The 48,280-nt window shown below is 57.8% G+C and carries 31 protein-coding genes and 4 pseudogenes; 17 read left to right on the top strand and 18 right to left on the bottom strand.

What is annotated here, in order from left to right; all coding sequences use genetic code 11:
• The 5 genes and pseudogenes from AACY11_RS23835 to AACY11_RS23815 form a co-directional block, all read right to left on the bottom strand.
• Positions 1–974: pseudogene (locus tag AACY11_RS23835) on the bottom strand (hypothetical protein); the annotation flags it as partial.
• A 226-nt stretch (positions 975–1,200) separates the two neighbouring features.
• Positions 1,201–1,698: a GNAT family N-acetyltransferase gene (locus AACY11_RS23830; protein ID WP_339495837.1), complete on the bottom strand. Its 498-nt coding sequence runs from the start codon at positions 1,696–1,698 to the stop codon at positions 1,201–1,203.
• Position 1,699: 1 nt separating this feature from the next.
• Positions 1,700–2,338 carry a LysE family translocator gene (locus AACY11_RS23825; protein WP_339432886.1) on the bottom strand — a complete coding sequence of 213 codons (639 nt, stop codon included), beginning with the start codon at positions 2,336–2,338 and terminating at the stop codon, positions 1,700–1,702.
• Between the two features lie 23 nt (positions 2,339–2,361).
• On the bottom strand, positions 2,362–2,796 hold the full coding sequence (locus AACY11_RS23820) for an NUDIX hydrolase (RefSeq protein ID WP_339495835.1): 435 nt from the start codon (positions 2,794–2,796) through the stop codon (positions 2,362–2,364).
• Between the two features lie 69 nt (positions 2,797–2,865).
• The gene (locus AACY11_RS23815) at positions 2,866–4,224 is read right to left on the bottom strand and encodes an HD domain-containing phosphohydrolase (protein ID WP_339495834.1); all 1,359 of its coding nucleotides are present in this window, start codon (positions 4,222–4,224) and stop codon (positions 2,866–2,868) included.
• A gap of 252 nt (positions 4,225–4,476) precedes the next feature.
• Between AACY11_RS23815 and AACY11_RS23810 the strand changes: the two genes are divergently transcribed.
• From AACY11_RS23810 to AACY11_RS23780, 7 genes and pseudogenes are all read left to right on the top strand, one after another.
• Entirely contained in the window at positions 4,477–6,741 is a 2,265-nt protein-coding gene (locus AACY11_RS23810; RefSeq protein ID WP_339495833.1) for a GGDEF/EAL domain-containing response regulator, read from the top strand.
• Positions 6,738–8,609, top strand: coding sequence for a two-component system response regulator (locus AACY11_RS23805; RefSeq protein WP_339432882.1), 1,872 nt, complete (start codon positions 6,738–6,740; stop codon positions 8,607–8,609). Before AACY11_RS23810 ends, AACY11_RS23805 begins: the two co-directional genes overlap by 4 nt.
• 45 nt (positions 8,610–8,654) lie before the next feature.
• Positions 8,655–9,608, top strand: coding sequence for a cytochrome-c peroxidase (locus AACY11_RS23800; protein WP_339495832.1), 954 nt, complete (start codon positions 8,655–8,657; stop codon positions 9,606–9,608).
• Complete coding sequence (locus tag AACY11_RS23795) at positions 9,605–11,419, top strand: DAHL domain-containing protein (RefSeq protein WP_339432880.1); 1,815 nt, start codon at positions 9,605–9,607, stop codon at positions 11,417–11,419. Before AACY11_RS23800 ends, AACY11_RS23795 begins: the two co-directional genes overlap by 4 nt.
• On the top strand, positions 11,416–12,816 hold the full coding sequence (locus AACY11_RS23790) for an ATP-binding protein (RefSeq protein ID WP_339432879.1): 1,401 nt from the start codon (positions 11,416–11,418) through the stop codon (positions 12,814–12,816). Before AACY11_RS23795 ends, AACY11_RS23790 begins: the two co-directional genes overlap by 4 nt.
• 62 nt (positions 12,817–12,878) lie before the next feature.
• Positions 12,879–13,043 (top strand): annotated as a pseudogene (locus AACY11_RS23785) (LuxR C-terminal-related transcriptional regulator); the annotation flags it as partial.
• 83 nt (positions 13,044–13,126) lie between these two features.
• A complete protein-coding gene (locus tag AACY11_RS23780) occupies positions 13,127–14,746 on the top strand; it encodes an FMN-binding glutamate synthase family protein (RefSeq protein WP_339465897.1) in 1,620 nt (539 codons plus the stop codon).
• Positions 14,747–14,895: 149 nt separating this feature from the next.
• Here AACY11_RS23780 and AACY11_RS23775 read toward each other — a convergent pair whose 3' ends face one another.
• The 3 genes from AACY11_RS23775 to AACY11_RS23765 all read right to left on the bottom strand — a co-directional run bounded on the left by AACY11_RS23775 (position 14,896) and on the right by AACY11_RS23765 (position 20,484).
• Positions 14,896–15,258, bottom strand: a complete 363-nt coding sequence (locus AACY11_RS23775; RefSeq protein WP_339495831.1) for a GtrA family protein — start codon at positions 15,256–15,258, stop codon at positions 14,896–14,898.
• 198 nt (positions 15,259–15,456) lie between these two features.
• Positions 15,457–16,878, bottom strand: coding sequence for an amino acid permease (locus tag AACY11_RS23770; protein WP_339432871.1), 1,422 nt, complete (start codon positions 16,876–16,878; stop codon positions 15,457–15,459).
• A gap of 348 nt (positions 16,879–17,226) precedes the next feature.
• A complete protein-coding gene (locus tag AACY11_RS23765; protein ID WP_339495830.1) occupies positions 17,227–20,484 on the bottom strand; it encodes a hypothetical protein in 3,258 nt (1,085 codons plus the stop codon).
• A gap of 322 nt (positions 20,485–20,806) precedes the next feature.
• Here AACY11_RS23765 and AACY11_RS23760 point away from each other — a divergent pair, with 322 nt between their 5' ends.
• The gene (locus tag AACY11_RS23760) at positions 20,807–23,953 is read left to right on the top strand and encodes a transglycosylase domain-containing protein (RefSeq protein ID WP_339432869.1); all 3,147 of its coding nucleotides are present in this window, start codon (positions 20,807–20,809) and stop codon (positions 23,951–23,953) included.
• Positions 23,954–24,146: 193 nt separating this feature from the next.
• Positions 24,147–29,270 carry a dermonecrotic toxin domain-containing protein gene (locus tag AACY11_RS23755; RefSeq protein WP_339432868.1) on the top strand — a complete coding sequence of 1,708 codons (5,124 nt, stop codon included), beginning with the start codon at positions 24,147–24,149 and terminating at the stop codon, positions 29,268–29,270.
• A gap of 49 nt (positions 29,271–29,319) precedes the next feature.
• Here the strand turns inward: AACY11_RS23755 and AACY11_RS23750 are convergent, their stop codons facing one another.
• The 6 genes from AACY11_RS23750 to AACY11_RS23725 form a co-directional block, all read right to left on the bottom strand.
• Positions 29,320–30,513: a hypothetical protein gene (locus tag AACY11_RS23750; protein ID WP_339495829.1), complete on the bottom strand. Its 1,194-nt coding sequence runs from the start codon at positions 30,511–30,513 to the stop codon at positions 29,320–29,322.
• A gap of 55 nt (positions 30,514–30,568) precedes the next feature.
• A complete protein-coding gene (locus AACY11_RS23745; protein WP_339432866.1) occupies positions 30,569–31,081 on the bottom strand; it encodes a CS1 type fimbrial major subunit in 513 nt (170 codons plus the stop codon).
• A 33-nt stretch (positions 31,082–31,114) separates the two neighbouring features.
• Positions 31,115–31,858, bottom strand: a complete 744-nt coding sequence (locus tag AACY11_RS23740) for a molecular chaperone (protein WP_339432865.1) — start codon at positions 31,856–31,858, stop codon at positions 31,115–31,117.
• A 44-nt stretch (positions 31,859–31,902) separates the two neighbouring features.
• The gene (locus tag AACY11_RS23735; RefSeq protein WP_339432864.1) at positions 31,903–33,117 is read right to left on the bottom strand and encodes a hypothetical protein; all 1,215 of its coding nucleotides are present in this window, start codon (positions 33,115–33,117) and stop codon (positions 31,903–31,905) included.
• A 5-nt stretch (positions 33,118–33,122) separates the two neighbouring features.
• The gene (locus AACY11_RS23730) at positions 33,123–35,645 is read right to left on the bottom strand and encodes a TcfC E-set like domain-containing protein (RefSeq protein ID WP_339465888.1); all 2,523 of its coding nucleotides are present in this window, start codon (positions 35,643–35,645) and stop codon (positions 33,123–33,125) included.
• A gap of 108 nt (positions 35,646–35,753) precedes the next feature.
• Complete coding sequence (locus tag AACY11_RS23725) at positions 35,754–36,245, bottom strand: CS1 type fimbrial major subunit (protein ID WP_339432862.1); 492 nt, start codon at positions 36,243–36,245, stop codon at positions 35,754–35,756.
• 499 nt (positions 36,246–36,744) lie between these two features.
• On the opposite strand from AACY11_RS23725, the gene AACY11_RS23720 reads away from it, so the two are divergent.
• Together AACY11_RS23720 and AACY11_RS23715 are read left to right on the top strand one after the other, a co-directional pair.
• Positions 36,745–37,311, top strand: a complete 567-nt coding sequence (locus tag AACY11_RS23720; protein WP_221732146.1) for a PadR family transcriptional regulator — start codon at positions 36,745–36,747, stop codon at positions 37,309–37,311.
• Positions 37,308–38,093, top strand: a complete 786-nt coding sequence (locus AACY11_RS23715; protein ID WP_339432861.1) for a siderophore-interacting protein — start codon at positions 37,308–37,310, stop codon at positions 38,091–38,093. The genes AACY11_RS23720 and AACY11_RS23715 overlap by 4 nt, the downstream gene beginning before the upstream one ends.
• A gap of 87 nt (positions 38,094–38,180) precedes the next feature.
• Here AACY11_RS23715 and AACY11_RS23710 read toward each other — a convergent pair whose 3' ends face one another.
• The gene (locus AACY11_RS23710) at positions 38,181–38,813 is read right to left on the bottom strand and encodes a Pr6Pr family membrane protein (protein ID WP_339432860.1); all 633 of its coding nucleotides are present in this window, start codon (positions 38,811–38,813) and stop codon (positions 38,181–38,183) included.
• A gap of 1 nt (position 38,814) precedes the next feature.
• Positions 38,815–39,045, bottom strand: coding sequence for a VF530 family protein (locus tag AACY11_RS23705; protein ID WP_221732149.1), 231 nt, complete (start codon positions 39,043–39,045; stop codon positions 38,815–38,817).
• 300 nt (positions 39,046–39,345) lie between these two features.
• Between AACY11_RS23705 and AACY11_RS23700 the strand changes: the two genes are divergently transcribed.
• The 6 genes and pseudogenes from AACY11_RS23700 to AACY11_RS23675 all read left to right on the top strand — a co-directional run bounded on the left by AACY11_RS23700 (position 39,346) and on the right by AACY11_RS23675 (position 47,081).
• On the top strand, positions 39,346–40,707 hold the full coding sequence (locus AACY11_RS23700) for a carbohydrate porin (protein ID WP_339432858.1): 1,362 nt from the start codon (positions 39,346–39,348) through the stop codon (positions 40,705–40,707).
• Positions 40,708–40,857: 150 nt separating this feature from the next.
• Complete coding sequence (locus tag AACY11_RS23695) at positions 40,858–43,269, top strand: glucose/quinate/shikimate family membrane-bound PQQ-dependent dehydrogenase (protein ID WP_339495828.1); 2,412 nt, start codon at positions 40,858–40,860, stop codon at positions 43,267–43,269.
• A 295-nt stretch (positions 43,270–43,564) separates the two neighbouring features.
• A complete protein-coding gene (locus AACY11_RS23690) occupies positions 43,565–44,935 on the top strand; it encodes a hypothetical protein (RefSeq protein ID WP_339495827.1) in 1,371 nt (456 codons plus the stop codon).
• 450 nt (positions 44,936–45,385) lie between these two features.
• Positions 45,386–45,499, top strand: a pseudogene (locus AACY11_RS23685) (DUF6124 family protein); the annotation flags it as partial.
• A 386-nt stretch (positions 45,500–45,885) separates the two neighbouring features.
• On the top strand, positions 45,886–46,371 hold the full coding sequence (locus AACY11_RS23680) for an Hcp family type VI secretion system effector (RefSeq protein WP_339495825.1): 486 nt from the start codon (positions 45,886–45,888) through the stop codon (positions 46,369–46,371).
• The gene (locus AACY11_RS23675; RefSeq protein ID WP_339495824.1) at positions 46,368–47,081 is read left to right on the top strand and encodes a DUF4225 domain-containing protein; all 714 of its coding nucleotides are present in this window, start codon (positions 46,368–46,370) and stop codon (positions 47,079–47,081) included. Before AACY11_RS23680 ends, AACY11_RS23675 begins: the two co-directional genes overlap by 4 nt.
• 335 nt (positions 47,082–47,416) lie before the next feature.
• Here AACY11_RS23675 and AACY11_RS23670 read toward each other — a convergent pair.
• Both AACY11_RS23670 and AACY11_RS23665 read right to left on the bottom strand, forming a co-directional pair.
• Positions 47,417–47,923: pseudogene (locus AACY11_RS23670) on the bottom strand (Tn3 family transposase); the annotation flags it as partial.
• 160 nt (positions 47,924–48,083) lie between these two features.
• Positions 48,084–48,280 (bottom strand): hypothetical protein (locus tag AACY11_RS23665; protein WP_339495823.1); only part of this gene is annotated, 197 nt, incomplete at its 5' end.

Below are 48,280 nucleotides of genomic sequence, written 5' to 3'. Positions count from 1 at the left end.
AAGCAGCATCTTAAGTAATGCGGCTCTGCGTTCAGGTGAATAGTACGGCACGACCAGTCTCTTTCCGCCCCCGATATGCTTTTTTTGGAAAAACCGGAGAGGCGACAACTATCCTGACACCGGGGGGTATTGCTCAATGTGCAAGCGCTCCAGTTCTGTAGCGTGTTCTTAAGTGTTTCCATGTGCTGGCCCACCATGAACGACGCGACGCCCAACGCTCCAGAAGAACCCCCCAAAAAAGGTTCAATCACCTCATGGTGTTCAACCATGAAAGACGCCTCTTCATCCGTCAGATCCTTCAGCGCTTCATTCACTTTCTCTGCCGCCGCCATCATCTGCGCTTCTTCGCGTCGGCACATGTAGTTGCGCGAGTCGCTGAAGATGACCATTTGTCCCGGTTTGACCTGTTCGCCGAGATGGCGGTTTAGGGAGCGGAATTCGCGGCGCAAGGCATCGCTGAGCGTGGTTTCGTAGAGCGCACGCTCGAGCGCTTCGCGGCTCATGGGTTTCTGGACGATGTGAAAGCCCGACTCTGCCGGTTGCGGCAGGGTGTAGGTGTGCTCTTCCACCAGATGCTGGGCGGGTGGTGGTTCGGGTTTGAAGGCGTTCCAGGAGGCGCCGCCGCTATCGGCAACAACGCGTGGTTTCACCACGACCCAGTCGCCGTTGCGAATGGCTTCGACAAGTTTTCGCTGGTTGGCGCCTTGCAGGTAGTTGGATTGATTGAGGCCCATTGCATTGAGCATGTCATCGAAACCCGGCAGTTCATCCGGGCGGTTGAGTGCCTGTCGAAAGGTGTCCATGGCTTGGTGGGTGTCGAGTAGCTGTTGGCCGTGGAGTTCGCGTTGAAGGATGAGTCTGGTCACATCCGTGTCCCGTTCTGCAAAACGGGGGACTTTGGCGAGCGACCTCAAGCTTTGATGCCGGGTGATTCTCTTTTGCGTGTAGGGCGATTCCGATTTTGGCCAAAGCAATTTGCGCGCACCTGCACCCGGCCAGGTTTGGTGAGTGTTCTTATTACCTTAAACAGCAATGTTTAACAGACATGTCCAGACATGGACTCAGGCTACGCAATCTTGCGTCACGGCCTACAGTTTGCCGGGCACACCGCACCGCCCCCCCCTGCTCGGTGAACCGACCGTCAATCGCGCGCGGGATAACCTCGATCCACCAGCCTGAACAGGATGAAACAGTGACGGGTCAGAGTTCACGCCACATGTGGATCTTGTCGAAATAGTCTTCACCGACCCGCACGGCCAGCGGCTCGAGGCCGAACTGGATAAAGCCGCAGCGTTGATACAGCTTGAACGCCGCATCGTTGCCGGCGGTGACGGTGAGCTGGATGAGTTTCAGCTCGGGATGGTTTTGGCCTTCGCTCAGCGCGGCTTGCACCAGTTCATAACCCAAGCCGTGCTGGCGAAAATCCGCCGACACGTACATGCCGAATAACGTGGCCTTGTGTCGGGCCTTCTCACGAGGCTCGAACGCCAGACCGACGATGCCCGCCAATACGCCGGCCTCGAACGCACCGAGCACCACATCGAGCTTGCTGGTCAGCCGCGTTTCCCACCAACTCAGCGGCATCACTGCCCGTTCGCGCACGCTGGAGGTGAAGGCGTGTGGATGGCGGTCGTAGGCCTGGAGCATCAACTCGCGATAGGCCAGGGCATGGCAGGCGTCCAGCCGTTCGATCCACATCTCAAGCCCCTCGCCGTTGTTCAATCATCAGCCGCACGGCCAGACCGCCGAGCACCAGGCCCATGAAATAACGCTGCACCGCCAGCCACGTCGGGTTACGCACGAACCATGATGCAATGCCCGCCGCGAACAGTGCGATCAACAGATTGACGGAAAAACTGACGCTGATCTGGGTCAGGCCAAGAATGATGCTCTGGGTGAACACCGAGCCATGTTCAGGCGTGATGAACTGCGGAAATACCGAGAGGTAGAACACCGCAATTTTCGGATTCAGGGCGCTGGTGAGAAAGCCCATGGTGATCAACTTTCGCGACGAATCCGCCGGCAACGGCTGCGTTTCGAACGGCGAGCGTGCGCCGGGTTTCACCGCTTGCCAGGCCAGCCACAGCAGATACAGCGCGCCAGCCCACTTCAACACCTCATAAGCCATCGGCACCGCGAGAAACACCGCGGTCAAACCGGCGGCCGCTGCAAACATGTGCACAAAAAAACCGGCCACCACGCCCAGCAACGAGGTCACACCGGCCTTGCGCCCCTGGCAGATCGAACGCGAGATCAGGTAGATCATGTTCGGCCCCGGCGTCAGTACCATCAGCAACGCGGCGGCGGCGAAAATCAGCAGGTCTTGAAGCGGGATCATGGCAAAGTCCTTTGCGTGGATGATCAGGCAATGGCGGTGAGCGAGGCTCGATAAAACGGCAGGATCAGGTCGCGTGTCAATGGCGCCAGTTCAACATCGCCGTCGGTGGCCGGGTCGATCCAGACCACCTCTTCGATTTCGGCGGCAGGGGTGACTTCGGTGTCGATGGTCAGTTGAAAGATTTCAGCCTGTACGACAAATCCTGGCTCATTGGCGGCGGGGGCGCAGAACTGGCCGAGGAATGTCGGCTGCGAAGGGTCAATACGCAATCCCAACTCTTCCTCCAGCTCACGGGCCAGTGCATGCAGGGGCCGTTCGTGGGGCTCGATCTTGCCGCCCGGTTGCATGAACGCCGTGGTACCACGCTTGCGTACCAGCAGGGTGCGACCGTCAGCGCCGAGCAGTAGCGCGGCGGCGATGCGAATGATGCGTGGGGAGACAACGGGTGCAGAGGTCATGGGGCAGCCACCGGCCTGAAAAAATCGCAAGGATCCCATGCCTGCCCAATGACGTCACCTTACAGATCGCTAACCCTGAGCCTTGAGTTGCTCGTCGACCTCCTCAGGCACCTTGACGAAAATCTTGTATTTGCCGCCTTCCATGGCTTCGAAAGCAATCAGCTTTTCCACCAACAGGCCGCTGAGGGTTTTGCCGGCATTGAGCAGCAACATGCCGTTATCAGCGTTGAGATTGCGCGCCAGAATCATTCCCGGCGCCAGATCCCGAGTGGTCAGTACCTTGACCGTCGGATCGGCCAGCGTGACATCGCTGAGGAAGGCCGCACACACGTGAATGAAATCTTCGACCAGTTCCGGATCGTACAGGCGTGCGGCGTACTGGCGCAGGTACAGCAACGCTTCGTCGCTGTTCATCTGCCGCTCAAGAATCAGGCCGCGTTGCAACTCGACGAAGTCCACCGCCAGTTTCAGTAACCGCGAGCCGAAGGGAATCGCCTCGCCCTTGAGGCGGGCGGGAAAACCGCTGCCGTCCCATCGCTCCTGGTGATGCAGGATCAGGCGTGCGGCATCTTTCATCGGGTCCAGCGTCATCAGCAAGGACTCGCTCTGCTTCGGATACCCGCGATAACGCTCTTGATCGGTATGACGCAGCAAATCCGAAGGCGTAATCATCATGCCGTCGGTCCAGCTCAGTTTGCCGACATTGTAGAGCGCCGCCGCCATGGTCAGGTCACGGCTGGTGGCTTCGTCCAGGTCATGGTGTTTGCAGTAGCTGCGCACCAGTTCGATGATTTGCCGGTTGGTCTGTTTGGCCGGGGGCAAGCGCAGATTGGCCAGCAACGAGAACACTTCGGTGCCGGTGACATAGCTGCGTTTGAGCTCTTCGTAAGCCAGATCAAGCATGTCGGCGGTCTGTTGCAGCTCGGCGGTGCGCGCCGCGACATGCTTTTCCAGGGTGCTGTTGAGCAGTTTGAGCTGATCGTTTTGCACCCGGGCCAACTGTTCCAGGCGCTGACGTTCTCGCTCGGAATGCTGATGCTCCAGGGACTGACGCAGGATCAGCAGCAACTCTTCGTCATTCCACGGTTTGCTGATGTAACGGTGAATCTGCCCGTCATTGATCGCCTTTATGATCGCGGACGAGTCGGCGTAGCCCGTGAGCATGATGCGCACGGTCGCCGGATGACGTTGGCGAACATGAGCCAGCAACGAGGCGCCGTCCATATTGGGCATACGCGCATCGCTCATGACCAGGTCAACCGTCTGCTGTTCGAGCATCTCCAGTGCCTGGGCGCCGCTCGTGGCCAGCAGGACATCGTAGGGTTGGCCCCGCAACAGGCGGCGCAAGCTGTTGAGGATCGACTCCTCGTCATCGACCAGCAGCACTGTGGGGCGGTGAGGCAGAGTCGGGGCGGATTGCTCTTCCATGGCGTGACCTCAAGCAAAACAGTGGACGAAAACGACGCGCCAGCCTACCGCCTCGCTTGCCTGCGCCTGACTGAAGGCTAGATGATTTTCTGCAGTGTTCACGCAAATCTTCAGCCCGAGTGCACAGGCAAATTGCCGAGGGCGCGACTATGCTCAACTCGCAGGCGGACTCCATCGGCCTTCGAACAGGCACGTAATGAGGGAAAGGATGCTCCCGATGACAACAGCATGTGACCCCGTGGACCGCGCGGTATGACGGCGCCCCCCGTATACATCAATCGCCGCGTGCTCATCGTCGACGACAGCCCGGCGATTCATGACGATTTCGCCAAGATTCTCTGCCCTGTCATCCCCCAGGACGACGGCCTCGGCGAGACCGAGAGTCTATTGTTCGGCACCCCGACTGCGACACAGACACTGCACTTCGAACTTGACTCGGCATTTCAGGGCAGGGAAGCACTCGATAAACTCGAAGCTGCGCTGGCCGATGAGCGCCCCTATGCCATGGCATTCATTGACATGCGCATGCCACCGGGATGGGACGGGCTGGAAACCATCGAACGGCTGTGGCAAGTCGACCCCAAGTTGCAGGTCGCCCTGTGCACGGCCTATTCCGATTATTCGTGGGAAGACATCGACCGGCGCCTGGCGCTGAACGACCGTTTGCTGATTCTGAAAAAGCCCTTCGACGCAATCGAGATCCGCCAGATGGCCAGCGCCCTTACGGTCAAATGGCAAATGACCGAAGACGCCGCGCTGAAGCTCAACGAGCTGGAACAAGCGGTTGAGGAACGCACCCGGGAATTGTCCGACGCCAATATCATCGTGCAGAACAGCCCGACCATCCTTTATCGGCTGCGCGGCGATCCCTCGTTTGCACTGATGTACATCTCCCACAACATCACTCGCTATGGTCATGTCGCCGCGGATCTGGTGCGCTCGCCGAACTGGGCTCAGGAGCTGATTCACCCGGACGATCAGGCGAACGTCGATGCGGCCATGGTCAGGGTGCTGGATCGGCATGCGTCGGGCGCTTCGATCGAATTTCGCCTGCGCACCGGCCAGGGCACTTGGCGCTGGGTGGAAAACCGCTATATACCAGTGCGCGATCATGACGGACGGCTGCAGGAAGTCGAAGGCATCATCCTGGACATCACCGAACGTCGTCTGGTCGAGGAGAAATTGGCGTTGATGGCCCGTTCCGACAGCCTGACGGGGCTGGCCAACCGCGCCACATTGATCGAGCGTCTGCACCAGGCGTTTGCGGCCGCGCGTCGTGGCGCCATGCCGTTCGCGGTGTTTTACCTCGACCTGGATCACTTCAAGCGAATCAATGACACCCTCGGGCATCCGGTCGGCGACCTGCTGTTACAGGAAGTCGCCCAGCGCATCAAGGCCTGCGTGCGAGAAAACGATGTGGTGGCGCGCCTGGGCGGCGACGAGTTCGCGATCCTGCAACTGGACGTCAGCGACCCGACCCAATCGGCCGCGATGGCGTCTCATATCCGCGACGCACTGATGGCGCCCTACAACCTGTCCGGTAATGCGCTGCATATTTCGGTCAGTATCGGCATCAGCAGCTACAGCGCGACCAGTCTCGACGCCGACAGCCTGCTGGGGCAAGCCGACATGGCGCTGTACCGCGCCAAGGAAACGGGGCGCAACCAGTATCACTTCCACTCGGAGGAGATCTCTCGGGAAGTCGCCGAACGCATGACCCTCGTCAGCGAGTTGATGGCCGCGCTGGAGGGCGATGAGCTGAGACTGCATTACGCACCGGAGATGGATCTGCACAACGACCGGATTCTGGGCATGGAGGCGAAAATCCTCTGGCAGCACCCGCGGCGCGGTCTGCTGCCGGCATCCGCCTTCGTCCCGGCGGCGGAAAGAACCGGCGCGATCATTCCTCTGGGGCGCTGGGTGCTGGATCGCGCCTGCCGCCAGATGCAACTCTGGCGTGAGGAAGGCGTGGCACCGCCGTTGATGGCAATCAAGCTCTCTCTGGCGCAACTCAAGAGTGGCCCCGAACTGATCTACGACGTTCTGCGCACCACCGCACGCTGGCAGCTTGCGCCCTGGGATTTGCGTTTCGATGTCACCGAGGCGACGCTGGCCCAGACCAAGTGGACCCACAACGATGTATTGCCACGCCTGCGTGAACTGGGCGTGACCATCGCCATCGATGATTTCGGCACCGAGTATTCATCGTTCGATTACCTGAAAACCTACCGCGTCAATCATCTCAAGCTTGCTCAGAGCGTCATCGATAGCGCGACTCAAGATGCAGCCGGTGCCAGCGCACTGCGGGCGATCGTCAATTTCGCCCGGGATCTGGACATCGGCATCATTGCCGAAGGCCAGCCGACACCGGGACAGCATCCCGCGCCGCCCACCGCGGCCGCATTACCCAGTGCACAGGGGCTCTATTTCAGTGAGGCGGTCAGCGCCGAGCAGGCAGGCCAACTGCTGAGGGACGGACACAAGGTAGTCCAGTCCCGGGGGGAGGATGAGGAATGAAAACCCCATTCCCGCAATCCAACCGGCGCATCCTGATCATCGATGACACACCGGCGATTCACGACGACTTCCGCAAGATCCTTGCCCCGAAGGCGCCCGAAGAGGCTGACTTGAATCACCTCGAACAGACGCTGTTCGGTACCCGTCAGTCGCCACACCTGAACTTCCAGCTAGACTCCGCCTACCAGGGCCAGGAAGCCTTGGCTCTGGTCCTGCGCGCGCTGGCCGATGGCAACCCTTATGCCCTTGCCTTCATCGACATGCGCATGCCGCCGGGATGGGATGGTCTGGAAACCATCGAGCAACTGTGGCAGGCCGATCCGAACCTGCAAATTGCCTTGTGCACCGCCTATAGCGATTACAGCTGGGAGGCGATGGCCGAGCGGCTGGAGTTCGGCGACCAGTTACTGATTCTCAAAAAGCCGTTCGACAGCCTGGAAATCCGCCAGATGGCCAGTGCCCTGACCTGGAAATGGCAACTGGCCCAGGACGCGGCACTGAAGATGCTCAGCCTTGAGCGAACCATCGAGGCGCGGGTTCACGAACTGCTGAAGGTGTCGCGCCTGCTGCAATACGACACCCTCACCGGTTTACCCAACAGCACCCTGCTCGGTGATCGCCTGAGCCAGGCCCTGGCCGTCTGCCGGCGCCATGACAAGCAACTGGTGGTGATGTTCCTCGGTCTGGACCGGTTCAAGCGCATCAATAATGCGTTGGGCCATCCGGCGGGCGACGAAATGCTCAAGCGTGTCGGACAGCAACTGTTGCTGTGCATACGCGGATCAGACTCGGTCTTTCGCTACGGTTCAGACGAGTTCGTGGTGATCCTCACCGACATCAGCCATCCACAGCAGACCCACGCCATCGCCGAAAAAGTGCTCGCGGCCATTCGCCTGCCGCAGACGATTGCCGGCCATGACGTCAGCGTCACCGCCAGTCTGGGCATCAGCGTCTATCCCGAAGACGGACTGGATGCCATCGAGTTGATCAAGAAGGCCGAAACCGCGATGCGTAACGTCAAGGAAAACGGCCCCAACGACATCGGTTTCTTCATCGACGCGATGAACCAGCGCGCACGCGAACAGCAAAGCATCGAATCGGGCATTCGTCTGGCGCTGAAACGGCAAGAGTTCGTCCTGCACTACCAACCGAAAATCGACCTGCGCAGCGCCAGGGTGGTCGGTGCCGAGGCGCTGGTGCGCTGGCAGAAACCGGGGCACGGCACGGTCTATCCCTCGGACTTCATTCCGGTGGCCGAGGACAGCGGACTGATCGTGCCACTGACCCAATGGGTGCTGGCCGAGGCCTGTCGTCAGACTCGGGCCTGGCAAGTGGCGGGACTGCCGCCGATCCGCATGTCGGTGAACATCTCGCCCATCGATATTCGCCAGCGCGACTTCGTCGAAGGCGTCGAGCACGTGCTCAGGCAGTCGGGGCTGGACGCCGGCTGGCTGGAACTGGAAATCACTGAAGGCGTACTGATGCAAAACGTCGAAGCGACAATGACCGCACTCAATCGCCTGCAGGCACTGGGCACACGACTGTCCATCGACGACTTCGGCACCGGCTATTCAAGCCTGAGCTACCTGCGCCGGTTTCCCATTGATGTGCTGAAGATCGATCAATCGTTCATTCGCGGTCTGAGCCACGACAGCAATGATGCCGCCCTCGTCAGCGCCATCATCAGCCTGGGAAAAAGTCTGGGATTGAACGTCATCGCCGAAGGCATCGAAACCGCAGAACAACTGGCCTTTCTCAAGGCCCACCACTGCGAAGAAGGCCAAGGCTACTACTTCAGCAAAGCCCTGCCTGCCGACGCTTTTGCGCACTTGCTGGCCGCCACGTCCCCACCGCCCTGGACAGTTTGATGCACGCCCCGAAACCGGCCACGAGAGTCAAGGAGACGATTGCCGATGAGCCTTTACCCCCCTTTCATGGCGTTGCTGCTTTGTGGACTCTGTATCGGTGCCCACGCCGAGCCGCTGGACGAACCGCTCATCCCCCTGCCCGCAGCGCCGTTGCAGGATGCCCGGCGCGTTGAACTTGGTCGCCGGTTATTCCACGAGCCACGGTTATCGATCAACAACAGCCTGTCCTGCACCAGTTGCCACCAATTGGACAAGAACGGTGCCGACAATCGTGCCTTGTCACTGGGTTTCGACGGCAAACCGGTGGCCGTCAACACACCGACAGTGTTCAACGCCAGCCTGAACTTTCGCCAGTTCTGGGACGGCCGCGTCGAGACACTGGAGCAGCAGAGCGACGTGGTCATTACCAGCCCCCATGAAATGGGCAACGACTGGAGCACCGTCGTCGAACGCATCGCCAACGACGCCGACTACCGCCGGGACTTCGCCGCCACCTACCCGGACGGTGTGACCAAGGCCAATATCCAGCAAGCACTGTCCACCTATGAACGCACCTTGCTAACCCACAATTCCCGTTTCGATCAATACCTGCTGGGCAACACGGACATCCTGACTCTCGAGGAGAAGTACGGCTACCAGCGCTTCAAGGAATACGGCTGCATTGCCTGCCACCAAGGGGTGAACATCGGCGGCAACATGTTCCAGAAATTCGGCGTGTTCGGCGACTACATTGCCGATCGCGGCAACCCGACAGTGGCCGACCAGGGACGTTTCAATGTCACCGGCGACGAAGCGGATCGTGCCGTGTTCAAAGTGCCGAGCCTGCGCAATGTCGCAATGACCGCGCCGTACTTTCACGACGGCTCGGCGCCCACCCTCGAACGGGCGGTGGACGTGATGTTCCAGTACCAGTTGGGGCGCATGCCGAGCGAAGAAGACAAGCACCTGATCATCCTGTTTCTCAAGACCCTGACCGGCCAATGGGAGGGCAAGCCATGAAGAACATCTCACGCCACACCAGCCTGCTGTTGCTCACGCTGGTCGCGGTGGTGCTGGCCTCGATCCTGCTGTTTCTCTATTTCAAGTCAAGCTCCGAACAAACCATGACGTACACCGAGTCAAGGGACCTGGTCCGGCAGATCAAACAGCAGAACGCTCTGTGGGAAAACGAGATTCTCAAAGCCAGGGTGGCGATCTCCCACAACTACGACCCCCTGGTATCGCCAATGAACGAGATGACCCGGCTCTGGGAGCGCTTCGACTCCCTGGAGTCCGGGCATGGTCGCAACGACTCCGTCTTATGGAACGACGCCCACGAGGGGTTCCTGCACGCGATGCAGGAAAAAACCCGTCTGGTCGAACAGTTCAAGTCGCACAACGCCCTGTTGCGCAACTCTCTGGCCTTTTTGCCAACCGCCGAAGACGACATCCAGGCGCAACTGGCCAATCTGCCTGATTTCGACAAGTTGCAGTTGCAGAACATCACCACCGATACCTACGACCTGCTACTCAGTGCCCTGGAGTTCGCCCAGGTCACCTCCGCCGACAAAGCTGCCGACATCGAGTTAGGGTTGAACAAACTGGCAGTGAATGCACAACGCCTGCCCGCGGAGTTTCAAAGCCCGATCAGGATCATGAGCAATCACATCGCCCTGATTGCGCGCGAGCAACCACGGGTCAATCAGTTGCTCGAAAACATCGAAGCCATTCCAGTGGCCGAACGTCTGGACAACATCACCACCATGCTTGACATGGATCAGCAACGCGTCGAAGTCATCGAAAGGAAATACCACTTCTACCTGCTGCTGTTTTCCGTGCTGTTGATGATGTCACTGATATGGCTGGCCGTTCGCCTGATCCGCAGTTTCGCCGAAATCAATCGGGTCAATAGCGCCTTGCAGACCGCCAACGATGCGCTGGAGCAACGGGTCGAGGAGCGCACCCGCGAGCTCAAGAACGCCCAGAGCGAATTGCTCGACGCCGCGCGCCAGGCCGGTATGGCGGAAATCGCGACCAACGTGCTGCACAACGTCGGCAATGTGCTCAACAGTGTGAACATCTCTTGCGACCTGATCGCACGAAAGCTGCGCGCCAGCAAATCACTGGGATTGGGCAAGGCCATGCAATTGATCAACGAACATCCGCACGACCTTGGCCATTTCCTCAGCGAGGACGCCAAGGGCAAATTGCTGCCCGGTTACCTCAATCAACTGGTCGGCGCGATCTCTCAGGAACAGCAGGAAATGGCCGACGAATTGAACCAGATGAACAAAAGCGTCGACCACATCAAGGACATCGTCGCCACCCAGCAGTCCTATGCCGGGGCCAACAGCATGACCGAGCCGCTGTTCATCAACGAACTGCTCGAAGACGCCCTGCGCATGAACGCCGGGGCCCTGACCCGGCATCACGTCACGGTGGTCAAGGAGTACGCCGATGTGCCGCAAGTGATGGGCGACAAACACCGCTTGCTACTGATCCTGATCAACCTCATCAGCAATGCCAAATACGCGATGTCGGACCTCAGCAACCGCCCACGCACCATGACTCTGGGGGTCAGAATCGCGGATGAAAACTTCCTCGAAATCAGCGTCCGGGACGATGGCGAGGGCATAGAGCCGCAGAACATGACGCGCATTTTTGCCCATGGTTTCACCACCCGCAAGGAAGGCCACGGGTTTGGCCTGCACAGCTGCGCCCTGGCGGCCATCGAGATGAACGGCCATCTCACCGCCCACAGCGACGGGCCGGGCAAGGGTGCGTTATTCACCCTGCAGATCCCCCTGATCAGCGTAACGGAGAACGCATGAGTGAGCTTTCGAATCGCCGCATTCTACTGATCGACGACATGCCGTCGATTCATGAAGACTTTCGCAAGATCCTCGCTCCGGCGGCACAGTCGGTGGAACTGGACGAAATGGAGGCAGCACTGTTCGGCACCCAGGCCCGAATCGAGCGTCCTCGGTTCGAGCTGGATTCGGCCTATGGCGGCGAGGAAGGTCTGGGCAAACTGGTTCAGGCCATGCAGGAGCAGCGCCCCTATGCGCTGGCTTTCGTCGATATGCGCATGCCCGATGGCTGGGACGGTGCGAAAACCATCGAACACCTGTGGAAAGAGGATCCGCAGTTGCAGGTAGTGGTGTGTACCGCGTACTCGGATTACTCCTGGGACGAACTGCTGGAACGCCTGCACGCTCATGATCGACTGCTGATCCTGAAAAAACCGTTCGACAACATCGAAGTGCAACAGATGGCCAACACACTGCTCACCAAATGGCAGATGACTGAACGGGCCTCCCTGCAAATGCACAATCTGGAACATCTGGTGGATCAGCGCACCGCCCAGTTCAAGCAGGCCAGCGAAGAACTGCAGAGAGAAGTCGACGAGCGCAAGCAATTGGAAGGACAACTGGTGCAATCGGAAAAACTCGCGTCACTGGGGCAACTGGCGGCGGGCGTGGCCCATGAAATCAATAACCCGATCGGCTTCATTTCCTCCAACCTCGGCACACTGGACGGCTACTTCAAACAACTGCTGACCATGCTCGACGCCTACCAGACGCTCGGGCACGCCCCGGACAGCGAATCGGCGTCACGGCTGGAGCAATTGCGCCAGGACGTCGAACTGGATTTTCTGCTCGAAGACATTCCCGTGCTGATCCGCGAATCCAAGGACGGCATCGGCCGGGTCGGGCAGATCGTCAAGGACCTGAAAGATTTTTCCCGGGTCGATTCCAACCAGCAATGGCAGTGGGCCAATCTGCAACAAGGCATCGAGTCGACCCTGAACATCGTCGCCAGCGAACTCAAATACAAGGCCGACGTGATCAAGGAGTATCAGCCGTTGCCGGACATCGAGTGCCTGCCGTCGCAAATCAATCAGGTCATCATGAACCTGGTGGTCAACGCGGCTCAGGCCATGGGGCAGGAACGCGGCATCATCACCCTGCGCACCGGGCAGCAGGCCGACATCGCCTGGGTTGAAGTGGCCGATACCGGATCAGGTATCGCACCGGACACCCTGCAAAAAATCTTCGACCCCTTCTTCACCACCAAACCGGTCGGCCAGGGGACTGGTCTCGGTTTGTCCCTGTCCTACGGCATTGTGAAAAAGCATGGTGGAGACATTTCGGTGAGCAGCGAGTTGGGCGTAGGCACGACCTTTCGCGTCGAACTGCCGATGCGCCAGACACCGTCAGCCGCTTGATCCCTGCGGGAAGGGGTCGAGGCGTGACACTCTCGTCTGACACCATCGCCTGGCACCGCGCCGTCAGGCGTTTGATGCTCAGCGGTTGCTCCAGCAAAGAATTCGCCCGTAAGCTGGAAATCGCCGTATAAACCGTTAATGCCCATAAGAAACACCGGTACAGCAAACCTGGGATCACCTCCCGGGCCGAGCTGTTTTCGATTGTTCTTCAGGCGCAGAACGCCTGATTGCAGCGTTTGCGCGAGCAAGCCCGCAGCCACAGAGAATCTGCGGCGGGCCACACCCATTGAGTCCGAACCAAGGAAACCGTATGAGCCTGTCCCTCCTGAGCCGCTACGCCTTCTTTGCCGTCTGCGTGATATTCACCCTCGCCAGCCTGCCCTTTCTCGAACACGACTGGCTCTGGCCGATCACTGCCGTCACCGGCGTATTGAGCCTGGTCGGCCTGTTCGACTTGATGCAGAGCCCGCACGCGGTACGCCGCAATTACCCGATCCTGGGCAACATTCGATACCTGGTCGAAGGCATCCGCCCGGAAATCCGCCAATACCTGCTGGAGTCCGACAGCGACGCCCTGCCCTTCTCCCGCGCCCAGCGTTCGCTGGTGTACTCACGGGCGAAGAATGAAAGCGCCGACAAACCGTTCGGCACGCTGATCGATGTCTATCAATCGGGCTTCGAATTCATCGGCCATTCGATGCGCCCGGCGCCGTTGAGCGACCCCAGCAGTTTCCGCGTCACCGTCGGCGGCCCGCAGTGCACTCAACCGTACTCGGCGTCGGTGTTCAACATCTCGGCGATGAGCTTCGGTTCACTCAGCGCCAACGCGATTCGCGCGCTCAACCAGGGCGCCAAACTCGGTAACTTCGCCCACGACACCGGCGAAGGCAGCATCAGCCCGTATCACCGCGAAAACGGCGGCGACCTGACCTGGGAACTGGGCAGCGGCTACTTCGGTTGCCGCACCAGCGACGGCCGTTTCGACCCGGAACGCTTCGCCACGCAAGCGCAAAACCCGCAAGTGCGGATGATCGAAATCAAGATGAGCCAAGGCGCCAAACCCGGCCACGGCGGGATTCTGCCGAAACACAAAGTCACCCGGGAAATCGCCGACACCCGCGGCATCATGATGGGCGAAGACTGCGTCTCGCCGTCACGCCACAGTGCGTTTTCCACGCCAATCGAAATGATGCATTTCATCCAGCAACTGCGTGAACTGTCCGGCGGCAAACCGGTGGGCTTCAAGTTCTGCCTCGGCCACCCGTGGGAATTCATGGGCATCGCCAAAGCCATGCTCGAAACCGGCATCCTCCCCGACTTCATCGTCGTCGACGGCAAGGAAGGCGGCACCGGCGCGGCCCCCGTGGAATTCACCGACCACATCGGCGTGCCGATGCGCGAAGGTCTACTGTTCGTGCACAACACCCTGGTCGGCCTGAACCTGCGCGACAAGATCAAACTCGGCGCCAGCGGCAAGATCGTCAGCGCCTTCGACATTGCCAGCGTGCTGGCCATCGGCGCTGACTGGGCCAACTCGGCACGCGGCTTCATGTTCGCCATCGGTTGCATCCAGTCGCAAAGCTGCCACACCAACAAATGCCCGACCGGCGTCGCCACTCAGGACGCCTTGCGCCAACGCGCACTGGTCGTGCCGGACAAGGCCCAGCGCGTGTTCAATTTCCATCGCAACACGTTGAAGGCTTTGGCGGAAATGCTCGCAGCGGCCGGACTGGAACATCCTTCGCAACTGTCGGCCAAGCACCTGGTTCGACGCATGTCGGCGACCGAGATCAAACTGTTCTCGCAACTGCATGTGTTTTTGAAGCCGGGGGAATTGCTCACCGGGGAAGTGAACGGCGAGTTTTACTCGCGGATGTGGCAGATGGCGCGGACAGACAGTTTTGAGCCGATGGAAGTGGTGGCGGCTTAGCGTCCAGACGGAGTGCCATATTCACCCTTTTGGCACTCCGAGCGTCAATTCGGAAGGCGAATTTACCGGCGCTCAGGTGAATTGACGCTTGCACAATATTGGAGAACGGCCGAACTCTTGAATTGAAAGGCAATCAGTCACCGATACGTTCATATCCGACGCTCCCGAAAGAGCACAAACCGGAAAAAGCAGTACCCCAATAAAATGTTGATCAGTGAAAAAGAAGCCACCGTCACCAGGCCGGGAAGATGACAGGCATCGGCAATCACGCCCACGCCGAAACTCACCGCGCCCATTGCGCCGACAAACATCAGGTAAGCGAACACCGAGGTTTCTCTCTCGAACGTGTAAAGCGCGTTCACGTAAAACGTGAACGCAGCGGCCACGCAAAACGCCGCAAAATTGCTGGATGCCTGATCGAGGCCGACCGCGGTGCAGAGCACGAAAAATATTTGCCAGTGGATCAGCGCATCTGCAAAGCCGATCACGCCGGTTGCGGAGAATCCTTTCATGTCCGTTCCTTGCTGACTCCGACTTGTCGGGTCTTCAAGCTAGGCCATGGCGCAGGGGCGGTCTACTGTCAGAAATTACAGGTACGAGGGTTATTCCGACCAACGGTTATACGTATTTCATCCGTGCAGCGACCGCGCCGCCCTAATAAAAAAGCCCCGATCTCTCGACCGGGGCTTCGCCGTTTCAACGTCCTTCACTTACGAAGCCGAACGCACCGCGCCTTGCGACACCTGGGTCGGTTGCAGCTTGAACACGTAGAACAACACCGTCAGCACCACTAGGAATGCTGGGCCCACATAGAGCGCCACGCGGGTGTCGGGGAAGTACGCCATCAGGCCGACCACCAGCACCAGGAACGCCAACGCAAAGTACGAACTGACCGGGTACAGCCACATCTTGTATTTGAGGGCGGCACGTTCGCTGGCGCTCAGGCCTTTGCGGAATTTGAGCTGGGCCAGCAGGATCATCACCCAGGTCCAGATTGCGCCGAAAGTGGCAATCGACGTCACCCAGACGAAGACTTTTTCCGGCACCAGATAGTTGAGCAATACACCCAGCAGCAGTGCGCCAATCGACAGCAGCAATGCGCGACGCGGCACGCCGTTACTGGACGTCTTGGCAAAACCGGCCGGGGCCTGCCCATTCTGCGCCAGGCTATAGAGCATGCGCCCGGTGCTGAAGATACCGCCGTTGCACGACGACAATGCCGCCGTGATCACCACGAAGTTGATGATGCCTGCTGCGGTCTTGATGCCCAGACGCTCGAACGTCATCACAAACGGACTGCCCTGAGTGCCGATTTCGTTCCATGGGTAAATCGACAGGATCACGAACAGCGCGCCGACGTAGAACAGCAGAATCCGCCAGAACACCGAGCCGATCGCATCGGGGATGGTCTTCTGCGGGTTCTTCGCTTCGCCTGCGGTCAGGCCGATCATCTCGACGCCGAGGTAGGCGAACATCACCATTTGCAGGGACATCAGCACACCCTGCACACCGTTTGGCATAAAGCCGCCATGGCTCCACAGGTTGGAAATCCCCAGCGCAACGCCGTCGTTGCCGAAACCGAAGGCGATAACGCCGATGCCGCCAATCACCATGGCGATGATGGTGACGATCTTGATCAGGGCGAACCAGAATTCGAACTCACCGAAGGCTTTGACCGCGATCAGGTTGACTGAGCCCATGCTGATCAGCGCCGCGAGGGCCCAGATCCAGCGCGGCACATCGGGGAACCAGATGCCCATGTACACGGCGACGGCAGTGATTTCCGCGACACACGTCACCAACCACAGAAACCAGTAGTTCCAGCCCGTGAGAAAGCCTGCCAACGGGCCGAGGTAGTCTTGCGCGTAGCGGCTGAACGAACCGGCCACCGGGTTATGCACGGCCATTTCGCCAAGGGCGCGCATGATCACCAGGATCGCCAGACCGCCAAGAATGTAGGAGAGCATGATCGCCGGGCCGGCCATTTCAATGGCCTTGGCCGAACCGAGAAACAGACCGACGCCGATACAGGCTCCGAGGGCCATCAGGCGAATATGCCGTTCGCCGAGTTCGCGTTTAAGCGGACCGCCCTGAGCGGTTTCGCCGTGAGGCAGGTGATTGCCAACTGGCATAGGGGTGCAACCTCGTCTTGTTATTGGATATGGCCACCGAGTGTTCAAGCGTCGGCCGATTAGCCTTGGCTCGTTGAAAACCGCGTCTGCTTCGTGGGCAAACGCGTCTTGCAGGACAGCCTGCAAGATCAGCGGGGCGTCAGTATAAAAACCTTGTCGCAGGTCTTTTCACTCTATAAACCACAAGATTCAGCGGGAGTTGTCGCAAGAATGCCAGTAGACCCGGCGGATCAACTGGCAAATGTAGGAAAACTCGCCACTGAAAACGGCGGCGAGTATTGCACAACCTTGGTGCATCGTCTTTTCGTCTGGCGTTTTTATCCAGCTCCGGGAACCTTGGCAAACGCTTTAATGGAGAGTCTGAACCGCGACCAGTTCTTCTGGATCAGGCAATTCAACAGACGAAAGATGCTCAACGCGGTGGCGGCTAATGTAACCGCCATCAATATCGGCGGGATCAAATTCACTGACGTTGAAGTCACGACCACCACGCCTTCTTCCATAGGTGTTTAACGTCGCGGCCAGCGCTCCGCTTTCCAGTACCTTATGCATGCCCTGTCTCATGGCGTCGGGGCTGGCAAACTTCGCAAATCCAGAGTTAGGCTCGTAAAAGAACCACTCTGGTCTACCGTTCCTGACTCTTATACCTGCAAGCATTGCATGATCTTTGGAGGCCAGCCTGAGTGTTTTCGAATCAGGAGAACTTTCCAGTGCATCGATAATTTCGTCGGCGTCCATTTTCGTCTTGGCTGCGCCCATATGAAAAGACTCCTTATTGTTCACCGTATTGTGAAACTCCGTCATGTCGGAGATAAATCTGGTGGATTCAGGCGCCTCTTTCGCCAGGGCAGCTCTGGGAATATTTTTAAGCAGTATGTCTTCGTTTCCGTGATGAATAGCGTAGGCCATGGCATTTGAGAGTCCTGCGCACTCACCTCTGGAGACCATATTGACGTGAGCCAGATACAGCCCCTGCGAAACAGGAACCACCTCGACAGCCAAACCTTTCAAATCCATGGCAAGAAGGTTTGAACTATAACGAGCGTCGCTGAGAATTTTTGTTTTTATTTCTTTTGTCAAAGCCCCTATTTCTTCAGGCTTGAGACCAGGCTCTGATACCAACTCAATCAATTCATCAAATTTCATTCCAGGAGTGTAGCCATCGATTGCGATTACATTCCCTTGCGTATAACCACGTTCAAAAGCTCGAAGATTATTCTTGTTCCGTGCAAATTCGACATTGTTATGAAAATTCAAATAGACACGGGATTTTGCCTCACTGCCCAAGGTTCCACCCCAGCAGAAACGTTGAGGCGTGAAATTGCCCGGCGGACCATAAAGCCTGCGGGTGTCCAGGTTGTACTGGTGCCAATTGTCATTTTTCAATACCCCCACGCCCTCGATACTTTGCTCACCCACTTTGAAGGTGCCCAGCACTGTCGGCCCGTGCGCCTTACTGACTCCGAGCAGCACGTCATACCCGCTCGCAGACGCCCGAAGTCTGTTCAATTGGTGCAGCCCTTTAACGCCCACGAACTTGATCCCCCGACCCAGTAGCTGCACACCTGCCGCTATGCCACTCACCGGATTAAGTTCGCTGATGACAACGGCCCCTATTATTTTCGCTATCCTGAGCGCTTTGCTGATTGCCGAAGCCGTCCTGCCCCCCACTTGTGCCAACTTGGCTGCGGCACCCAGGCCAGCAGTGACGAATCCCAATACGTCGAGGAACAGATCAATGGCTCCGTCTAGATGTTTGCCTTCTACAAAATGGGTAACGGCAGATTTGAAGGGAATCAGGTTGAGCAAAAACTCCACGCGGGATTTCATGGCCGCCCATTCCTTGTCATACGTCGTCTGACCTTCAGCAGCGTTCAGAATCTTCTCGCTGTCGTAATCAAGATGCTCAACGAAGGCATTGGCAATCGTCAGGGTTCTCTCGCTGGAGTAGCTTTTCGGAGGCAAGGCCTGCGTCGCGCTTACTTGCTTGAGCTTCGCAGCGACCGATTTGTCAGCGACATAAAAGGGTTCGGTGGTGTACACGGTGCTCGGAACATTCACGTTGGTTCGTTCTGCCACTTGAGCAGGGTCAGAACCACTTTTTGTGATCGAGTCGGCCCCTAAATCAATGTGATACACGCTTACTTTTTTTTCCGTTCCGCGCTCGACTCTCAATGTCAGTGTCGGACTGGTGTAGGTCAGGCTCCTGCCAAAAAAGCTCGTACTCAGCTTGTAGGTCTTGTGTTGATAGAAATCGATCTTTCCATATTCGAGGTTTTCTCGGTCATCCAGCGACAACTCGGATATCAGGTGTTTTACGGTTAACCGGGCGCCTTCCTTGAGGTTGCTCAGCGTCGTTGCAAACTGCTTCCTGAAAGTCTCCCGCACGCGAAGGTTCAGTTCGTTGATGTCGTGAATGACAGCGTTCAGAAGTTTGTCGCTGGATTTCCATCGATAATTGCCATCCATCATTGCAACGTCCAGCAACGAGTACTTGCCCTGCGGCCCTAGCACATCGCTCGGCACGGGCGCGAGATGACTTAACACTTTTACCGAGCTGTCCCATTCAAGCGCGACTTTTTCAAACGGAAAGTCTTTGTTAAATTCCTTTTCCAGCCCGGCCAACGCAATGCTTTTGCGACTTTGAAACACGCTCTTCAATAACACCGGCGTATTGAGCCGGTCGATCATTTGAGCATTGAACTGTTCTTTTATTTCGCCAAGTTCTACTTCGGTGTAGCGTTCATCGTCTTTCTTTTCCAAGGCGACATGGACAACGCCCCAATCGATCAGAGCAATTGTCTGGGCATACCGGGTAACGGTCGGATCGGTCATGGCAGCATGTTCAGCACAGATCATGACCTGGGCAAAGGTCATATTGGCGAGCTTGCCCGGACATTGAGCTTGGATCGTCGCAGCGGCAACGGCCAGGTTGAACCACGCCGGACCGCCATACTTGACGCCGTCCGGGATGTCTTTGATCAGGAACAGAGGGGCATTCCTTGCCAACAAGGCGTACGCGCCTAACCCGGCCATTTCAGGGCTGCTGATGAGTTCTTTGATCAAGTGTTCACGTAGTTTGTTGAACACCGCCGAAACCGGTTTCCCCCAATGTTGACGACTGGCCAGATCGAACCCCGCGACGCTGTTGCGTTGAGTGTTTTCAATAGACAGCGGGTCAAGATTCAACTGAATGGCGGCCAGTGCGTATTCATTGATGCTGACGTCCGTGGAAATGCCTTTCAAACGGGTTTGTACCGCCAGCCCAAGCGCCTGGCCGCAAGCGCTGGCAATGAGTGTTTCCAGTGCCTTGGCAGGATTGCCTAATGTTTCACTGTCAAGCGGATGGTTCAGGTACAAATGCTCCAGCAGTTGCTGGCCTGGTTTCCATAGTTCATCAAGTCCTTCGATATAAAGCTGAACGGCATTCAGCACTTCGTGCTGCTGATCAGTACTCAATGGAATCGGCCAGGACAAGGCTCCGCCAAAGTCGCCAAGTGCGGACGGCGAGATATCTTCAGCTTCCTGCCTTGCAGACTCAAGTTCATATTCATAACTGTCAGACACCGGAACAGCATCCACGACGACATCATTTGCTTCGATCATACAATCTTCCTTGATAAATAAACGAAGCAAAAGTAAACAACAGGCACCTTTAAATAAAAAACCGAAAACCGTTACTAATCGTATGCATGACCAAACAAAAGAACCATCTACTTACACACTTCAGCTTACTTGAATAACCTTTTAACAATCAGCAACTTCCTCCTGCACTCACGCACCACAAAAAGTCGCAAGCGCCCGCCTGAAGTCCGGCACCTTCATCGAGCCTCTTGGTCCGTGTCGCTGCACAATTTCCCTCCTGTCGCCCACCACCGTCTAAGCTTCAGACAAGTCCGATCAATCTGCGTGAATGGATCAATCGACTATGGGCGCTTTGTGGCAAACCGATTCGAGTAAAGCCGTGGTTCCGACTGACCGTGTGGATGACGAAGCGCCTGTCCCTGAAAAAAACCGCCGCAACCGGCATGGGTGGAAGGCTTTCTGGCTGTTGCTGCTGATTATCCTGATCGTGGTCGGGCTGGCGGCGGCCAGGGAAATGCGCACCTCGCGTTTCCAGGCCCGTGAACTCAGCCGCTACGCAGCCTCACTGACCTACAAGCTTGAACCAGGCCCCAGCGAAGCGATTCGCTACCCCGGCAATGGGCCCTTCGATTTGCGTCTGGGTTACAGCTCGCTCGATGAACTCCTGCCGCGCCTGCTCAAACGCGATTACGTGATCACCGAGCAGACCCGTTTCTCGCCGGCGCTGCTCAGCTATACCGGCAAGGGCATGTTCGTGCCCTATGCGGAAAAGACTCAGGCCGGCCTCTCGATCACCGACTGCCGCGCCGCGCCGCTGTATCAGTACAACTATCCGCAGCAACTGTATTCGAGTTTCGCGGCGATTCCGCCGGCGGTGGTCAACAGCCTGCTGTTCATTGAAAACCGTTTTCTGCTTGACCCCAGGCAACCGATGACCAACCCGGCGGTGGACTGGCCCAGGTTCGGCATGGCCGCGTGGTCGCAAGTGGCGAAGTTGCTGCACTTGCCCGGGCAATCGGCGGGTGGCAGCACGCTGGCGACGCAACTTGAAAAATACCGGCACTCACCCGATGGCCTGACGGTGTCCGGCGCCGAGAAGATTCGCCAGATGATCTCCGCCAGCGTGCGCGCCTATCAGGACGGCCCGCAAACCTTGACCGCGCGGCAGAACATCGTTCGTGACTACCTCAACAGCGTGCCGCTGTCGGCTGTGCCGGGCCACGGTGAAGTGCATGGCATGGCCGAAGGGTTGCGGGTCTGGTACGGCAGCGACTTCAACAAGGCCAACGAACAGTTGAACAGCCCGGCGACCGACCCGAAAACCATGGCTGATAAAGGCCTGGCCTTGCGTGAAATGCTGTCATTGATGATCGCCCAGCGTCGTCCCACCCATTACCTGAACAAGGGCCACGAAGAACTCGCCGATCTCACCGACAGCCATTTGCGCCTGCTCAAGCAGAACGGCGTGATCGACAGCGCACTCGCCGATGCAGCACTGGCCAGCCAGGTCAGCTATCGTGACTGGCAGACCCAGCCGACTCTTCAGCCGATTGAAACCAACAAAGGTATCAACGCTGCTCGTAGCCGCCTGGCCGCGATGCTCAATCGTTCGCTGTACGACCTTGACCGCCTCGACCTCTCGGCCACCAGCACGCTGCAAGGCGACCTGCAAACCCAGGTCACCGCTTACCTGAAAAAACTCGCCGACCCGGCCTACGCCGCTGAAATCGGCCTGCTCGGTGAACGGCTGCTGACGCCTGTCAGCACTGCTCAGGTGCGCTACAGCTTCACCTTGCTCGAACTCACCCCCGACGGCTCGCGAGTGCGGGTGCAGACCGACAGCACCGACCAGCCCTTCGACATCAACGAAGGCAGCAAACTCGAATTGGGCTCGACGGCGAAGATGCGTGTGCTCACCACGTACCTGCAAATCATCGCCGAGTTGCACGACAAGTACGGTGCGCTGAGCGTGCCGGAACTGAAAAAGGTCGACGTCCCCGACCAGGATCGCCTCAGCCAATGGGCCATCGATTACCTGATCCAGAACAAGGACCACGACCTCTCGAAAATGCTTGGTGCAGCGCTGGATCGCAAATACTCGGCCAGCCCCGGCGAGGCGTTTTTCACCGGTGGCGGGTTGCACGTTTTTCATAACTTTCGCAAGGAAGACAACGGCCGCATGCCGACCCTGCGCGACGCCCTGCGCGAGTCGATCAACCTGCCGTTCATTCGTCTGATGCGCGATGTGGTGCGTTACACCACTTACTCCGGTCCCAACAGCAGCGCCGAACTGCTCAAGGACGACCGCGACCCAAGGCGTCAGGAATACCTGGCGAGCTTTGCCGACCGTGAAGGTACAACGTTCTTGCTCAAGTTCTGGAAGAGGTACAGAAACAAAGACACCCAGGCGCGGCTCGAAACCTTCCTCGACAGCATGCGCCCGACCCCGATCCGCATGGCCGCCGTACACCGTTACCTGTTGCCGAACGCGACTCAGGAAGACTTCAACCGCTTCGTGCGCTCGCACCTCAAGGACGCCAAGCTCACTGTAAAACTCACCGACGATCGCTTGATCCGGCTCTATGACGCTTATGGCCCGGGCCGCTACGACCTCCCGGACCAGGGCTTCATCGCCAAGGTTCACCCGTTGGATCTGTGGCTGATGGGTTACCTGCTGAACAACCCGGACGCGACGTTCAGTCAGATCGTCAAAGCCAGCCACTTCGAACGCCAGGAAGTCTATAGCTGGCTGTTCAAGAGCAAGCACAAGGGCGCGCGCGACAGCCGCATCCGCACCATGCTCGAGATCGAAGCCTTCCTGGAGATTCACCAGCGCTGGAAAAAAGTCGGCTATCCGTTCGATCATCTGGTGCCGTCGCTGGCCACCGCCATCGGCAGTTCAGGCGACCGTCCGGCAGCGCTCGCGGAGTTGATCGGCACCATTCTCAACGATGGCGTGCGCATGCCGACCCTGCGCATCGACAGCCTGCACTTTGCTGCCGACACGCCGTATGAAACGCGGCTGATCAATGACCCGCATGTCGGCAAACGGGTGATGCCGTCGCAAGTTGCCACCGCCATGCGCGAAGCGCTTTCACAGGTGGTCGACGCCGGTACGGCCAAACGTGTTGCCGGCAGTTTCAAACTGGCCGATGGCAGTCCGCTGGCCATGGGCGGCAAAACGGGTACAGGCGATAACCGCATCGAGGCCATCGGTTCGGGCGGACGCATCCTCAGTTCGAAGTCGATCAACCGCACGGCGACCTTCGTGTTCTACATCGGCGATCACCATTTCGGCACCCTCACCGCGTACGTTCCGGGGCCTTCGGCAGAAAACTTCAAATTCACTTCAGCCTTGCCAGTACAGGTACTCAAGGGCATGGCACCGTTCCTCACCCCGTATCTGCAACCGGGCAGCGACTTGCAATGCCACCCTGCACAGAGCACAAACGTTGCGATGATCAATCCGGAACGCCTGAAGACGAGGTAACAAATCGTGTCAGTCGTTTCCGATTCAGCGTGACGTTTTTTCTTCACGGCGGGTGGTACTTATGTATTTTTCGAATTCGAATTTTCGTCGGGTTGATGCCCCGTAGCGCCGTTTGCTTCCTGAACTTTGAACTTTTGTTTTGGCCTTGCGCCGGTAGGCTGATCACTCCTCAAACAATCAAGGATGATTGGCCATGTCTCCCATACCCGAGTCTGTCGAAAACGCAGAAAAAGGTCGGCACTACGAATTCATCAAGTCTGCCGTCAGCGACAGTTTCAAAGGCGCCACCGTCGCACGGGGCCAAGCGTTGGCAGCCGTGCCACTGAAGATCGAACCCTGGTACTTGACGGCGCCAGACACCTGGCTGGAAAAACTCGCTGCCGCCAATCTCAAGGCCTGGGCCTCGCAAAACCCGGTTGACCACCTGCTGGCGAAAACCGATCTGCACGCCTTCGCCGAACCGTTGCTCAAGGCCGCAATCAAACGGCGCCATGGCCTGAATCTCGATGTCAAGAAAACCTACCTGCGCCTGTACATGCCCAAAGACCAGCCCTGGTACACGATCAAGCTCTCGGGTGCAGTGACCAGTCGAACGGTTTCCCTGCTGGAAGCCGCGCTACACAACTTCGCCAAAAGTGAAACGGTTGATCGCGGCTCGGAGTACATCAGCAAACCCGATGAACGCGGTTTGTTCGACGTCTTGCCCATCAGACACAGCATGTCCATCGCCCAGTTTCAGACCCTATGCCGGGATCTGGACATCGGCGCCCGTTATAAAAAGCATTTGCACAGGTATCTGTTGCCCGGCGAGCCGGTGGCAGAAGCCGTTCTGAAAACCAGGGTGATACAAAGCCAGCAAGACGCCCTCGCCGCCGCGGCTTACTTGGCCTTGATCAAGAACGACATCCAGGTCGACACCTGCACAATGCTGTTGAACCTGGCCGAAGACAAACCGCAACTGCTGCTCAATGGCCGCGCCATGTTGTGCTGCGACCTGTCGATTCTCGGCACCCGGCTGACCGGCATTCTGCTGCTCATCCATGCGGTGCGCGACAACCGCGGGATTCGACGCGTGATCGTTTATGTCCCCCATGATCCGGATCATCCGCTCAAGGAGTACGACTCGCTCAAGGCGTTCAAGGAAGAATTGACCCGCCAGTTGCGCGAAGACAAATACATTGAGTCAACCAAGCAAACGTATCGCCAGTTCTTCAGCGATTTCGTCGATCAGCAGCAGCGTGGGCACTTCTTTGCCGAACTGGAGCAACGGCTGTTCATTTATCGGTATCACCCGCGCCAGGATCCGACCGACCAACAACCGCCATGGCGACAGGACCCGGTGGACAACCCGAACCTGCAATTTGATCGTGTGCAGTTGCAAGGCAACTACTGGCGGCACCTCTATCAACAAAAGTTCAACAAGATCCTGAATGATGCCCGGGAGTTAGCCGTCTCCACCGCCGACACCGACAGCAAGGCGCGCTGGGCCTGGTGGGAAAATTTTCAGAAAATGCTCTCGGACATTCTCAACGTCGCGCTGTTGGTCGTCACACCGTTTGTACCGGTGCTGGGCCAGTTGATGCTGGCTTACACCGTTTACCAACTGGCCACCGACGTTATCGAGGGGATTGTCGATCTGGCCCAAGGGCAGTCGCTGGAAGCCGGCGAGCATCTGATCAGTGTGGTGACAGACATCATTCAACTGGCAGCCTTTGCCTCGGGCGCAAAAATCGGCGAGGTCGTTCGCGTCAAGCTGTCATCGCTGGTGGACGAGATGAAACCGGTGAAACTGCCCAATGGCAAACCCAGCCTCTGGCATCCCGACATCAAGCCTTACGAGCGCAACGACATCAGCCTGGCACCCGACGCGAAACCCGACAAGCATGGCCTGCATTTGTACGGCGATGAAAGGATCTTGCTGTTGGAACGTAAACTCTACGCGGTCGAAAAAGCATCGAGCGAACCGACGTCCAAGACCCATCGCATCAAGCACCCGACACGCCCAAACGCTTATAAACCGTTCATCGAACACAACGGTCACGGTGCCTGGGTGCAGGAAATAGAAAACCCGCGCGACTGGGACTTTGCGACGTTGATGCGTCGTGTCGGACACAGCGTGGAAGGCTTTTCGCCGGTGCAACGCGAACAGATCCGTGTGATCAGCGGCACGCACGAAAACCAACTGCGCCAAATGCACATCGATAACACGGCACCGCCGCCGCTGCTAACCGACACCATCAAGCGTTTCAGTGCCTACGACGATGCCCAAGTCGCCAGTGCGAATATCCGCAATGGCCGCCCCATCGACCCGCAGGCCGTCTGGTTCGAACCGCTGCTGACGAGCCAGCCAGGCTGGCCACGCACCAAGGCGCTGAAGGTGTATGAAAGCGCCGATCTGCAGGGTTACGTGCGTACGTACGGCGATGCCAATGCGGCGGATGCCGATACCCTGAGCATCAGCCTTGCGGATCTCACCTGGGGCAAACTGCCGGAACGGTTGGCACGTTTTCTCGACGATAACGAGTTCAAACAACTGCTCGGTCGTGACGTCCCTCTCAGCGATCGGGCAACAGCGGTGCGTAACCTGCTCGCCGATGCCGTCGACACGCGTCACAAAGATGTCTCCAACTACCTGTATCAGGTGGGTGAAAAATCAAACAAGGCCGATATCCGCGCCGTACAAAAAACATTCCCGCAACTCCCGTTGCCATTGGCCGAGAAGGTCGTGGCCCTGGCGAACCCGGCCGAGTTGCAACGTATCGCCGACGAAAACCATTTGCCACTGCGCCTCAAGGCGCAAGCGCGGGAGCTGGATTTCGAAGCATCCACCGCCCGCGCCTATAACGGTTTTTTCCGAGAGCAATGGATGCTCCCGGAGACCGAGCGACTGGCGCTCAACACCCTCAAGTTCCACACCGACGCTTTTGCCGATGTGCGTTTAGACGTGCACGACGGCAGCTACGACGGCCCGTTGCGCTGCAGCGTCGGCGCGGATGATGCAACCACAGTCAGACGTCTGGTTCGTGACGAACATGGCCGCTATGAAGTGCTCGACGCCAACAATCGCACGCTGCATGAAGCCGACGACTTCTACGAGTCGATCCTGCATGCCCTGCCTGACGAAAAACTGCAGGCAGCGGGATACCGGCGAGGTCAGGGTCAACGGCTCAAACAGTGGCTGATGGAAACATCCGCCGAGCCGGCCGAGCGCCGCAGCGTGATGGCCGAACCACCGATTCGTCGGGTGGCCAGTGTTGAAACCGAAACGCTGACTGGTCGCTGGCCATGGCCCTGGGCGCAAAACACACCGGAACAGAAAGTCCGAAAGTTGTACCCGAAAATGTCTGAGCATCAGGCGAAGATGTTCATCGAAAAGCTGCGCAAGAATGGCGATCCCGCTGACACGATCAAACACCTGGAAAGCGAACGCGAGCAATTGCGCACAGAGATGCAGAATTGGCGGGAAAGCTACCCGCCCGACGTGGATGGGTCGGGAGAAGCGATCCCCGGAGTATCGACGCAGTACATGCAGGAGGGCGGACGGCATATCGAGGAACGGCTGCTTGAGTGCTTCGAGCGTCAAAACGACTCTTTTGCCGAGCACAGCCCCCCTCAAGAGCAAGGCTATTCGCTGGACCTGTCCAGCTCGCTTTCGCGGCCCAACCTTGATCGTTGGTGGAGCGATCTGCGCAGGCGGCCCGGGATGAAGAAACACCTTGACCAGATCACTTCGCTGAAACTCGATAAAACGCGTTTCTCGACATCGTCCGATGGCGTGCTCGGCAGCTTCCCCAGGCTACGTGAATTGAGCGCGCGTCAGTGTGACCTGACGCAGATCCCCCCCACCATCGGAGAAATGCGTCACCTCCAGAGTCTGGACCTGACCGACAACCGCATCAGGTTGACCGTGCGTTCAAATGAACAGCTCGCCGGCCTGGTTCGCCTGCGATCACTGACCCTGAACGGTAACCCGTTGCGCCAACCACCCGATGTCGGGCGGATGTATCGATTGAATGACCTCAGTCTGGCCAATACCGATATCCAGTCCTGGCCCGAAGGCCTGTTCAAGGTCGGCTCGGTGGACAAGCATCGTCCCCGCGGTTTCATGCTGGATATGCGTCATACGCCGATCAATACCCTGCCCGAAGTCACACCGGGTTCCGATCAGGCCTTTATCCTCAGTCGCGCGCGTTTCAACACGGCCAGGCTTTCCAATGAGGAGCGGGTACGCTATGGCACTTATCGTCAATCCACAGGGCTGGCCTTTGTGCAGACCGATTTTCCGGCGGCCACAAACGAGCTAAGCCACTGGAAATCGTTTCCCGGTGAACCGGACGCGTTTGGTCCCTCCTCGTCTTTGAGCAAGTACCGCGAAGAGTCCTGGCACGATCTGATGGCCGAGCCTGACGCCGAAGATTTTTTTGCCGTCATTGCCCGACAGAGGCGAACCGCCGATTACCAAAACGCGCAATCACGTCAGCAACTGACCCGGCGTGTCTGGGAAATGATCGATGCCGCCGCGCTGGATTCCAACCTGCGTGAAGAACTGTTCAAACAAGCCCGAGAGCCCGATAGCTGCCGCGACGGCGGTGCCTATCTGTTCAACTCCATGGGCATCAAAGTGCTGGTCTCGAAGGCCTATGCCGAGCCGGCCTCGGCCCTTGTGCTTGACCAAAAACTGGCGAGACTGGCCCGCAGCCGCGCACGCCTGAACATCGTCGGCGATATCGCTCGAGAAGAAATCGGCCGTCAAGCGCAACAGCATCTGATCGATCCGTCGAACAATCGCGCGCCGGATGATCTTGAAATCCATATGGCCTATGAAACCGGCTTGGCGGAACGGCTGGAGCTGCCTTGGCAATCAAAAGGCATGCTTTACCAGCAGCGATCAGGCGTTACCCAGGCGAAGATCGACGCGGCCTATGACTCGTTCAAGCTGCGCGAAAGCGGCAACGGACTGGTCGACGGCATGATTGACCCCAACGGGGATGATTTCTGGGAACGCCATTTGCGCAAAACCCATCCGACACAATATGAGCGCAATGATCTGCGGTTCGAGGAAAAACCGGGCCTGCTGGATGAGTTGCGCCTGGCACAGGCGGAGTACGCCAATGCCAACGCCCAGACGCAGATGAACCCGTTGATACGAAAGATGGAAACCCTGGCCGATCAACTGAACATTCCTCACGCGGATATTTTCAGCGGCGAGGCCATGAGTCAGGCGCGGTACGACCGACTGCTGAACAATATCGGTTATTCGCGTAACGAACTGTCCAGACAATTGACCCGCGAAGCGTTGATCAGCATCGGCCATTGACCCTCGCAAGGCACCAGCCCTGAACCCGGGGCTGGCCAACTGATGCGCACTAACCCACCTCCGAATCCCAGATCACCGTGATATTGCCCCTGTAAATTCGGCCTTGGGCGTTGTCGATCATCCAGTGGGTTTGCTGTTCATCCACTTCGAAATGCAGGGTTCCCGGCTTGCGATCGATATAGAAGCCGGGTTGAAACGGTGCTGTCGCCTCGATCCCCAAGCGCTTGCGCGTGACCGCTTGCCCGGCGCTGTCGGTCAAGCCGTTGGGCAAACTGACACTGACGTCCACCCCGCCTGCGAACCCCTGCCCGTCTGCAATGGCGCAACCCGAGCCCACGCCCAGACTGTGCTCGCATTCAAGCTTCATGGTGAATTTCGACGACGCCGAGATTTGGAATATCTGATCGCGGTAAAGGCGCGAAGGCTTGCGTCCACTGTCCAGCCAGCGTTGCCAGCCGCCTTGCGGTTCCAGTACGACTTTGTCGCCCCCGGGTGGAATATCCACTTTCAGGGTGTGCTGCACGTCCAGCACAAAATCGAGGGTGAGGCTGCTGTCGTCCGGCTCAAACAGTTTGCCCATATCGAAATCCCCTCCAGGTCCCAGGCTGTAAGTCAACGAACCGGTATAACGGCCGGTAGACATGGTTAACGGGTTGGGGGTGCGCAGCTCGTAGGCGAAGTCCAGCTTGTCGAAATACATCGACGGAATGTGGTACGCCGGCACTTTAAAACAGTGGGCCTCTTGCGTGGTTTTCCAGAAAAACCGCCAGCTGTCCTCCTCGTAGGCGCCTTCGCCGCTGTACCAGCAAGGGGCAGGTATTGCTTGTACCCAATTACCCGTGGTCCATAACCTGCTATGGCCTTCAAGTGCATTGCTGCCGCCGGCCAGTCGCACAGCCGGATGGCTCAAAACATACCTGGAGCCCATGCCGGTAATGCGTATTTCCACAGATTGCGTTTCCTGTGTCTGGCTGTTTGTCACGGTCAGCCGCCGCAAATTGGCGGGGGCCTTTACTGCCGCCCAGTCAAAGATGCCTACGTAGCGGGTAGAACTGAAACGTATGGGTAATTCGATGCTGAACATGCCGTTATTTTCACATTGGCCCGGATAGGTGGCGCAATAACCGCTGTTCGGCGTTTTGTTGACGAACGTCATCTTGTCTGGTCTGGAAGAATCCGGTTGAAACAACGCACGGATCTCCTGATTGATCGCCTGCGCCTGAGGTATGCTCAACGCCGCCATCCATATCACCCCACAGAACCTCTTCATGCGTCTCCCCGCCTCTGCTGAACTCTTTTTATTGGTCTGCCTGCGCACCCGGCGCGCGGGCATTGAACAGCAACAACACGTTGCCGCTGTAATCCCCGGCCCGATAGCCACCGGCCGGTTCAACCGGGTCGATCACCAGCGCCACGCGCTTGCCCGCGGCCGCTTCTTCCTGAGAAAGGACCTGCTGCGGCGTCACCTGCGCACTCAATTCAACGCCATTGAAGGTGACCCGCAGACCGATCTCCTCACCCGGTCGGCCATTGGACAGGTAGGGAATAGCCTCCAGGCGCGCTTCAATCGCGCTGTTGTCGTGCCGCACATCGAAATTCTTTTGCAGGCTGCCCAGGGTCGAACTCGGATAATCCCATGCGAGCCGTTGCGGGCGGTGGATCCAGTCCGGCTCTGCAGGAATGATGTAAAACGCCCGACTGGGGATGGTCAGGGACACTTCAAAGGTGCGTATTTCCCGAGCCGCCCAGGCCGTGGAGTCGGCCAGAGCCACCGTGGCCATCAGCGCGGCGGCGGTATATTGCTTGATCATGTCGGTTACCCGTTGCGTCAATGAAAAGCAGGCCTAGCGGCTCACAACTTTCAGGGCTTTCCTGTCGGCGCCCTCGATCAGAAAGAAGCGATACTCACGCCCCTTCTCCTTGTCGAAGGCGAAGCTATTGCCCGCCAGCACATGGTGTTTGGTCGTCGCGCCGCAGTCGGTTTCCTTGGTCAGTGAACAGTTTTTGAACTCGTCGACGATCAACACCGTATTGCCGTCGTTGCGCAATTCGTAGCGACTGTCGGTTTCGTTGATGGCAGTGGCGAACCGCGCATCTTTGGGCCGCACGAAAAAAACCGTACCGAATCCGGTCATCACATTGACCCCGGCCTTGAGGGCTTTTTTGTAGTCTTCGCGCTCTTCGCCGGTGACGGTGAACTCGTCTTCCTTTTCCGGCACCACTGGCACAAAACGCACTCGGAAGTACCGCTCGCGATCACGCTCGCCCATATACAGCAAGCGGGTGCCCTGCATGCCCTGGGCCGGCACGATCAACCGCGCGGGGCTTGCCATCAAGCCATTGCGCGAGGCACCGTCGGCGGCGTTCGCCACAGGAATTTCCTGTGGCTTGCCCTCGGCGTCGTAGACGATTTCCAGCACGTTGATCTTGACGAACGCCGTGGCGTCGCCGCTGTTGAACACGCGTTTGAGGTAGGTGCTTTTATCAGCATCGAGATAGTCGTACACAGTGCCGACATTGATCTGCGGGCCCGCCTGCGCCGTCAGGCAAAACAGGCTGAGCACGCCCAGCAAAAAACCACGGTTCATCGTTTTCAGCTCCATGAAAAATGAAAATCGCCTGCCGGAGGTGCTCACACTTCCGAGTCCCAGATGATGGTGATGTTGCCGGTGAAGGTGTCATTCACACCGGGTCGCAAGACAAAGTCGATGGCGTCCTTGGGCATTGCAAAACGCAAAGAACCGGCCTTGCGCTCAAGGTAGATCTGCGGCTGGAAGGGACCGATCCATGTGTTGTAAAGCAACATGACCCGATTGACGTCTCCGCCTCCGGGACCACTGACCCCGGGGGGCAACGTGAGGAACGTTTCGACTTCGGTGGTATTGGTATTCGGGCTGCGCAGGATGCACCGTGAACCACCGTAGGAGTTGCACAGCATCATGACTTTGAACCGGGACGAGGCAGAGATGTAGAACAGTTGATCGCGGAAAATACTGGATGGCTTGCGCCCGCTGTTGATCCAGCGCGTCCACCCTCCCTCGGGTTCCAGCACCACTTTATCGCCACCCGGTGGCAGATCGACTTTCAGGGTGTGCTGCACGTCCAGCACGAAGTCCAGGGTCAGGCTGGAGTCGTCCGGTTGAAAACCGCCCCCTATATCGAAATCGCCGCCATTGCCCAGGCTGTAGGTCAGTGAGCCGGTATACAGACCCGATGACATGCCCAACGGATTGGGTGTGCGCAGTTCATAAGCGAAGTCGAGGGTATCGAAGTACATGGATGGAATGGTCGCCAGCGACTTCTTGGTGCAGTATCCCTCGACGGGAGTTTTCCAGAAAAACCGGTAGGTGGCAGCAGTGTAAGCGCCGACACCGCTGTACTGGCAGGGCGGGGACGCATGTACCCAACTGCTGCTTTCCCAGAGCAGTTGATGGCCCAGCACTACGTCGCTCACGCCGACCAGTTCGTGGGCCGGCTGGCTCAGGACATAGTTGGAGCCGACACCGATGATACGCACTTCAACGATTTCCGTTTCCATCGTCTCGCTATTGGTCACCGTCAATGGGCGCCAGTTGGCAGGCGCCTTTATTCCAATCCCCCAATTCGGTGGGAGGGTGAAAGGGGCATTGAACCGGACCGGTAACCGAATGCTGAACATCGAGTTTTCCTCACATTGATCCGGGTAGTCGGCGCAGTACCCACTGTTGGCGGTCTTGTTGAGGAACACGTTCTTGCGCGGCTGCGACGGGTCAGGCTGGAACAACGCCCGAATCTCCTGACTGGCCGCCTCGACCACCGGCAGGGCCAGCGCCACGCACAACCCCAAGAGGCATGTGGATTTTCTCATTGGGATCAACCCGCTTTCTGTTCGGTGGAGTTCACATCGGCCAGGGTGTCCGGTGTGCAGCGCAAATCGCCGATCATCAGCACATTGTTTTCGCGGCGATGCTGGTTTTCTTCCAGCCGGAACTGGCAGAGCAATTGGTTATCACGACGCACTTGCAGCGTCGGCGAGCCGGCGTTCATTTCCATCGAGAAAAACCCGTCCACCTCCGTCACCCCGCGACTGGCGTGGTTGATCACATGGTGACCCTTGAGCGGCCGCCCTTGCCCGTCGACCAGACGGCCGAGCACGGTCAGGGTTTTCATCACGCGGATCTTGCTGTAACCCACCCCACCCTTGTTCAGGTGATAACGGGTGCGCGCCGGCTCGATGGTGGCTGCCGGGACGTGATTGCCTTCGAAATCGAAACCCACAGAGCTGTTTTGATAGGCCGTGATCGGAATGAAGTTGCGCCCCGGTTTCAATACCGCGCTGCCGCCGACGTAATCGTCGGCGCGCAAGATGACGTCATCGATGTCCGACTCAACATCGACGATCATCCCCGCCCCGCGCATTTCGCTCTGGCTGGTCATGAGCATCTGCTGGCCGCCGACCACCAGCGTGCTATCGACGTTGAGGCCACCGGTAAAATTACCGCTATAGGACGAACGCTGAATGAAACCGTCGCCGCTGACCGCGTCGGTACGAAAGTTCGCCAGGCTGGACATCCCCACGCCATAGGTGTCGGTCAATGCCGTCACCGACACGCTTTGCAGCACATGGTCTTTCAGGTCCTTTCGCCAACCGATCGAGCCATTGTTGTCGCGGCTGCCGTCACGGGCCGTGCGCGAACCGATGCTGCCGGTAATCTGCTGACCGGGGGCACCGAGCGCCAGATTGACACTCAGATCGACCCCGCGATTGCGCGCATCGCCGCTGCTGTAACTGCCCGGGCGATCAAACAGCGACAAGCGCCAACTGGCGTCGCTGCCAAACAGTTCGGTGCGTTGCGTCCAGCCCATATCCAGTCCGATGCCCTCAACGTTCCCCTCACTGTGGGAGACCCTGGCGTTGAGCGAACTCTTGCTGCTGACCCGATGGTTGACTGCCAGTGACGAGTTGCTGGTCTGGCCGATAAACACGTTGCGTGGGCGAACCCGCGTGCCGTCCGGCAGCGTGTCGTAGGTGTTGGTGGTGTCGAGCCAACTGCGGCTGTGGCTGGCCACCACACTGCCGGCCCCGTAGCTGTATAGACTTTGCAGATCCAGGCCCGTGCCGTAGTCCTCGGTCTTGTAAACGTTGGCGTACACGCTGATGTGATTGGCCAGCGTCCAGTCGATGGACGTGCCGTACTGCAGTTTTTCGCGGATCTGGCGCGCCGACAGCCCGAGAATCACCCGCGGGTGCATCAGGTAGTTGACCGCCGCGCCTGCCGTGGGGCTGCCGCTGGACTGGGTGTCCCAGTTGCTCAGCAGCTTGCTTTCCTCACCGGCAAACACGTTATAGCGCCAGCGCTCATCGAGGTTGCGCCAGTTGTTGGGCTTGTACACCAGCTCCTGAGTGGTGGAGGTGATCTGGCCGTCTTCGATCAGCCGCACTTCCACTTCATAGATGCCGCCGGGCAAGGGCCGGGTGTCGAGTGTTTGCAAACCGGCGGGCACCGATTGCGTGTTGATCAGCAAGCCATCGCGATAGATCTCCACCGAACCCTGGCGGTTGGCGGTGACATAGATCGGATAGACGCTGGGCATCGGGCTGTTGATCGCCAGACTGTCGGAGCTGCCGTACATCACGCCGACGGCCGTGTCTGGGCTGTTGCCGAACGTACGCGGCTGGCGGGTCAACCCTTCGGAATTGGGGGTGAAATAGCCCAGTCGAAAAAAACTGCCTTGCAATTCGCGCTGGGTGTGGAATTCGTGTAGAGCGTGGTAAAGCTTGTCGTCCGGCCCGCCGAGGCGCGCCAGTTGCAGGTTCAGCGTCTGGCTCCAGTTGCCCAGACTGCTGCTGGCCTCAAGACCGAAACGTCCGCCCAGATCCTGACCCTGACCGCCATTGAGGTTGAGCTGATTGCGCACCATCAAACCGTTACTGCCGTCTTTGGGCTGTTCGTAATAACGCTTGGCTTCAACGTCGCGCTCGGCATTTTCGGTGAGGATCGAGACCAACGAGTTTTCCAGGTTGTAATGCACGGCCAGCACCTGATCCGGACAGGAACCGACGCAGTTGCCCAGAGGCACGCCGGGCTTGAGAAAACTCGCCCATTTTTCCCGCTCGGCAGGGCCGAAACGGTTCTCGCTGGTGTCGGTGAATTCAAGCAAGGTAATGCGGTCGTCGCGGGACAACACCACCATGGCTTCGCCCAACGGCTGGCGATCGAGTTCAACCCGAACAGCCAGAGGCACATCAAAGAAATGCTCCTCGAAATCCGCCGGCAGGCCTTTGGCCTGGGCCAACAGACTTCGCGGCGTCGTGCCGGCGGAATTGGAAGCCACGGCTACGCTGGCACAAAACAACAGCGCAAGCGCAGCCGCGATGGGTGTCATCGGGAACATGAACTCTTACTCTGATTACGAATGATGAAGTCCGACGGGACAACCCCAGTGGCTTGCCCCGTCGGTCAGCACTGTGGAGAACTCAGCGCCGGTTGCCGGATCGCTCGATCAAGGCGTACCGACCGGTGGCACGGCATCAAAGGTCATTGCCACAACACCGGTGTAGTCGCCAGGGTTGAAAGCTGTACCGATGGCACTGATTTTGATCGGCGCACGATAGTTCACGTCCGACTCTGCCTCACCGACAACTTCCTGAGGGGTGGTGGTCAGGGTCTTGTTATTGACTTCGACTTTAAGCGCGATCTCATTGGAGCCCGAGATCAGTTTTGGCACGCTGTCTACACTCGCGTGAACCGAACCGTTGTTGTTGCGCACATCGAAGAAACCGTTGACTTCGCCCATCTTGCCGGTAGTTGGCTGATAGCTCATGTCCTGATCCTTGTTGACCAGATCAGGATTGGTCGGCACGACATAGAAGCCGTTGGTCGGCACGTGAGCGACGATGCTGATGGAGTGAGCAGCTTCACCGGCGGCGAACGCTCCCGATGAACCGAGTGCCAGAAGAGCCAAAGGAGCGGCGATTGCGATTTTCTTGAACATCGTTCAGTACCTTGTTTTCTTTATTGAGAAGGAGTGGATTGAAAGTTCAAATCAAACGTCACGGGAGTTGAGCCAGATCAACTTGAACTTTCAATGCCGGGGCATCATCGACTGTTCCCTCTGCAAAGTAAGCAAGTAACTTCCTATAAGTTCGTAGTTCAACAACCCCATGACCCGCCAGAAAAAAGAACAAAAGAACGATATTCAAAACAGTGGCTGTAAGTTACGCCCTACACACAGATAACGTTAAAAAACCATACAGCAATATCGCCCAGATATAGCGGGGCTCAGTTAGAACTTTAGAATAGTTACTCGATTATATAGAGTCTTAACTTTAACTTCAAAGTTATTGATCGCCGGGCAAGCATCAACATTCGACCTGTTGCATTCCCGGATGAGAGCCGCTCGTCAGACACACCTGTCACCTTGGGAAAAACGCCTTGCACGATCATTAAGATATATCTTAAGTTGTATCTAAACATGACGAGAGAAGACAGCAATGAGAGACCCTCATTCCCACCACGGCGACGGCCGCGACGGTTTCGAGAAGCGCCCCGGTCGTGAGCGCGGCGGCCGTGGCCCACGGGTGTTCGCCCCCGGCGATCTGAAATTGCTGCTGCTGGCGCTGATCGCCGAACAGCCGTGCCACGGCTACGACCTGATTCGCCAGATCGAGGGCATGTTCGACGGCGCCTACAGCCCGAGCCCCGGTGTGATCTATCCGACCCTGACCTTTCTGGAAGAAAGCGACCTGATTGCGGGAGACGCCGAAGCCGGAAAAAAACGTTACAGCGTGACCGACGCCGGTCGTTTGTCTTTAAGTGAGCAAGCCGTTGCACTCGATGGCGTGCGCATGCGCATCGACGTCAGCAAGCGCTCGTTGCGCGGGCATGACCGCCCGCCGGAAATCCACGAGGCGGTGCACAACTTGCGCCACGCCCTGCAACTGCACCACGGACGCTGGAGCCCGGAAGAAATCCTGCGCGTGCGCGACCTGCTCAACGACACCGCCAAAGCCATCGTCGACGGCCCTGCCGTTCAACTTGCCCCGGAGAAAGCCGAATGACCGCAGTCGATACGCAAACCATTCACCGCGTGATGCACGAAATTAAACGTCGCAAATTGCAAGTGCTACGGGTGGTCAACCTGACCCCGCGCATGCGCCGCATCACCCTGGGCGGGCCGGAACTGGCCGGGTTTATCAGCCTGGGCACGGACGACCACGTCAAACTGTTGTTCCCCCAGACCGCCGAACAAGCAGCGGCGCTGGAAACCCTGGAACTCGGCGCCGGCAAGGACAACGGCCCGATGCCCGAGATGCGCGACTACACCCCGCGCCGCTATGACCCCGACACACTGGAACTGGACATCGACTTCGTCCTGCACGGCGACGGCCCTGCCTCGACCTGGGCCGAACAGGCTGTACCCGGGCAGTACCTGCACATCGGCGGGCCGCGCGGTTCGATGATCGTGCCGGACATCTTCGACAGCTACCTGCTGATCGGCGACGAAACCGCCCTGCCCGCCATCGCCCGCCGCCTAGAAGGCCTGGCAGCCAATCGCAAGGCGCTGGTGGTGATCGAAGTGGAAAACGGCAGTGAGCAACAAGTGCTGGAAAGCCCCGCGCAGGTCAATGTGATCTGGGTACTGCGTGAGGGCGGCAAGGACAACCTGATAACCACCGTCCAGCAATTGCAGGTGCCCAAGGGCAATCTGTATGCGTGGGTAGCGACGCAGAACAAGGTCTCAAGGCAGATCCGCCGGGTGCTGCTTGATGAGCACGGGCTGGACGAGAAGCTGGTGAAAGCCGTCGGCTACTGGCGCGCCGAGGGTTCTGAAGAAGAGTGACATCGCCCTGTGTGGGGCTTGCCCGCTAAGGCGCAGCGTCAGTCAATAACAGTGACTGATTCACCGCGATCGCGAGCAGGCTCGCACCTACCGTGCTCGCCAGCGGTCGATGCCGATCACCGCCAACCCAGTCACCACAAACCCCACCAAAATCCCCCCGGCATTGAGGAACACCTGTGGATAACCCAACACCGCGACATCAATGAACGGGTACGCATACGCGCCCAGCAAATGCCCGCGCAGCAAGGCGTAAATGAAATACACCAGCGGGTAAATCAGCCACAACGGCAGATGCCACAAACGCAACGTGCCCTTCGGCACGCAAAACCACCAATAGCCCAGAAACACCAGCGGCATGACGTCGTGGAGCAATTCGTCAGCGATCAATTGCCAACCTTCGGGGTGCCATAAATGCCGCAGCAACAGGCTGTAGGCAAGGCCAACCACGGCGATGCTCACTGCCACTGCGCTACTCACCCAGGGTTGCAGAAACCAGCGACGCGCGGCGCCGTCACGCGGCGTGACGGCACAGGTCAGCACCGTCGCCACCAGCGTGTTGGTCAGCACCGTGAAATAGCTGAAGAAACTCACCAGCCCACCCAGCAAACCGGCATCGACGCTCAAACGGGCGAAGAAAATCAGATAGAGCTGAAGGCCCAACCCCGTCCAGCCGAGGATGGCAGCGAAAATGATCAGACGTCGCTGCAACGAGGCGTTCATCTCAGAGCGGTCGCTTGGTACGCGCAAGCTTGACGTACAGGCGCTCGACCTTCTCTCGGGCCCACGGTGTTTTACGCAAAAACGTCAGGCTCGACTTGATGCTCGGATCGCTTTTGAAACAACGAATGTCGATGCGTTCGGCCAGCCCCGACCATTCGTAGTGGGCCACCAGCGCCGTGAGGATGTGTTCGAGGGTCACGCCGTGCAGCGGATCGGGGGAGTGTTCGTTCATGCCAGGCCTTTGGACGAAGTGAATATGCAGAAGCCGCGCACCTTAGCCGAGGGGGTGTTCGGGTGGAAGGGCTTGCTTCAAATGTAGGCCAACCCGAGAAGATCGCAGCCTGTGACCTGACTCGCCATGCGCCCGTTTGACGCACTGTTACCGAATCGGAAACGATCCATGTCAACAAAACCCCTTTGTCTTTTTGTTACAGATCATTATCCTGCCGCCCTTCCGCTGAATCGCTTCACTGCCTGCGTCAAATCGTAGCGCTCAGCTCATCCCCCAAAAAAGATCAAGAAAGACCCCTTTATGCCCGATTTTCCGTTTTTCCGAGACAGCGCTATCTCATCCCTGCGCCTGATCGGCGGCTGCACGGCCCTTGGCCTCGCCACCTGCGCCCAAGCGGCTCCCGCGTTCGACAGTGAATCACCTTACATGCTCGGTGACTGGAACGGCACGCGCACAGAACTCTCGGAAAAAGGCTACGACTTCAAGCTCGATTACACCGGTGAAATGGGCAGCAACCTGCACGGCGGCTACGACCACGACCGTACCGCGCGCTACAGCGATCAGTTCGGCTTGGGCACGCACCTGGACCTGCAAAAAATCCTCGGCTGGGACGACGCCGAGTTTCAACTGACCATTACCAAACGCAACGGCAACAACATCAGCAACGACCGCATCAACGATCCACGTGTCGGTGGCTTCACCTCGGCTCAGGAAGTCTGGGGCCGTGGCCAGACCACGCGCCTGACGCAGATGTGGTATCAGCAGAAATTCTTCGATCAGAAACTCGACATCAAGATCGGTCGTTTCGGCGAAGGCGAAGACTTCAACAGCTTCCCGTGCGACTTCCAGAACCTGGCGTTCTGCGGCTCGCAGGTCGGCAACTGGGTCGGCGGCATCTGGTACAACTGGCCGGTCAGCCAGTGGGCCTTGCGCGTCAAATATCACCTGACGCCGGAGCTGTACGCACAGGTCGGCGCCTACGAGCAGAACCCGTCGAACCTCGACCGCGGCAACGGCTTCAAACTCAGCGGCAGCGGCACCCAAGGCGCGATCCTGCCGATTGAACTGGTGTGGACGCCGAAACTCAACGGCCTGCCGGGCGAATACCGCGCCGGTTACTACTACAGCAACGCCAACGCCACCGACGTCTACAAAGACAACCATGGCCAACCGGCGGCCCTCAGCGGCCAAGCCTACCGCAGCGCGTCGAGCAAACACGGCGTGTGGCTGGGTGTTCAACAGCAAATCACCAGCATGGCCAGCGATAACAGCCGCGGCTTGAGCGTGTTCGCCAACGGCACGATGCACGACAAGAAAACCAACGCCATCGACAACTACGTGCAGGCCGGCCTCACCTACAAAGGCCCGTTCGATGCGCGCGCCAAGGATGACATCGGTTTCGCCCTCGCCCGCGTACACGTCAACCCGGCCTTGCGTAAAAACGCCGAAGCAAGCAACCGCGCCAACGCCGTCTACGACTACGACGACCCGTCGTTCCTGCCGCCTCAGGACACCGAATACAGCGCCGAACTGTATTACGGCGTGCATGTAACGAACTGGCTGACCGTACGCCCGAACCTGCAATACATCCGCCACCCGGGTGGCGTGGACAAGGTCGATGACGCCCTGATCGGCGGAATCAAGATCCAGTCCTCGTTCTAACCGACACCGCTGTACCCCTGTGGGAGGGTTTTTGCTCCCACAGAAAAAATAGTTAGCCAGACAAGTTTTTATCTGAACCATGCCCACGTCCAATCGTCATCTAAAGTGACTACAGCGCGGGACTACATAAACGTCACGGAGATTCACACTATGAGCACCGAAAGTGCTTCGAGTCGAGGCCGTCTGCTACCGAGCCTGCTCGGCATTCTGCTTCTACTGATGGGCCTGGCCATGCTGGCCGGGGGAGTCAAACTGAGCATGCTGGGCGGCTCGCTTTACTACCTGCTGGCCGGTATCGGCATCGCCCTGACCGGCATTCTGATGCTGCTGCGACGTCGCGCAGCGCTGGGCCTGTACGCCATCGTGCTGTTCGCCAGCACTGTTTGGGCCTTGTGGGAAGTCGGTCTGGACTGGTGGCAACTGGTGCCGCGCCTGGCGCTGTGGTTTGTTCTGGGCTTCGTCATGCTGCTGCCGTGGTTGCGTCGTCCATTGCTGCTCGCAGGCCCTGCGCCGATGGGCACCGGCGGTTTGACCGTGGCCGTGGTTCTGGCCGGCGTCACCGCTCTGGCCAGCCTGTTCACCCACCCGGGCGAAACCTTCGGCGAACTGGGCCGCGACACTGCCGACATGACCAGCACCGCGCCAGCCATGCCTGATGGCGACTGGCAGGCCTACGGCCGCAGCGAATTCGGTGATCGTTACTCGCCGTTGAAGCAGATCACCCCGGCCAACGTCGGCAAGCTGCAAGAAGCCTGGCGCATCCAGACCGGCGACCTGCCGACCGCTGATGACCCGGTTGAGCTGACCAACGAAAACACTCCGCTCAAAGCCAACGGCATGATCTATGCCTGCACCGCGCACAGCAAAGTGCTGGCACTGGATCCGGACACCGGCAAGGAACTGTGGCGCTTCGACCCGCAGATCAAAAGCCCGGTCGGCTTCAAAGGCTTCGCCCACATGACTTGCCGTGGCGTGTCGTACTACGACGAAGCGGCTTACGCCAAAACTGAAAACGCAGCCTCGGCGGTGATTTCCGAAGCCGGCAAAGCCGTTGCCCAGGCCTGCCCGCGTCGTCTGTACCTGCCAACCGCTGATGCGCGCCTGATCGCCCTGAACGCCGACACCGGCAAAATCTGCGAAGGCTTCGGTAAAAACGGTGTGGTTGACCTGACCCAAGGCATCGGCCCGTTCACCGCCGGTGGTTACTACTCCACCTCGCCTGCCGCGATTACCCGTGATCTGGTGATCATGGGCGGTCACGTCACCGACAACGAGTCGACCAACGAGCCATCGGGCGTGATCCGCGCCTTCGACGTGCGCGACGGGCACCTGGTGTGGAACTGGGACAGCGACAAGCCAGACGCCACCGAACCTTTGGCACCAGGCGAAACCTACAGCCGCAACTCGGCCAACATGTGGTCGCTGGCCAGTGTCGACGAAAAACTCGGCATGGTTTACCTGCCACTGGGCAACCAGACTCCAGACCAATGGGGCGCTGACCGCACCCCGGGCGCCGAGAAATTCAGCGCCGGTGTCGTTGCTCTGGACCTGGCCACCGGTAAAGTGCGCTGGAACTACCAGTTCACCCACCATGACCTGTGGGACATGGACGTTGGCAGCCAGCCAACCCTGCTCGACATGAAAACCGCCGACGGCGTGAAACCGGCGCTGATCGCTCCGACCAAACAAGGCAGCCTGTACGTCCTCGACCGTCGTGACGGCACGCCGATCATCCCGATCCGCGAAATCCCGGTACCGCAAGGCGCCGTGAAAGGCGACCACACCGCACCGACCCAGGCCCGTTCGGACCTCAACCTGCTGGCCCCGGAACTGACCGAAAAAGCCATGTGGGGCGCCAGCCCGTTCGACCAGATGCTGTGCCGCATCCAGTTCAAGGAACTGCGTTATGAAGGCCAGTACACCCCGCCGTCCGAACAGGGCAGCCTGATCTACCCGGGTAACGTCGGTGTGTTCAACTGGGGCGGCGTGTCGGTCGATCCGGTTCGCCAGATGCTCTTCACCAGCCCGAACTACATGGCCTTCGTTTCGAAAATGGTGCCACGCGCGCAAGTCGCCGCCGGCAGCAAACGCGAGAGCGAAACCGCCGGCGTGCAACCGAACACCGGCGCGCCTTACGCGGTGATCATGCACCCGTTCATGTCGCCACTCGGCGTACCGTGCCAGGCCCCGGCCTGGGGCTACGTCGCCGGTATCGACCTGACCACCGGCAAAGTCGTGTGGAAACGCAAGAACGGCACCAGCCGCGACAGCTCGCCCATCCCGATCGGCTTCACCCTCGGCGTGCCCAGCATGGGCGGCTCGATCGTGACGGCCGGCGGCGTCGGCTTCCTCAGCGGCACCCTCGACCAGTACCTGCGCGCCTACGACGTCAACTCCGGTAAAGAGTTGTGGAAAGCGCGTCTGCCAGCAGGTGGTCAAGCGACTCCGATGACCTACACCGGCAAGGACGGCAAACAATACGTCCTGCTGGTTGTCGGCGGCCACGGCTCGCTGGGCACCAAGATGGGTGACTATGTGATTGCGTACAAACTGCCGGAATAAGTTTTATCGGCGGTAAAACAAAGGCGATGTCTCGTGAGGGACATCGCCTTTTTTGTGCACGCCATTTACCTGCGCAGCAGATTCGACCGCAGGCGGACAATCTGAAAAATACCCGCCGGGCCGAACCCTGTCCGCCCCTTCGAGATTTCTGTTTTCCACCCCTCCCTGCCCCCTAAAGCCACTAGTCTGGCTTTAAAAGACTGTAGAACTGTCAATTCTGACAGGTGTCAGCAACTCCCCCCAGGTGTTCCATTGGCGTTGCAAAGGCATTCGCCTCCACACAAGGACACCGATCATGAATCAGTCACAGGCAATCAATGAACCGGGCACACTCGACCCTCTTTTTGGTGTTGATGGGGCGGTCGGCTGGCCGATCAAGGGGCGGACAGGCAACAGTCCAGAGTCAATGCTCGAACTTGCCGATGGCAAATTGCTCATTGCCGAAGAGCCATCGACGCGTCGCGGACCCGCCGTACTAACACAATTGAACGCTGACGGAACACCGGACGAAACATTTGGCGTTGGCGGTTCTGTCGAAATCCATTTTGCAAAAAATGAAGAGTTTTCGATTCCCGTGCTGGCCTCACATCCCGCTGGAGGATGGATCCTCACAGGCCAGGTCCTGCGAGCGGTAGACGAGCATTTCTCCGACGGTTATGAGGTCGTCGTCCGCCTGCTCGTAGATGGCACACCCTATCCCGACTTTGGCGACAACGGCATAGTCTACGTTGACACCCAGAAACTCGCCGTTCCCGATGAGCAAGCTCTGGCCGCCATTCTGGCCAAACGGGCACAGGATCCGACCCCCCTTCAACAGTCGAGCGGCAACGCAGGGTCTGCGGCGCCTTCCTCCGTCGTATTGCCCGACGGAAAAATCGTGTTGATCGATCACGTCTCGGATTCTGCCTATGACTTGAGGGGAATCGTGGTTCGCCTCCACCGGAATGGCGAATTAGACACATCCTTCAATGGCAAGGGATTTACGCTGATCGAACTCAGCGCGATTGAGCATCAGTACAACGGAGTCCAGGCCCTTGTAGTGCAAGAAGACGGAAAAGTCCTGGTCGCCGGTACATTCCAACCATTGGATGAGAACGCCACGTACGGAATCTATGTAGCGCGCTATCTGGAAAATGGCCAACCGGATAGCGGATTTGCCGACCAAGGTATTGCAACTATCCCCCTGACTGCCGGCAACGGTTGGAGTTGGGTAGAAGCGCTCGCCGTGAGAAAGGCTGACGGCGCAATCGCCGTTGTCGGGGAGCTGACTCGAGAACGTATCGGCAAGGGCTGGATCACCGTTCTGAACCCAGGAGGCTCTGCCAACCTTGTCTTCAATGGCGGCAAAACCTTGTATTCCGACATGCTGCCAGAAGGCGTGAGATGGCACTATTGTGCATGGCAGACAAATAGCGCACTCCTCGTCAGCGGATCGGGTGGCGGTGCCTTCGTAGGTCAAGATCCTTCCATCCTGATCGCTCGTTATCTGGTTGACGCTGCTCCAGACATGTCGTTCAACAAAACAGGCTGGGCTGTCTACAGAAATCCACAAGGGAGTCCAACGCTCACGGACTGTGTCGTCATGAAAGATCAGCGCATCGTTGTGTGTGGGCCTACGTTTTCCTCCACAGGCTATAAGGGTTATGTAGTGCGCTATCACGGTTGAGGGGGTTGCGGTTGTAGTCGGCTGGCGTAAGCCCACTTGATGCACAAACGAAAAACCCCACCACTGTCACGCCCCCTGTAGGCGCTGCCGAAGGCTGCTCCTACAGAGGGATTGGGGATGTCCTACAGCATCAGCGTTTGGTGGGAGATTTCCGACAAGTCGCGTCGGTTGTGCTTCGGAAATCGGGTGGATAGGCTCGCAGGCTCGCTGCAAATTCAGCGAGCGGGCGTCGCGGCCCGAGCAGTTCATTCGATTTGATGCATAATCGCCGGCCCAAACTGAAGCGCTCAGGTGCTTTTGGTTTGGTTTGATGGTGGCTGTGCGCGGGATACCTTCGGGTATGCCGAGATTGCCGAATGGCTCGGTCCGCGAACCCGCGTACAGCTGCCACCCTCTGTCGCGTCGCGGTGATTGAGAGTGACAGCCCCACTTATCATTCGGAGTTTCACCATGAAAAAACCAACACCCAATCCGCCTGCACCAAACGACACCTCGTCCTACCAATCCCCCGATTCGAAGAAATTCCACGAAGCCGCCGAACTCGCGGTGAACCGCGTGTTGGATAACCACGAAATCCCCGCCAAAACCTGACACCCTCCCTGCGGCAACTCCTACAGATGAATCGAGTAAACCACCCGGAAATTGGTCGGCTGACAGGCCTCCATCGCTGGCAAGCCAGCTTGTATGGCAGGACTCGAAGGGGGGGGATAGCAAATAGGAAGCCATGCGTGCCCATTTCATCGCCACCGGTGGACAGTGACAATGGCACGCCAAATAAAGCTCGCATACCCTGGTTTCGCGACCTACCCACAAACTTACGAGCCAGATTCTCCCGGAGTTGCCGTCGGATCCGGATTCAGAATATTTCGTATGGCTTTTCAGAAACGCCCTACAGCGCACCTGAACCCCTTGTAATAGGATGTTCGGTCGACTAAAAAGGAGTGTCACGTATGGCTAACCATGGTTATATGACCATTACCGGCAAGGCTCAAGGATTGATTTCGGCGGGTTGTTCAACCCAAGACTCTATTGGCAACAAGTGTCAGACTGGGCATATCGACGAAATCATGGTGCTGTCTTACTCACATAACATGGTCAACATCGGAAATATCAATAAGCCAACACATAATCCAATCATCACAACCAAAAATGTTGATAAATCCTCGCCACTCCTCGCCCAAGCACTCTCAACTAGAGAGAAAATAGACTGCACAATTAGCTTTTATCGAGTGTCATCTTCCGGCATACAGGAAAGATTTTATTCCGTCTCGATCAATGGCGGAATTATTGCTGACCTAACACTTGAAATGCCTCATTCTATTTTGCAGAACGATGCCGAGCCACAAGAACATATAGCCATCCGTTACCAAGATATAACTTGGACCCACCATACTGCTGGCACCAGCGGATATGGCACATGGGGGAATAACGAATGAAACAACTGAGCGAGAGTTGCACGCCTGGCAGTTGTGACTACTGGATGGTCAGTGCCGCTGCTGGAAAACTTGGAAGCCAAGCCAGCACATTAGGTGTTAGACACATCAAAGACGGCATGCTGCGCTTGCAGTTCAACCGCGAAATCGCTTATTACGCCAAAAGCATTGTAGATGACGTTTCTCAGGGGAAAAAAACTACTGAGCAGGGTTTACAGGAACTGAAGAACGAACAAAGCAGTTTGCTTAATCAGTCGTGGGAAATAGCCAAAAAAGGTGCCGGTGCTATCGCGGGTGCAATGCAGGTTATAGCAGGCGGTGGGATATGCTATGCCTCAGCAGGGACGCTGTGTCTCGTGGCTGGTGTGCCAATGATGGCCCATGGAGCAAATAACATTTATGAAAACGGACGCAATCTTTTAGAGGATCGAACTGATACAGAAGGTCTTGTCAGGAAGGGTTATCAAACCATAGCAAAGTCGGTGGGATATGAAGCGCGCGAAGGGAATTTAGCCTACAGTACCGCTGACTTAGGCCTCTCTGTCTATGGCCTTAGTCGATACATATTAAAGCCTGATGCCTGGCGCTTGTTTAGATATGTCAGAGCAGACTATGTACGATCTTATAAAGGAATGGGCGTTAGCGCATGGGGGCTTGAAATACATACTGATTTCCAAACAGGAAAGCAGATCTACCAAGAGACCACGAAATGATTGTGTGGATTTTTCCTATCTTGGCCGTTTGCGGTATTTTTTTCGCGTTCCTTCTAAAAATACGTCTCTCGGGAAAAAACTTAAATAACATTAAGCTTTTTTTCTGCCTGATATTCAACGGCCTCTTTGTTGTACCTTATATAGACATCATTGAAAACAATGACTTTCTATTTTTAGGGCATAGACCAGAAATAACTGCAGAACACCCATTTATTGGCTGGATTGCTTTTTCTTGTATATTCATTCATTCACTTTCACTACCGGCCAAACGGAAAGTTAAGTGGTTTTTTTCACGAAAGTAAACTCACACCGGTTCAATACCCATAAAGGTTTTTTCAAAACTGTTCCTGGTCAACCTCACAGCCATCGTCTGGATTACGCACTGGCCGCTGCTCACCTCGAGCGACCTCTTCCGGTACTGCGAAGGAGTACCGTCCCAGCATATTGATGTGTTCGAAAATTAGCTGCGATAGCCGAGCCAGATCTTCGACCAGTACCGTGTAGCCGCGTTGTTTTAGTCATTCCACGGCGGCCGTTATGTAGAGGGTATTCCAGAGCACGATGATATTCACCCTCAGGCGCAACAAATCATCCGAGTCCTCAGCGATCAGTTCGAACTTGACCGTCTGGCAGACAAGTCCATTGAACTTACCGTAAACCGCGTCCGGACGTGTGCGTCAGAACCGGGTACCACCAACGTCAGCCTGGTGTGGACAGAAGTGATAAACGAGCAGACGGAACAATCCGAACACCTCATCACCGTAGGCGTCGGTATCGGTCACGATTTGTGTTGGCTGCAACTCGGCCTGCTGTGCCAGCACGACCGCGAGCAATACCATGTTGTAGGAATTGTGCTTGTCCTACAGGTACTGGTGATCGCGCGGAGATTTCCGACAAGTCGCGTCGGTTGTGCGTCGGAAATCGGGTGGATAGGCTCGAGGGGTCGCTGCAAATTCAGCGATGGGGCGTTGCGGCCCGATTACTGATGCATAATCGCCAACCTCACGGCACCTCGGTGCCCGTTGTTTGTGTCATGGCGGCTGTGCGCGGGATACCGTCCTTGGAGGTATGCGGGAGTGTCAGATTTTTTGTGTGCGGGCCGGTAACGGCCTGCCGTAAGGCAAGCCCTTCTTTCACCAGTTCAACCTGGTAAATCGATCTCCATAAAGAATCGCAAACTGATTCATTGCTGTCTTCCA

The sequence above is a fragment of the Pseudomonas sp. RA_105y_Pfl2_P56 genome (genome assembly GCF_963970845.1).
GTDB lineage: Bacteria > Pseudomonadota > Gammaproteobacteria > Pseudomonadales > Pseudomonadaceae > Aquipseudomonas > Aquipseudomonas baetica_A.
Note: the sequence above shows the minus strand (reverse complement) of the source record. Positions and strands in the feature narration are given on the sequence as shown.

What these genes read in the sequence shown, in the direction of transcription:
- AACY11_RS23695 (WP_339495828.1), top strand. Translation starts at nt 40,858, where the DNA reads ATGAGCACCGAAAGTGCTTCGAGTCGAGGCCGTCTGCTACCGAGCCTG.
- AACY11_RS23780 (WP_339465897.1), top strand. Translation starts at nt 13,127, where the DNA reads ATGAGCCTGTCCCTCCTGAGCCGCTACGCCTTCTTTGCCGTCTGCGTG.
- AACY11_RS23805 (WP_339432882.1), top strand. Translation starts at nt 6,738, where the DNA reads ATGAAAACCCCATTCCCGCAATCCAACCGGCGCATCCTGATCATCGAT.
- AACY11_RS23740 (WP_339432865.1), bottom strand. Translation starts at nt 31,858, where the DNA reads ATGAACCGTGGTTTTTTGCTGGGCGTGCTCAGCCTGTTTTGCCTGACG.
- AACY11_RS23775 (WP_339495831.1), bottom strand. Translation starts at nt 15,258, where the DNA reads ATGAAAGGATTCTCCGCAACCGGCGTGATCGGCTTTGCAGATGCGCTG.
- AACY11_RS23770 (WP_339432871.1), bottom strand. Translation starts at nt 16,878, where the DNA reads ATGCCAGTTGGCAATCACCTGCCTCACGGCGAAACCGCTCAGGGCGGT.
- AACY11_RS23820 (WP_339495835.1), bottom strand. Translation starts at nt 2,796, where the DNA reads ATGACCTCTGCACCCGTTGTCTCCCCACGCATCATTCGCATCGCCGCC.
- AACY11_RS23750 (WP_339495829.1), bottom strand. Translation starts at nt 30,513, where the DNA reads ATGGCGGCGTTGAGCATACCTCAGGCGCAGGCGATCAATCAGGAGATC.
- AACY11_RS23830 (WP_339495837.1), bottom strand. Translation starts at nt 1,698, where the DNA reads ATGTGGATCGAACGGCTGGACGCCTGCCATGCCCTGGCCTATCGCGAG.
- AACY11_RS23795 (WP_339432880.1), top strand. Translation starts at nt 9,605, where the DNA reads ATGAAGAACATCTCACGCCACACCAGCCTGCTGTTGCTCACGCTGGTC.
- AACY11_RS23735 (WP_339432864.1), bottom strand. Translation starts at nt 33,117, where the DNA reads ATGAGAAAATCCACATGCCTCTTGGGGTTGTGCGTGGCGCTGGCCCTG.
- AACY11_RS23705 (WP_221732149.1), bottom strand. Translation starts at nt 39,045, where the DNA reads ATGAACGAACACTCCCCCGATCCGCTGCACGGCGTGACCCTCGAACAC.
- AACY11_RS23730 (WP_339465888.1), bottom strand. Translation starts at nt 35,645, where the DNA reads ATGTTCCCGATGACACCCATCGCGGCTGCGCTTGCGCTGTTGTTTTGT.
- AACY11_RS23710 (WP_339432860.1), bottom strand. Translation starts at nt 38,813, where the DNA reads ATGAACGCCTCGTTGCAGCGACGTCTGATCATTTTCGCTGCCATCCTC.
- AACY11_RS23675 (WP_339495824.1), top strand. Translation starts at nt 46,368, where the DNA reads ATGAAACAACTGAGCGAGAGTTGCACGCCTGGCAGTTGTGACTACTGG.
- AACY11_RS23790 (WP_339432879.1), top strand. Translation starts at nt 11,416, where the DNA reads ATGAGTGAGCTTTCGAATCGCCGCATTCTACTGATCGACGACATGCCG.
- AACY11_RS23690 (WP_339495827.1), top strand. Translation starts at nt 43,565, where the DNA reads ATGAATCAGTCACAGGCAATCAATGAACCGGGCACACTCGACCCTCTT.
- AACY11_RS23725 (WP_339432862.1), bottom strand. Translation starts at nt 36,245, where the DNA reads ATGTTCAAGAAAATCGCAATCGCCGCTCCTTTGGCTCTTCTGGCACTC.
- AACY11_RS23755 (WP_339432868.1), top strand. Translation starts at nt 24,147, where the DNA reads ATGTCTCCCATACCCGAGTCTGTCGAAAACGCAGAAAAAGGTCGGCAC.
- AACY11_RS23825 (WP_339432886.1), bottom strand. Translation starts at nt 2,338, where the DNA reads ATGATCCCGCTTCAAGACCTGCTGATTTTCGCCGCCGCCGCGTTGCTG.
- AACY11_RS23810 (WP_339495833.1), top strand. Translation starts at nt 4,477, where the DNA reads ATGACGGCGCCCCCCGTATACATCAATCGCCGCGTGCTCATCGTCGAC.
- AACY11_RS23745 (WP_339432866.1), bottom strand. Translation starts at nt 31,081, where the DNA reads ATGATCAAGCAATATACCGCCGCCGCGCTGATGGCCACGGTGGCTCTG.
- AACY11_RS23800 (WP_339495832.1), top strand. Translation starts at nt 8,655, where the DNA reads ATGAGCCTTTACCCCCCTTTCATGGCGTTGCTGCTTTGTGGACTCTGT.
- AACY11_RS23700 (WP_339432858.1), top strand. Translation starts at nt 39,346, where the DNA reads ATGCCCGATTTTCCGTTTTTCCGAGACAGCGCTATCTCATCCCTGCGC.
- AACY11_RS23680 (WP_339495825.1), top strand. Translation starts at nt 45,886, where the DNA reads ATGGCTAACCATGGTTATATGACCATTACCGGCAAGGCTCAAGGATTG.
- AACY11_RS23760 (WP_339432869.1), top strand. Translation starts at nt 20,807, where the DNA reads ATGGGCGCTTTGTGGCAAACCGATTCGAGTAAAGCCGTGGTTCCGACT.
- AACY11_RS23765 (WP_339495830.1), bottom strand. Translation starts at nt 20,484, where the DNA reads ATGATCGAAGCAAATGATGTCGTCGTGGATGCTGTTCCGGTGTCTGAC.
- AACY11_RS23815 (WP_339495834.1), bottom strand. Translation starts at nt 4,224, where the DNA reads ATGGAAGAGCAATCCGCCCCGACTCTGCCTCACCGCCCCACAGTGCTG.
- AACY11_RS23720 (WP_221732146.1), top strand. Translation starts at nt 36,745, where the DNA reads ATGAGAGACCCTCATTCCCACCACGGCGACGGCCGCGACGGTTTCGAG.
- AACY11_RS23715 (WP_339432861.1), top strand. Translation starts at nt 37,308, where the DNA reads ATGACCGCAGTCGATACGCAAACCATTCACCGCGTGATGCACGAAATT.